At 48.9% G+C, this 55619-nt stretch carries 65 protein-coding genes, 2 pseudogenes and 1 riboswitch (1 of these 68 running past the window's edge); of the genes and pseudogenes, 66 read left to right on the top strand and 1 reads right to left on the bottom strand.

Annotation, left to right across the window (positions count from 1 at the left end):
• From rpsE to DWX68_RS01655, 56 genes and pseudogenes are all read left to right on the top strand, one after another.
• A protein-coding gene (gene rpsE / locus DWX68_RS01370; protein ID WP_022360559.1) for a 30S ribosomal protein S5 crosses the window boundary here: on the top strand, positions 1-187 show its end. 323 nt of this gene lie to the left of the window's left edge; only the last 187 of its 510 coding nucleotides appear in the window; its start codon lies beyond the left edge, outside the window; its stop codon occupies positions 185-187.
• Between the two features lie 15 nt (positions 188-202).
• Positions 203-385, top strand: coding sequence for a 50S ribosomal protein L30 (rpmD, locus tag DWX68_RS01375; RefSeq protein WP_022360558.1), 183 nt, complete (start codon positions 203-205; stop codon positions 383-385).
• Positions 386-408: 23 nt separating this feature from the next.
• Positions 409-849 carry a 50S ribosomal protein L15 gene (gene rplO, locus DWX68_RS01380; RefSeq protein WP_022360557.1) on the top strand — a complete coding sequence of 147 codons (441 nt, stop codon included), beginning with the start codon at positions 409-411 and terminating at the stop codon, positions 847-849.
• 1 nt (position 850) lies between these two features.
• Positions 851-2167: a preprotein translocase subunit SecY gene (gene secY / locus DWX68_RS01385; protein WP_107000793.1), complete on the top strand. Its 1317-nt coding sequence runs from the start codon at positions 851-853 to the stop codon at positions 2165-2167.
• A gap of 108 nt (positions 2168-2275) precedes the next feature.
• Entirely contained in the window at positions 2276-2920 is a 645-nt protein-coding gene (locus DWX68_RS01390) for an adenylate kinase (protein ID WP_022360555.1), read from the top strand.
• A gap of 3 nt (positions 2921-2923) precedes the next feature.
• On the top strand, positions 2924-3673 hold the full coding sequence (gene map / locus DWX68_RS01395) for a type I methionyl aminopeptidase (protein WP_117796496.1): 750 nt from the start codon (positions 2924-2926) through the stop codon (positions 3671-3673).
• A gap of 253 nt (positions 3674-3926) precedes the next feature.
• On the top strand, positions 3927-4199 hold the full coding sequence (locus tag DWX68_RS01400) for a hypothetical protein (RefSeq protein ID WP_117796495.1): 273 nt from the start codon (positions 3927-3929) through the stop codon (positions 4197-4199).
• A 1-nt stretch (position 4200) separates the two neighbouring features.
• The gene (gene infA, locus DWX68_RS01405; RefSeq protein ID WP_022360552.1) at positions 4201-4419 is read left to right on the top strand and encodes a translation initiation factor IF-1; all 219 of its coding nucleotides are present in this window, start codon (positions 4201-4203) and stop codon (positions 4417-4419) included.
• A gap of 249 nt (positions 4420-4668) precedes the next feature.
• The gene (gene rpmJ, locus DWX68_RS01410; RefSeq protein ID WP_003497809.1) at positions 4669-4782 is read left to right on the top strand and encodes a 50S ribosomal protein L36; all 114 of its coding nucleotides are present in this window, start codon (positions 4669-4671) and stop codon (positions 4780-4782) included.
• A 131-nt stretch (positions 4783-4913) separates the two neighbouring features.
• Positions 4914-5282 carry a 30S ribosomal protein S13 gene (gene rpsM / locus DWX68_RS01415; protein ID WP_022360551.1) on the top strand — a complete coding sequence of 123 codons (369 nt, stop codon included), beginning with the start codon at positions 4914-4916 and terminating at the stop codon, positions 5280-5282.
• A gap of 75 nt (positions 5283-5357) precedes the next feature.
• On the top strand, positions 5358-5759 hold the full coding sequence (gene rpsK, locus DWX68_RS01420; protein ID WP_022360550.1) for a 30S ribosomal protein S11: 402 nt from the start codon (positions 5358-5360) through the stop codon (positions 5757-5759).
• 18 nt (positions 5760-5777) lie between these two features.
• Positions 5778-6371: a 30S ribosomal protein S4 gene (gene rpsD, locus DWX68_RS01425; RefSeq protein WP_107000789.1), complete on the top strand. Its 594-nt coding sequence runs from the start codon at positions 5778-5780 to the stop codon at positions 6369-6371.
• Between the two features lie 126 nt (positions 6372-6497).
• Positions 6498-7460 (top strand): DNA-directed RNA polymerase subunit alpha, encoded by a 963-nt coding sequence (locus DWX68_RS01430; protein WP_107000788.1) that lies wholly within the window; start codon positions 6498-6500, stop codon positions 7458-7460.
• 178 nt (positions 7461-7638) lie between these two features.
• Positions 7639-8175, top strand: a complete 537-nt coding sequence (locus DWX68_RS01435; protein ID WP_022360547.1) for a L17 family ribosomal protein — start codon at positions 7639-7641, stop codon at positions 8173-8175.
• 398 nt (positions 8176-8573) lie between these two features.
• Positions 8574-9863, top strand: coding sequence for a SpoIVB peptidase (gene spoIVB / locus DWX68_RS01440; protein ID WP_118628426.1), 1290 nt, complete (start codon positions 8574-8576; stop codon positions 9861-9863).
• A gap of 214 nt (positions 9864-10077) precedes the next feature.
• A riboswitch (cyclic di-GMP riboswitch) is annotated at positions 10078-10153 on the top strand.
• 428 nt (positions 10154-10581) lie between these two features.
• Complete coding sequence (gene spo0A, locus DWX68_RS01450; RefSeq protein ID WP_117796494.1) at positions 10582-11388, top strand: sporulation transcription factor Spo0A; 807 nt, start codon at positions 10582-10584, stop codon at positions 11386-11388.
• Positions 11389-11595: 207 nt separating this feature from the next.
• Positions 11596-12264 (top strand): hydrolase, encoded by a 669-nt coding sequence (locus DWX68_RS01455; RefSeq protein WP_117796493.1) that lies wholly within the window; start codon positions 11596-11598, stop codon positions 12262-12264.
• Positions 12265-12651: 387 nt separating this feature from the next.
• Positions 12652-14097 carry a glycogen synthase GlgA gene (gene glgA, locus DWX68_RS01460; RefSeq protein WP_117796492.1) on the top strand — a complete coding sequence of 482 codons (1446 nt, stop codon included), beginning with the start codon at positions 12652-12654 and terminating at the stop codon, positions 14095-14097.
• A gap of 77 nt (positions 14098-14174) precedes the next feature.
• The gene (locus DWX68_RS01465) at positions 14175-14636 is read left to right on the top strand and encodes a divergent PAP2 family protein (RefSeq protein WP_117796491.1); all 462 of its coding nucleotides are present in this window, start codon (positions 14175-14177) and stop codon (positions 14634-14636) included.
• A 99-nt stretch (positions 14637-14735) separates the two neighbouring features.
• A complete protein-coding gene (locus DWX68_RS01470; protein WP_107000784.1) occupies positions 14736-15392 on the top strand; it encodes a Maf family protein in 657 nt (218 codons plus the stop codon).
• Between the two features lie 393 nt (positions 15393-15785).
• Positions 15786-16781 (top strand): peptidylprolyl isomerase, encoded by a 996-nt coding sequence (locus DWX68_RS01475; RefSeq protein ID WP_107000783.1) that lies wholly within the window; start codon positions 15786-15788, stop codon positions 16779-16781.
• Between the two features lie 149 nt (positions 16782-16930).
• Complete coding sequence (locus DWX68_RS01480) at positions 16931-17791, top strand: energy-coupling factor transporter ATPase (RefSeq protein WP_107001012.1); 861 nt, start codon at positions 16931-16933, stop codon at positions 17789-17791.
• Between the two features lie 2 nt (positions 17792-17793).
• Positions 17794-18657, top strand: a complete 864-nt coding sequence (locus DWX68_RS01485) for an energy-coupling factor transporter ATPase (protein WP_107000782.1) — start codon at positions 17794-17796, stop codon at positions 18655-18657.
• A complete protein-coding gene (locus DWX68_RS01490; RefSeq protein WP_107000781.1) occupies positions 18654-19454 on the top strand; it encodes an energy-coupling factor transporter transmembrane component T in 801 nt (266 codons plus the stop codon). Before DWX68_RS01485 ends, DWX68_RS01490 begins: the two co-directional genes overlap by 4 nt.
• Before the next feature lie 150 nt (positions 19455-19604).
• The gene (locus tag DWX68_RS01495; protein ID WP_107000780.1) at positions 19605-20507 is read left to right on the top strand and encodes a LysR family transcriptional regulator; all 903 of its coding nucleotides are present in this window, start codon (positions 19605-19607) and stop codon (positions 20505-20507) included.
• Positions 20508-20677: 170 nt separating this feature from the next.
• Complete coding sequence (gene nikA, locus DWX68_RS01500) at positions 20678-22303, top strand: nickel ABC transporter substrate-binding protein (RefSeq protein ID WP_118481853.1); 1626 nt, start codon at positions 20678-20680, stop codon at positions 22301-22303.
• 11 nt (positions 22304-22314) lie between these two features.
• Complete coding sequence (opp1B, locus tag DWX68_RS01505; RefSeq protein ID WP_117796486.1) at positions 22315-23256, top strand: nickel/cobalt ABC transporter permease; 942 nt, start codon at positions 22315-22317, stop codon at positions 23254-23256.
• A complete protein-coding gene (gene opp1C / locus DWX68_RS01510; protein WP_107000778.1) occupies positions 23256-24080 on the top strand; it encodes a nickel/cobalt ABC transporter permease in 825 nt (274 codons plus the stop codon). The genes opp1B and opp1C overlap by 1 nt, the downstream gene beginning before the upstream one ends.
• Positions 24077-24931 carry an ABC transporter ATP-binding protein gene (locus DWX68_RS01515; RefSeq protein ID WP_107000777.1) on the top strand — a complete coding sequence of 285 codons (855 nt, stop codon included), beginning with the start codon at positions 24077-24079 and terminating at the stop codon, positions 24929-24931. The genes opp1C and DWX68_RS01515 overlap by 4 nt, the downstream gene beginning before the upstream one ends.
• Positions 24919-25701, top strand: a complete 783-nt coding sequence (locus DWX68_RS01520) for a dipeptide/oligopeptide/nickel ABC transporter ATP-binding protein (RefSeq protein WP_117796485.1) — start codon at positions 24919-24921, stop codon at positions 25699-25701. Before DWX68_RS01515 ends, DWX68_RS01520 begins: the two co-directional genes overlap by 13 nt.
• Before the next feature lie 50 nt (positions 25702-25751).
• Positions 25752-26753, top strand: a complete 1002-nt coding sequence (locus DWX68_RS01525; RefSeq protein WP_118481850.1) for a succinylglutamate desuccinylase/aspartoacylase family protein — start codon at positions 25752-25754, stop codon at positions 26751-26753.
• A 156-nt stretch (positions 26754-26909) separates the two neighbouring features.
• Positions 26910-27941: a tRNA pseudouridine(38-40) synthase TruA gene (gene truA, locus DWX68_RS01530; RefSeq protein ID WP_118628428.1), complete on the top strand. Its 1032-nt coding sequence runs from the start codon at positions 26910-26912 to the stop codon at positions 27939-27941.
• Positions 27942-27943: 2 nt separating this feature from the next.
• Positions 27944-29371 (top strand): sodium:solute symporter family protein, encoded by a 1428-nt coding sequence (locus tag DWX68_RS01535; protein ID WP_118293461.1) that lies wholly within the window; start codon positions 27944-27946, stop codon positions 29369-29371.
• A 61-nt stretch (positions 29372-29432) separates the two neighbouring features.
• The gene (locus tag DWX68_RS01540; RefSeq protein WP_118628429.1) at positions 29433-30749 is read left to right on the top strand and encodes a HAMP domain-containing sensor histidine kinase; all 1317 of its coding nucleotides are present in this window, start codon (positions 29433-29435) and stop codon (positions 30747-30749) included.
• Between the two features lie 75 nt (positions 30750-30824).
• Positions 30825-32189, top strand: a complete 1365-nt coding sequence (locus tag DWX68_RS01545; RefSeq protein ID WP_107000771.1) for a sigma-54 dependent transcriptional regulator — start codon at positions 30825-30827, stop codon at positions 32187-32189.
• Between the two features lie 353 nt (positions 32190-32542).
• Positions 32543-33304 carry a 5-oxoprolinase subunit PxpA gene (locus tag DWX68_RS01550; RefSeq protein WP_022358636.1) on the top strand — a complete coding sequence of 254 codons (762 nt, stop codon included), beginning with the start codon at positions 32543-32545 and terminating at the stop codon, positions 33302-33304.
• A 24-nt stretch (positions 33305-33328) separates the two neighbouring features.
• Entirely contained in the window at positions 33329-34552 is a 1224-nt protein-coding gene (locus DWX68_RS01555) for an NRAMP family divalent metal transporter (protein WP_107000770.1), read from the top strand.
• Positions 34553-34775: 223 nt separating this feature from the next.
• Entirely contained in the window at positions 34776-35504 is a 729-nt protein-coding gene (pxpB, locus tag DWX68_RS01560; RefSeq protein WP_022358506.1) for a 5-oxoprolinase subunit PxpB, read from the top strand.
• Between the two features lie 2 nt (positions 35505-35506).
• Positions 35507-36604 carry a biotin-dependent carboxyltransferase family protein gene (locus DWX68_RS01565; RefSeq protein WP_118522218.1) on the top strand — a complete coding sequence of 366 codons (1098 nt, stop codon included), beginning with the start codon at positions 35507-35509 and terminating at the stop codon, positions 36602-36604.
• Positions 36605-36640: 36 nt separating this feature from the next.
• Positions 36641-37450 carry a putative hydro-lyase gene (locus DWX68_RS01570; protein ID WP_022358508.1) on the top strand — a complete coding sequence of 270 codons (810 nt, stop codon included), beginning with the start codon at positions 36641-36643 and terminating at the stop codon, positions 37448-37450.
• Positions 37451-37853: 403 nt separating this feature from the next.
• Entirely contained in the window at positions 37854-38288 is a 435-nt protein-coding gene (rplM, locus tag DWX68_RS01575; protein ID WP_107000767.1) for a 50S ribosomal protein L13, read from the top strand.
• Positions 38289-38316: 28 nt separating this feature from the next.
• Positions 38317-38706, top strand: a complete 390-nt coding sequence (gene rpsI / locus DWX68_RS01580) for a 30S ribosomal protein S9 (RefSeq protein ID WP_022358510.1) — start codon at positions 38317-38319, stop codon at positions 38704-38706.
• Between the two features lie 478 nt (positions 38707-39184).
• A complete protein-coding gene (locus tag DWX68_RS01590; protein ID WP_024738648.1) occupies positions 39185-40006 on the top strand; it encodes a ParA family protein in 822 nt (273 codons plus the stop codon).
• A complete protein-coding gene (locus DWX68_RS01595; RefSeq protein WP_062807364.1) occupies positions 39963-40889 on the top strand; it encodes a ParB/RepB/Spo0J family partition protein in 927 nt (308 codons plus the stop codon). Before DWX68_RS01590 ends, DWX68_RS01595 begins: the two co-directional genes overlap by 44 nt.
• 12 nt (positions 40890-40901) lie before the next feature.
• Positions 40902-41177: a DUF5720 family protein gene (locus DWX68_RS01600; protein ID WP_118628430.1), complete on the top strand. Its 276-nt coding sequence runs from the start codon at positions 40902-40904 to the stop codon at positions 41175-41177.
• Between the two features lie 29 nt (positions 41178-41206).
• On the top strand, positions 41207-41392 hold the full coding sequence (locus DWX68_RS01605; protein ID WP_110104044.1) for a hypothetical protein: 186 nt from the start codon (positions 41207-41209) through the stop codon (positions 41390-41392).
• 66 nt (positions 41393-41458) lie between these two features.
• Complete coding sequence (locus DWX68_RS01610) at positions 41459-42328, top strand: DUF6017 domain-containing protein (RefSeq protein ID WP_110104043.1); 870 nt, start codon at positions 41459-41461, stop codon at positions 42326-42328.
• Between the two features lie 34 nt (positions 42329-42362).
• Positions 42363-43109, top strand: a complete 747-nt coding sequence (locus tag DWX68_RS01615) for a phage antirepressor KilAC domain-containing protein (protein ID WP_110104042.1) — start codon at positions 42363-42365, stop codon at positions 43107-43109.
• Between the two features lie 22 nt (positions 43110-43131).
• On the top strand, positions 43132-43443 hold the full coding sequence (locus DWX68_RS01620) for a DUF5720 family protein (protein ID WP_006775629.1): 312 nt from the start codon (positions 43132-43134) through the stop codon (positions 43441-43443).
• A gap of 12 nt (positions 43444-43455) precedes the next feature.
• Positions 43456-43875 carry a DUF4313 domain-containing protein gene (locus DWX68_RS01625; protein WP_006775630.1) on the top strand — a complete coding sequence of 140 codons (420 nt, stop codon included), beginning with the start codon at positions 43456-43458 and terminating at the stop codon, positions 43873-43875.
• A gap of 86 nt (positions 43876-43961) precedes the next feature.
• On the top strand, positions 43962-44462 hold the full coding sequence (locus tag DWX68_RS01630; protein ID WP_002570687.1) for a PcfB family protein: 501 nt from the start codon (positions 43962-43964) through the stop codon (positions 44460-44462).
• Positions 44459-46288: a VirD4-like conjugal transfer protein, CD1115 family gene (locus DWX68_RS01635; RefSeq protein ID WP_118628431.1), complete on the top strand. Its 1830-nt coding sequence runs from the start codon at positions 44459-44461 to the stop codon at positions 46286-46288. Before DWX68_RS01630 ends, DWX68_RS01635 begins: the two co-directional genes overlap by 4 nt.
• A gap of 220 nt (positions 46289-46508) precedes the next feature.
• Positions 46509-46637: pseudogene (locus DWX68_RS01640) on the top strand (Maff2 family protein); the annotation flags it as partial.
• A 204-nt stretch (positions 46638-46841) separates the two neighbouring features.
• Entirely contained in the window at positions 46842-47042 is a 201-nt protein-coding gene (locus DWX68_RS01645) for a DUF6199 family natural product biosynthesis protein (protein WP_117659859.1), read from the top strand.
• Positions 47043-47112: 70 nt separating this feature from the next.
• The gene (locus DWX68_RS01650) at positions 47113-47481 is read left to right on the top strand and encodes a hypothetical protein (protein ID WP_117659805.1); all 369 of its coding nucleotides are present in this window, start codon (positions 47113-47115) and stop codon (positions 47479-47481) included.
• An 87-nt stretch (positions 47482-47568) separates the two neighbouring features.
• A complete protein-coding gene (locus DWX68_RS01655; protein ID WP_002569239.1) occupies positions 47569-48057 on the top strand; it encodes a hypothetical protein in 489 nt (162 codons plus the stop codon).
• 152 nt (positions 48058-48209) lie between these two features.
• On the opposite strand, the gene DWX68_RS15005 is transcribed toward DWX68_RS01655, so the two are convergent.
• Positions 48210-48335 (bottom strand): hypothetical protein, encoded by a 126-nt coding sequence (locus DWX68_RS15005; RefSeq protein ID WP_007037420.1) that lies wholly within the window; start codon positions 48333-48335, stop codon positions 48210-48212.
• A gap of 89 nt (positions 48336-48424) precedes the next feature.
• On the opposite strand from DWX68_RS15005, the gene DWX68_RS14570 reads away from it, so the two are divergent.
• From DWX68_RS14570 to DWX68_RS01705, 10 genes and pseudogenes are all read left to right on the top strand, one after another.
• The gene (locus DWX68_RS14570; RefSeq protein ID WP_156327584.1) at positions 48425-48646 is read left to right on the top strand and encodes a hypothetical protein; all 222 of its coding nucleotides are present in this window, start codon (positions 48425-48427) and stop codon (positions 48644-48646) included.
• Positions 48647-48684: 38 nt separating this feature from the next.
• Positions 48685-49080, top strand: coding sequence for a plasmid mobilization relaxosome protein MobC (locus tag DWX68_RS01665; RefSeq protein ID WP_002594236.1), 396 nt, complete (start codon positions 48685-48687; stop codon positions 49078-49080).
• Positions 49052-50677 carry a relaxase/mobilization nuclease domain-containing protein gene (locus tag DWX68_RS01670; RefSeq protein WP_002594235.1) on the top strand — a complete coding sequence of 542 codons (1626 nt, stop codon included), beginning with the start codon at positions 49052-49054 and terminating at the stop codon, positions 50675-50677. The genes DWX68_RS01665 and DWX68_RS01670 overlap by 29 nt, the downstream gene beginning before the upstream one ends.
• Positions 50667-51053, top strand: coding sequence for a cysteine-rich VLP domain-containing protein (locus DWX68_RS01675; protein WP_002594234.1), 387 nt, complete (start codon positions 50667-50669; stop codon positions 51051-51053). Before DWX68_RS01670 ends, DWX68_RS01675 begins: the two co-directional genes overlap by 11 nt.
• Before the next feature lie 130 nt (positions 51054-51183).
• Positions 51184-51924, top strand: a complete 741-nt coding sequence (locus DWX68_RS01680; protein WP_002594233.1) for a replication initiator protein A — start codon at positions 51184-51186, stop codon at positions 51922-51924.
• Positions 51921-52775, top strand: a complete 855-nt coding sequence (locus tag DWX68_RS01685) for an ATP-binding protein (protein ID WP_002594232.1) — start codon at positions 51921-51923, stop codon at positions 52773-52775. Before DWX68_RS01680 ends, DWX68_RS01685 begins: the two co-directional genes overlap by 4 nt.
• On the top strand, positions 52772-52966 hold the full coding sequence (locus DWX68_RS01690) for a transposon-encoded TnpW family protein (RefSeq protein WP_002594231.1): 195 nt from the start codon (positions 52772-52774) through the stop codon (positions 52964-52966). Before DWX68_RS01685 ends, DWX68_RS01690 begins: the two co-directional genes overlap by 4 nt.
• Before the next feature lie 127 nt (positions 52967-53093).
• Positions 53094-54719 carry a recombinase family protein gene (locus tag DWX68_RS01695; RefSeq protein WP_002594230.1) on the top strand — a complete coding sequence of 542 codons (1626 nt, stop codon included), beginning with the start codon at positions 53094-53096 and terminating at the stop codon, positions 54717-54719.
• An 85-nt stretch (positions 54720-54804) separates the two neighbouring features.
• A pseudogene (locus DWX68_RS14815) lies at positions 54805-54903 on the top strand (Maff2 family protein); the annotation flags it as partial.
• 69 nt (positions 54904-54972) lie between these two features.
• On the top strand, positions 54973-55619 hold a 647-nt coding region (locus DWX68_RS01705; RefSeq protein ID WP_118628440.1), incomplete at its 3' end, for a VirB6/TrbL-like conjugal transfer protein, CD1112 family.

Consider the following 55619-nt stretch of genomic DNA (forward strand, 5'->3'; position numbering starts at 1 on the left):
TATCGCTGGTGGTCCGGCTCGTGCCGTACTGGATCTGGCTGGTTACAAGAACATCCGTACAAAATCCCTTGGTTCCAACAACAAGGCAAACGTAGTTCTTGCTACCCTGGCAGGCTTAGGTTCTTTAAAGACTCCGGAAGAGGTTGCAAAACTTCGCGGTAAGTCTGTAGAAGAAATTCTGAACTAATAGGAGGAGATAAAAATGGCAGAGAAATTAAAAATCACATTGGTTAAGTCTCCTATTGGCGCTATCCCGAAGCAGAAAGCAACGGTTGCAGCTCTTGGTTTAAACAAGACTGGCAAGACAGTTGAGCAGCCGGACAACGCCGCTATCAGAGGCATGATCCAGAATGTTAGACATTTAGTTAAAGTAGAGGAAATCTAAGATATTTGCAAGGAGGTGCAGTCATGGATTTATCCAATTTAAAGCCGGCGGTAGGCTCTAAGCACAGCGACAGCTTCAGAAGAGGTCGTGGTCACGCATCAGGCAACGGTAAGACTGCTGGTAAGGGACATAAGGGACAGAAAGCTCGTTCCGGCGCTCCGAGACCAGGATTTGAAGGCGGTCAGATGCCGTTATATAGACGTCTCCCGAAGAGAGGCTTCACAAACAGAAATTCTAAGACCATCGTTGGTATCAACGTAAGCGCTCTTGAGAGATTCGAGAACGACACAGTTGTTACGGTTGAAACATTAATCGAAGCAGGCATCGTAAAGAACCCGCGTGACGGCGTTAAGATCCTCGGCAATGGCGAGCTGACCAAAAAGCTGAACGTAAAGGTTGATGCGGTAAGTGAAGGCGCGAAAGCTAAGATCGAGGCCGTTGGCGGAACCTGCGAGGTGATCTAATATGTTAAAAACGCTCCAGAATGCATTTAAGATAAAAGAGGTCAGAGAAAAACTCCTCTATACGTTCTTTATGCTGGTTGTGACCCGTATCGGATCGCAGCTGCCGATTCCCGGAGTTAATACAACATTTTTCCAGGAACTGTTTACAAGACAGTCCAATGATGCGTTTGGTTTCTTCAATACGATTACCGGCGGTTCGTTCACGAACATGTCGGTATTCGCATTGAGTATTACCCCGTACATCACTTCTTCCATTATCATGCAGCTTCTGACAATTGCAATTCCGAAATTAGAGGAAATGCAGCAGGAGGGCGAGGACGGAAGAAAGAAGATTGCGGAATATACGCGTTACCTTACGGTTGCACTGGCGCTGATGCAGTCCGTCGCTATGGCGATCGGTTTCGGCGGCAAGGGACTTTTAGTTGAGTTTACTGCCCTGAATGTGATTGTCGCTATTGTGACAATGACAGCCGGAAGTGCCATGCTGATGTGGATCGGTGAGCGAATCACCGAGAACGGCGTCGGAAACGGTATTTCTATCGTGCTTCTGTTCAATATCATTTCAACCATGCCAAGCGATATGATTACGCTCTATGAGCGTTTCCTGCAGGGCAAGATCGTGGCGGTTGCAGTTGTAACAGCCGTGATTATCGTAGCGGTTATCGTAGCGATGGTTGTATTTGTTATCATTTTACAGGATGCAGAGCGGAGAATTCCGGTTCAGTATTCTAAAAAGATGCAGGGACGTAAGATGGTTGGCGGTCAGTCCACAAGCATCCCGTTAAAAGTAAATACAGCAGGTGTTATTCCTGTTATCTTTGCTTCATCCCTGATGTCTTTCCCGGTGGTAATTGCTGGATTTTTCCAGGTTAATTATGACACCATCGGAGGAAAGATTCTTCTGGCTCTGAATTCCAGCTCCTGGTTTAATCCAGAGCGTCCGGCTTATTCAGTTGGTTTAATTGTCTACATCGCGTTGATTATTGTGTTTGCGTATTTCTACACATCCATTACATTCAACCCGCTTGAAGTAGCAAACAACATGAAGAAATCTGGCGGCTTCATCCCGGGCATTCGTCCAGGAAAGCCAACATCCGATTACCTGGATGGAATTCTGGAGTATATTATACTGATTGGTGCCTGCGGACTGATCATTGTCTGCCTGGTTCCGATCATTGTCTCTGGACTGTTCTCAGTGAGCCGTCTCTCCTTCGGAGGTACTTCTCTTATCATTATCGTAGGTGTAGTACTTGAGACAATCAAAGCAGTCGAATCACAGATGCTGGTTCGCAACTATAAAGGATTCTTAAACGACTAAGACAACTCGCTTTCTGGGCGGGAGCTTGCTTACTTTACGGCTGGAGGTGGCCGGAGACAGCTCCTGCCTGGAGGCGATTCTGTTGTATATAGGGAGATTGTAACCATTATGAAGATTGTTATGTTAGGAGCACCGGGAGCCGGAAAAGGAACACAGGCTCAGAGAATTGCAGAAAAATACGGCATTCCGCACATTTCTACCGGAGATATTTTCCGTTCCAATATCAAGGCAGGCACAGAGCTTGGTAAAAAAGCAAAATCGTTCATCGATCAGGGGCTTTTAGTACCGGACGAGGTAACGATCGGCATGCTTCTTGACCGGATCCATGAGGCTGACTGCAAGAACGGCTATATTCTGGATGGATTCCCAAGAACGATCCCGCAGGCTGAGAGTCTGACAGAGGCGCTGGCAGCAAACGGCGAGGCGATTGATTTCGCGCTCAACGTAGATGTGCCGGATGCAAACATCGTAAACCGCATGGCAGGACGCCGTGCGTGCTTAAAGTGCGGCGCTACCTACCACATCCAGTTCGCAGCACCGAAAAAAGAAGGAATCTGCGACAAGTGCGGTTCTGAGCTGGTGCTTCGTGATGATGACAAGCCGGAGACTGTACAGAAACGTCTGGAAATATACCATGACCAGACACACCCGCTGATCGAGTACTATGAGAAGAAGGGCGTTCTTCATACGGTAGACGGTACACAGACCATGGAAGACGTATTCAAGAACATTACGGATATTTTGGGAGCTTAAAACATGGCAGTGACGATAAAATCTCCCAGGGAGATTGAACTGATGCGTGAGGCGGGAAGAATTCTCGCCAAAACGCATGAGGAACTGGCGAAGAATCTTCGGCCGGGTATGTCCACCTGGGATATTGATCATATGGGAGAGGAAATCATCCGGAGTTACGGCTGCATTCCCTCGTTCAAAAATTACAACGGCTATCCCGCATCGATCTGTGTCTCTGTCAATGATGAGGTTGTACATGGAATCCCGCACAAGGAACATTTTCTCGATGAGGGAGACATCGTCAGTCTGGATGCAGGAGTGATCTACAAAGGATACCACTCAGACGCAGCCCGGACTTACGGCATCGGAGAGATCGACGATGATGCCAAAAAACTGATTGAAGTTACCAGACAGAGCTTCTTTGAGGGAATTAAATTTGCCAAAGCTGGCAATCATCTCAATGACATCTCTGCAGCGATCCAGAAATATGCCGAAAGTTTCGGTTTTGGTGTTGTCAGGGATCTGGTTGGTCATGGAATCGGTTCCCATCTGCATGAGGATCCGGAGATTCCGAATTTTGCAAGAAAAAGAAAAGGAATTCTCTTACAGCCCGGCATGACGCTCGCGATCGAGCCGATGATTACCGAGGGCAGCTACGAAGTAGTCTGGCTCGATGATGACTGGACCGTCATGACGGAAGATGGCGGCTGGGCTGCTCATTATGAAAATACGATTCTTATTACAGAGGGCGAACCTGAGATCCTTTCCTTATAAAGAAGAAGTAAGCTGGGGAAGTTTTTACGAAGACCTAAGCAGGCTTTCCGATTACAGTATGTACGCATCTTGAGGCAGATGTCCGAGCCGATCAATAAGGCGGGCAATGGCAAAAATTCTTTGTCGAAGACAAATCTGCATGAATTTTTGCCTTGTTTGCGAGCTAAGTGAGCAAATAGGCAAGCGAACAAACTGTAATCTGAGAAGCCTGCGGCGGGAGCGGAAACACCTGTCTACAGAAACGGAGATCAGAATGACGGAATATGGAACTGGCTGTCTGGTCCGCTCACTTGCGGGCCACGACAAAGGCACTTATTATATTATAGTCAGAGAAGATGCACGCTACGTGTATCTGGCAGACGGACGCACTAAAACCGCCGCCAAGCCGAAACGCAAGAAGAGAAAGCACGTGCAGTTCTCCCACAAATGGGATGAGGCGCTGGCAGCCCAGTTTGCGGACGGCGCGGCAGTCCAGGATGAAGCGATCCGCTATTTCATTCAGAAATCATTGCAGGGAGGTATATAGAATGTCGAAAGCAGATGTAATTGAGATTGAGGGCGTAGTAGCAGAGAAGCTGCCGAACGCTATGTTTAAGGTAGAACTGGAAAACGGACACATCGTACTTGCTACGATCAGCGGAAAACTCCGTATGAACTACATCCGTATTCTGCCGGGCGATAAGGTTACAATGGAAATGTCGCCATACGATCTCTCTAAGGGAAGAATCATTTGGAGAGATAAATAAAGACCAATCCATTTTTCTCAATAAAAATATTGAGAGAAGTGTAAATTTCGCTTGCATTATAGGATTTTAAATGTTATAATGCTTTAGCGAACTTTGTTGAAGCATCAGGTAAGATCCGCCCTTTTGTCCTCTCACGGCAGGGGGATGGAACGAGTCTGTTGTACCTGTAAGTCCGACACAGGACTGCAATAGGTTATAAAAAATTGTATGTCCGAGATTGGACGGACTATTACGGAAAGGAGAATTGCTGTGAAGGTTAGATCATCGGTTAAACCAATTTGCGAAAAGTGCAAGATCATCAAGAGAAAAGGCAGTATCAGAGTAATCTGTGAGAATCCGAAGCACAAACAAAGACAGGGCTAATTTGATTTAGCACCTATTTTTTCGCGCGGCTTTCTATTATGAACCACTCGGATGAGTTGTTCAGTAGTTTAAGCAAATTTATACATTATCAACGAAGAAGTAAGAAAAACTAATGGAGGTGTACTACACACATGGCTCGTATTTCAGGTGTCGATTTACCAAGAGAGAAACGCGTAGAGATCGGCTTGACTTACATCTACGGTATCGGTAGAGCAAGTGCAGCCCGTATCCTGGCCGAAGCTGAAGTTAATCCTGACACTCGTGTTAAGGACTTAACTGACGACGAAGTTAAGAAGCTTGCGGCAATCATCGCTGACAGTCAGGTGGTTGAGGGTGATCTGAGAAGAGAGATCGCTATGAACATCAAGAGACTGCAGGAGATTGGATGCTACAGAGGCATCCGTCATAGAAAGAGCCTTCCGGTTCGTGGTCAGAAGACAAAGACCAACGCTAGAACTCGTAAGGGTCCGAGAAAGACAGTAGCAAACAAGAAGAAATAATTAAGTAACAAGGAAACTGAATCAGGTTAGGTTTAGCAACAGGATTCAATATTTGAGAAAGTAGGTTAGTTTAAAATGGCTAAAAAAGTGTCCACTGGCAAGAAAGTGACAAAAAAGCGTGTAAAGAAAAACGTTGAACGCGGACAGGCGCACATCCAGTCATCTTTTAATAACACAATCGTTACTTTAACAGATGCACAGGGTAATGCCTTATCATGGGCAAGTGCAGGCGGTCTGGGATTTAGAGGTTCAAGGAAATCTACTCCATATGCAGCTCAGATGGCTGCAGAAACTGCAACGAAGGCAGCTCTTATCCATGGCTTAAAGTCTGTAGACGTTATGGTAAAAGGTCCGGGATCAGGTCGTGAAGCAGCAATCCGTGCTCTTCAGGCATGTGGTCTGGAAGTAACAAGCATTAAGGACGTAACTCCGGTTCCGCATAACGGATGCCGTCCGCCGAAACGTAGAAGAGTCTAATTAGGAGGTGCAAGTAAAGTGGCAGTAGATAGAGTTCCTGTACTTAAAAGATGTAGATCTCTTGACCTTGATCCGGTTTATTTAGGAATCGACAAGAAATCAACGAGAAAATTAACGAGAGCCAACAGAAAGATGAGCGAGTATGCACTCCAGCTGAGAGAGAAGCAGAAAGCAAAATTCATCTACGGTGTGTTAGAGAAACCGTTTAGAAATTACTATGCAAAAGCATCCAGAATGAATGGTCAGGTCGGTGCTAACCTGATGATCCTTCTGGAGTGCAGACTGGATAATGTATTATTCAGAATGGGCTTTGGCCGTACAAGAAAAGAGACACGTCAGATCGTAGATCACAAGCACGTTCTCGTAAACGGCAAGAGCGTAAACATCCCGTCCTACTTAGTTAAGGCTGGCGATGTAATCGAGATCAAAGAGAAGTACAAATCTTCACAGAGATATAAAGATATCGCTGAGGTAACCGGCGGAAGAATGGTACCGGCATGGCTGGAAGTTGACGCTGAGAACCTGAAAGGTACTGTTAAAGAGTTACCGAGCAGAGACGAAATTGACGTTCCTGTAAACGAAGTGCTTATCGTCGAGCTGTACTCCAAATAATAAGAAGTATTACTATTATGTTAGTCCAGAATCTCCCATGTATCTGCTTTGGCAGCTGCTTGGGAGATTCCGAGACTACAAGAGTATGGCAGACCCTCAAAAATGTTCCCAAAAGGAGGGGCTATCGTGTTCGATTTTGAAAAACCAAAAATTGAAATTGCTGAGATTTCCGAAGACAAAAGATATGGCAAATTTGTGGTTGAACCGCTGGAAAGAGGCTATGGTACCACATTAGGCAATTCTTTAAGAAGAATTATGCTTTCCTCTTTGCCTGGTGCAGCAGTAAGTCAAGTGAAAATCGACGGCGTTTTGCATGAGTTCAGTTCTATCCCTGGTGTAAAAGAGGATGTAACTGAAATTATCATGAACATCAAGAGTCTGGCGATCAAAAACAGCAGCGAGACGAATGAGCCGAAGACGGCTTATATCGAGTTCGAGGGCGAAGGCGTCATCACAGCAGCTGACATTCACGCTGATTCTGACATTGAGATTTTGAATCCGGACCAGGTCATCGCTACATTAAGCGGCGGCGCGGACAGCAAATTCTACATGGAGCTGACGATCACGAAGGGCCGCGGCTACATCAGCGCAGATAAGAACAAGAGTGAAGATCTTCCGATCGGAGTTCTGGCTGTTGATTCTATCTACACACCGGTGGAGCGTGTCAATATGACCGTTGAGAACACCCGTGTGGGTCAGGTGACAGATTATGATAAGCTGACATTAGATGTATACACAAATGGAACGCTGGCACCAGACGAAGCTGTCAGCCTGGCAGCAAAGGTTCTGAGCGAGCATCTGAACCTCTTCATTGACCTTTCCGAGAATGCCAAGACCGCAGAGGTTATGGTAGAGAAGGAAGACAACGAGAAAGAGAAAGTGCTTGAGATGAACATCGACGAGCTGGAGTTATCCGTTCGTTCTTACAACTGTTTAAAGAGAGCCGGAATCAATACAGTGGAGGAGCTGTGCAACCGCACACCGGAAGATATGATGAAAGTCAGAAATCTGGGCCGCAAATCCCTGGAAGAGGTTCTTGCAAAACTGAAAGAATTAGGCCTGCAGCTCAACCCGAGCGAAGAGGCTTAAGATACCGCGTGGGTGGACGTGCTTTGCAGTGCGTCCCTTTCATGCAGATACGGGGACGGGTAAGTCCGAATGGCACAGGTCCCTGCATAACCATCAAACAATTATATTTTATATAGCAGACATTCAGTAAGTCCAAAGGGCATGAGTGCCGGCTTCCGCAAATGGAGGAGAAAGAATCATGGCAGGATATAGAAAACTTGGAAGAACTTCCAGTCAGAGAAAAGCAATGCTGCGCAGCCTGGTAACCGCACTGTTATTCAACGGCAAGATCGTTACCACTGAGGCAAGAGCAAAAGAAGTGAAGAAGATCGCTGAGGGTCTGATCGCTCTGGCAGTAAAAGAGAAAGATAACTTCGAGACCGTTAAAGTTACCGCTAAGGTAGCTCGCAAAGACGAGAACGGCAAGAGAGTAAAAGAAGTTGTTGACGGCAAGAAAGTTACCGTTTACGACGAAGTAGAGAAAGAGATCAAGAAAGATAAAGCTTCCAGACTTCACGCTAGAAGACAGATGCTGAAGGTTCTCTACGATGTAACAGACGTTCCGACTGCAAGAGCAGGCAAGAAGAAAAACACTAAGAAGGTAGATATGCCGGCTAAGCTGTTTGATGAGCTTGCACCGAAGTACGCTAACCGCAATGGTGGTTACAGCCGTATCGTTAAGATCGGTCAGCGTAAGGGCGACGGCGCTATGGAAGTTCTGTTAGAGCTGGTATAATTTAGATAGATTCGTTTGTTTAAGTTGTATCAAATCTTCGTTCTTTTACGCAAGTCTTGAATCGCAAGATGATTTTATACCCCGGTTTGGGAGACAGAGAAATCTGTCTTCTGAGCCGGGGTTTTTTGACGTTAGAATGGAATTTTTGTAACTGTTTACCATGAGAAAAAGCCAGGGTTTTAATTGAATGAAAAAAATAGAAAGAATGGCGCAAAAATAGCAGACTGAATTTTACGGTTTTCCGCATACTAGGATTAAACGATTTTATGGAACAATTTCTTGGATTCAAACAGAGTGTACATCTGCATTTCGTTGAAATTCGCCGCAGGGTGGAATCTACGGAACGGGGGAAGTACATAGGAGTAGAAGGAGGAAAAAACGTGCGAAAAAAACCTAGTATGTGGAAAACAACAAGTCGGAAGGAAAAACTTCGCCGTGTTCTGCTGATAATCTTTGGTGCGGGGGTCATTGCGCTTGCCGGCGTATCTTATCAATATGTGAAGAACGCGGTTCCCGACCGCATCAATGTGGTGGTGGACCGGCAGGAGCAAGTTCGCTTTGGGCTGCCGTTTCGGGCATTGCTGGAAAGTGAGAGCGAGGAGGTGCTTCTAAACGGCAACTCTAAAATTCCATCCGACCAGATCCATCTGCAGCTCAACCAGCCCTTTTCCATCTATTCTGAACAGGAGGGAACGTACCGTTTAAGTCTCAAACTCTTTGGAATATGGAAATTAAAGGATATCGAGGTAGATGTGTCGGACGTCCAGTATGCGGTTCCCTGTGGGCTGCCGGTGGGTATTTACATGAAATCCGACGGACTGATGGTGATCGGAACCGGAAGGGTGACAGCACAGACGGGGGAGGTGATGGATCCGGCGGACGGAATCCTGCGTTCTGGAGACTATATCGAGGCAATCAACGGGACGCCGGCGACGGACAAGAAAGATATGATACGGGCAGTCAAGGAAGCGGGAAATATGGCTCTGACACTTTCAGTGCGCCGCGAGGGAGAGACGATGGATGTACAGATGACGCCGGTACAGACGCAGGAGGGAGACTATAAGCTGGGGCTGTGGATCCGCGACGATACGCAGGGCATCGGTACGATGACCTATGTATGTGCTAACGGCGCGTTTGGAGCGCTGGGACACGGTATCAGCGATGGCGACACGGGACTTCTGGTGCAGACCTCCGGCGGCGAACTATACGATACGGAGATTCTGGGCGTGGAGAAGGGAAGTTTCGGAAAGCCGGGCGTGATGTCGGGCGTTATCTACTATGGAAATCAGTCGCGGCTGGGAAGTGTGGAGGCCAATACGGATCAGGGCATTTTCGGGACGGCAAATCCGCGCTTTTTAAGCCGGGTAAAGAACCCTGCAATTCCGATCGGTTACCGTCAGGACGTCAAAAAAGGCCGTGCCTGCATCCGTAGCAGCGTGTCCGGGGAATTGAAAGACTACGAGATTGAGATTCAGAAAATAGACCACTCCTCCAACCGCCACAACAAGGACATGGTCATTCGCGTAACCGATCCGGAACTTCTGTCCCTGACCGGCGGGATCGTCCAGGGCATGAGCGGCAGCCCCATCATCCAGAACGGAAAACTCATCGGAGCAGTTACGCACGTTTTTATTCAGGATTCGACGCGTGGGTATGGGATTCTGGTGGAGAATATGCTGGGACATTGAATCTGGATGCAAAGTAACTGTTTACGGGTGGGAATTTTCTGAACTTAAAATTCCATATGATACAGTTCTGGCAGCAGATTTTGCCGATTTTGAATGCGCAGCATCGGCAAAATCCTGTTGCTGGGCACACGTGTGTGAACAGTAACATGCAAAGTACAAAGTTTTTGCTCTCTTTATTGACAGGATATAAAAAAAGCGTATATAATAGAGCAAATTACATATTTGGCAAAACAGTTGAAAAGCTGCGACGCAAAGCTATAGGGCCTGTAAAATGGCAGCCAGTTGCATTAACACGATAACAGAGTATGTTATAGTTGTATGGCTATGGCGTAACTCTGTTTTTTTATAGGAATTTATCGAAACTTGATCTGCAAAGATGGAATTTTCATGTTCAGAAACCGGTCGTGGAGGCTTTTTAATTGCGTGTATTTTGTGTGTCTTTCGACCGGAATCGGTAAAACGTGGTGATAAGGGATCGTTAGATAGGCGTATGGCGGCTGGGCGGTAGAAGGTTTATAGCGGAATCTTAACAGATACGGTTAGCTACAATACATGCTTATATATAGTTTGCATCTTGTGTAATTTATTTTGCATCAAAAGAATTGATAGACAAAATGAGCGTTGAGTGTCGAACTGCGCGATCAAAACGAGTTGAAACTTGTTAAAAAAAGAATTTATAATTATTTTAATCATCACAGGTGCCGAGGAGGAGAATATTATGGCAGAAATGAAGATTGCGATCGCAGAGGATAATCGTCAGGCATTGGATATGCTTGGAAATATACTGGAAAGTGATAAGGAGATTCAGGTGGTCGGAAAAGCGGAAAACGGAACCGATGCCTATAATATGATCGTAAAGACAAAGCCGGATATTGTATTTCTGGACGTAGTGATGCCGGGAATGGATGGAATTTCGGTTATGGAGCGCATCAAGACAAATCAAGACTGTTCAGCTGACACTTCCTTTGTTATGATTACAGCTGCGAGCAGCGAGAATCTGACAGCGGATGCTTTTCGGATGGGCGCCTGTTATTACATAGTAAAGCCATTTTCGAAGGAGGCGGTTTTAGACAAGGTACATCGCCTGAAGAATTACAGGAACCGCGCTTCGACCCTGGCGGGCAACCGGAAGGTGGAGCCGTATATGGTGTCGGCGGAATATGAAAGACAGAATCTGGAGAGCGATGTGACGCAGATTCTGCATGAGATTGGGATTCCGGCTCATATTAAGGGATATCAGTACCTGCGGGATGCGATTATTTTGTCAGTCAGTGATAAAGAAATGCTCGGTTCTGTGACGAAAATCCTGTACCCGACCATCGCCAAGAAGCGCCAGACCACTTCAAGCCGTGTCGAGCGGGCAATCCGCCACGCGATTGAGGTCGCATGGAGCCGCGGCAAGATGGACACGATCAACGATCTATTTGGATATACCGTCAGCACAGGGAAAGGAAAGCCGACCAATTCGGAATTTATCGCATTGATTGTTGATAAGATTTGCCTGGATTATAAGCGGGATGTATAAAATCGTGCGGTGCTTTTTGGAGCCGAAAGTGCTGTAAGCCTTTTTAACACGATTGTAACACATTTATGAAAGTGACTGATTGCATGGGTAAATGTGTGTATGATAAGATAAAGGGGAAATAAAAGATGCAGGACTGAAAAACTGCCCCTGTATAAAACAGCTGGACAGAGAGGTCAGGAAAGCAGCTAAAAGAACGGAGAATTGCCTATGAAAAAAAAAGTACCGGCGTACAATGGAACCCTGCGGGATCACACGATTATGTGTCCGTATTGTATCAGTGAATGTTCAGGAATCCGCATCTTTGGAAAGCGTATCAAATCGATCGCCTTTTCAACGGATGTGGCAATCATCAAAAATATCAACGCGGATGCGATCATCGCAGTTTATCCGTTTACTCCGCAGGCAGCTATCTCACAGTCGATCATCAGCATCTCGGATGTGCCGGTGTTTGTCGGGGTCGGCGGCGGTCTGACCGGAGGAAAGCGTTCCGTCCGTCTGGCGCTTCAGGCAGAACATCAGGGAGCCTACGGTGTAGTGGTCAACGCGCCGATCGCGGATGAGGTCATCACGGAGATCAAGCGGGTGGTTGACATTCCGGTCATTGCGACGATTGCTTCGGTTCACACGGATGTCCGCCGCAAACTGGAGGCGGGAGCCGATATTTTAAATGTATCAGGCGCTGCCGCCACCGCATCGATGGTAGCCGAGATACGGAAGGAGTATCCGGACGTTGCCATTATCGCGACCGGAGGACCGACTAACGAATCGATTTTGGAGACGATCGAGGCGGGCGCCAATGCGATCACGTACACGCCGCCGTCCAACGGCGAGCTGTTTGCGCGGACGATGAAGAAATACAGGGAGATCAATCCCTGATTATACAAAAGCCGGGGCCGAAGAGAAAACATAATTTTCTTTTCGGCTCCGTCTTTTATTTTTGTTTCATAGGAAATTGCGTCCTATGAAACAAAAAAACGCTCCGCGAGGATGCGCACTCGCGCGAAGCAGAAACATGTCGCAAGCGACCGCGCTCGGCGCGAGAATGTGCCAAGGCACATTCTTTTTCATGCGGTAAAATTTATAATTCATCCGGTACTATGCAAAATATCCAATTCAGAAAATACAGTCTGCAAATCGGAACTATTTGTCATATATTTCCCGATTTTTTTCTCTGTCGCCTACTTTCTAATTCCCTGATTCTATTGTATAATAATTTTAATAGGGTGCCGGATCGCGAGCGGGCACGGTTGGGAGGTAGTAGCTATGAAGAATATTCTATTTATTGCATCGGAGGCGGTTCCATTTATCAAGACAGGAGGTCTGGCAGACGTTGTCGGATCTCTTCCAAAATGTTTTGATAAGCAGTATTTTGATGTGCGTGTTATGATCCCGAAGTATCTGTGCATCAAAGAGTCATTCCGCAGTGAAATGAAGTATGTGAACCATTTTTATATGGATTATCTGGGACAGAACCGGTATGTGGGCATCCTGGAATATGAATATGAGGGCGTGACCTTCTATTTTATTGATAATGAGAGTTATTTCTGGGGTGATCGCCCGTATGGGGACTGGTATTACGATCTGGAGAAGTTTTCTTTCTTCTGCAAGGCGGCTCTCTCATCCCTGCCGGTGATCGGCTTCAAGCCGGATGTCATCCACTGCCACGACTGGCAGACGGGACTTATCCCGGTGCATCTCAAGGACAAATTCCACGGCGGCGAGTTCTTCCGGGATATCAAGTCCGTCATGACGATCCACAACCTGAAATTCCAGGGTGTGTGGGATGTGAAGACAATCCAGCATTTCTCTGAGCTGCCGGACTACTATTTTACACCGGATAAGCTGGAAGCTTACAAAGACGGCAATATGTTAAAAGGCGGCATCGTATACGCGGATGCGATCACGACGGTCAGCAACACCTACGCGGAGGAGATTAAGACTCCGTTCTACGGCGAGGGACTGGACGGTCTGATGCGTGCGAGAAGCAACAGTCTGCGCGGTATCTTAAATGGTATTGATTACGATGAATTTAATCCGGAGACAGATAAACGGATCGTACAAAATTATAACGCAAAGACATTCCGCAAGGAGAAATCCAAGAATAAAAAGGCGCTGCAGGCGGAGCTGGGACTGGCGCAGGACGAGAAAAAGTTCATGATCGGTATCGTCTCCCGTCTGACCGACCAGAAGGGACTTGACCTGGTACAGTGTGTGATGGATGAGATCTGTACGGAAGATGTACAGCTGGTTGTGCTGGGAACCGGAGATGAACGGTATGAAAATATGTTCCGCCACTATGACTGGAAGTACAATGATCGTGTTTCCGCTAATATTTATTATTCGGAAGATATGTCGCATAAGGTATATGCAGCCTGTGACGCATTCCTGATGCCGTCGCTGTTTGAACCATGTGGGCTGAGCCAGCTCATGGCGCTTCGCTACGGAACCGTGCCGATCGTGCGTGAGACGGGTGGCCTCAAGGATACTGTATGGCCATACAATGAATACGATGGAACCGGAACAGGATTTTCCTTTGCTAACTACAATGCACATGAGATGCTCGACTGCATCCGCTATGCAAAATACATCTATTATAATAAGAAGCGCGAGTGGAACAAGATCGTAGACCGCGGCATGGCGGCTGATTTTTCCTGGCAGACATCGGCTGGAAAATATCAGGAATTGTATGACTGGCTGATAGGATATTAATGACGGACCGAGTGATTTAGGACAGTGGCATATGTGTGGAAGAAAACAGAGGAATTAAGATAGTACAGGAGAGAAACATGACTTTTTTTCAGGAATTGACATCAAACCAGACGCTGATGACCGGCGTGACCGGGTGGGTGGTCGCCCAGGTGCTCAAGACGATTCTGGACATCGGGCTGAACCATTCGTTCAACCCGGAGCGTCTGATTGGCTCCGGCGGTATGCCGAGTTCCCACTCATCCACTGTATGTTCGCTGGCAACGGCGGCGGCGCTGCGGTACGGAGTGGGAAGCTTTGAATTTTCCATCAGCTTTATTCTGGCGATGGTTGTTATGTATGACGCGATCGGTGTCCGGCAGGAGACAGGAAAGCAGGCAAGAGTTCTGAACCGCCTGCTTTTCGATGATTTCCTCAAGCTGGACGGCGTGGTATTACAGGAAAAATTGAAGGAATACGTGGGGCATACGCCGATACAGGTAGCAGCAGGCGCGATTTTAGGCATTTTGATTGCATTTATTCTCGATCCGATGTTCATATAACGAACATCGGATCTTTTCATTTTGGCTGATAGATGGTATAAATATAGGGATAACGTGTATTTAAGCGTTAAATGAAACTGAGGAAATGAGAACAGAACAATGGAACAGAGAAGAGACATAGAAAATATCAAACCAGCCTGCCGGTTAATTCTGGCGAGTGCGTCTCCGCGCCGCAGGGAGCTTTTGGAGCGGATTGGGCTGAAACCGGAGATTCATCCGAGCACTTTGGAGGAAAATCCGCTCTGTACGGAACCGGCGCAGGTTGTGATGGAACTGGCGGGACAGAAGGCGCGCGATGTGATGGCGCAGGTGCGTGAGGAGGCGCGGACGACGGGAATCCTATTTTCCGGGATTATCATTGGTTCCGATACCGTTGTCAGTGTGGATGACGAGATTTTAGGAAAACCGGCGGATCGGGATGAGGCGCTTGAGATGATCGGACGGATCCAGGGGCGCAGCCACCGTGTATACACGGGCGTGGCGATCCTGACTGAGGATCGGGAGAGCTGCTTTGCGGTTGAGACGCGGGTGGATGTATATCCGATGAGCGATGCGGAGATCGAGGCGTATGTAGACTGCGGCGAGTCGATGGACAAGGCGGGTGCATACGGCATTCAGGGAAGTTTTGCCGCGCATATCCGCGGAATCGATGGTTCTTACACGAATGTGATGGGGCTGCCGGTCGGAAGGCTCTATCAGGAATTGAAGCGGATCTGCCCGGAGAAGATAGAAGATCTGCTCAAGCATACGGCCTGAGGTGGATGGCGGATGGAAAGAAAGTTACTGTTCACGGGTAGGCACTTTTGGAACCGAAAGTGCCGTAAGAAAACGTGGTGGCAGACCGTGAACCAGAGTGGAAGGATTGACAGAACGCAGCGCTGCTGGTCATATGTGTGAACAGTATTCAAGTCGAACGTCCGTGAGACTTGGCGCGTGATTCTGGTCAGCGTAAGCTGACATATTCTTTACAGAATCACTGCGCATCCTCGCGGAGCGTTTATCTCAGTCGGAGACCCAACTCCCACTGAGACAAATTTGCTATTACTCACCACCTGAAGAGGTGGGAGTCTTCTCGACTGAGATAAATCAGCCGCTCAGAGAGAATATGTGACAGGAATTGCTAAAATATGCAGGAGAAAGGGAGTATCCATGCAGAAACAGAAAAGGAAGACAAACCATATCCACCGGGCGGCGTGTGCCCTGCTTGCGGGGCTGGCGCTCAGCCTGGGGCTTTTGACTGGATGCGGCTCGGACGGCAGCACGATCGTGGTGGGAAAGAAGAATGAAAAGGGTTATTCCCGCGCGGAAGTGATGGTGATTGCCATGACGGAGAAAAAACGCTATGAGGAGGTCTGTACGGATCAGATCTGGGGCGTTTCAGTTGGAGAAAAGGGCGATGATTTTGAAACGTATCTAAAAAAACAGATCCGTTCGTTTATGGATGAGCTGAAAATCATGAACCTGCTGGCAGCCGATCGGGGGATTTCCCTGACTTCAGAGGAGCGGGCGGCGATGGACCGGGCAGCAGCCGAGTATTTTGGGCGTCTGCCGCAGTCGGCGATTGACTCGATGGGCGTGACAGAGGCGGATGTCCAGCATATCTATGAGGATTATGGTCTGGCGGAGAAGCTGGCGGGACAGCTCACGGACAATGTGGCGCTGGAGGTCAGCGACAGTGAGGCAAAGGTGATCCATGTCAGTCAGATAAAGACATCGGATGAGAGCGAGGCAGACGCCTTCCAGCGGGCGGCATCGCAGGAAGATGCCGATTTCCAGTCCTGTGCCGAGGAGGCGGGGCTGACGGTGAGTGACCGGGTGCTGGGGCGCGGTGATGAGTCGGATGCCTATGAGAAAGAGGCATTTTCCCTTGCCGAGGGCGCAGTCAGCCAGGTGATCCATGCGGACGACGCGTACTATGTGCTCAAATGTACGGACGATTACGACGAGGACGAGACGGCGGCGCGCAAGGAGCGCATCTACGAGGAGCGGAAAAAACGCGCCTTTCAGGAGATCTACGACCGGTTCAGCAATACGATCTCCGTTTCTTACAGCAGCGGGCTCTGGGACAGTCTGGATCTGACCTCGGAGTTCGAGAAAAATGACGCGGATTTCTTTGAAATTTACGCGGAATATGCGATCAAATAGGTAGTCTGTACCTGGGGCGGGCAGAAAAAAAGTAAACTTATTTTCAAAAAAGGATAACAATTCGGAACAACCGCTTGACTACCGGGGAAAATTCTTCTACAATGAACGGTAATGTCCGGTCAGGCGGACATACTGTGGAGGAAAAATACATGAATATCATAAAAGCGGTCAATCTTGTATTTGATTATATAAGACGCGATGAAGAGGGGCAGGTAGAGGAAGTAAAGCGCGCCCTGGATCATGTGAATCTGGAGATTGAGAAAGGCAGCTTTGTGGCGATCCTGGGACACAATGGTTCCGGCAAGTCCACATTTGCCAAGCAGATCAATGGCATTTTGAGCCCGACCGACGGTACGCTTTTTGTATCGGAGATGGATACGAGGGACGAGGCGCATCTCTGGGATATCCGCAAAAATGCGGGCATGGTCTTTCAGAACCCGGATAACCAGATCATAGGAAATATAGTGGAAGAGGACGTCGGATTCGGTCCGGAAAATATCGGAGTTCCGACCGAGGAGATCTGGAAGCGAGTGGATGAGAGCTTAAAGGCAGTCGGGATGACGATGTACCGCAAGCAGTCCCCGAACCATCTGTCCGGCGGACAGAAGCAGCGTGTGGCGATCGCGGGCGTCATGGCGATGAAACCAGAATGTATCGTGCTCGATGAGCCGACGGCGATGCTCGATCCGAACGGACGCAAGGAGGTTATCCGCACCGTCCATGAGTTAAACCGGGTGGAAGGAATCACGATGGTGCTGATCACCCATTATATGGAAGAGGTGGTCGATGCAGACCGCGTGATCGTCATGGATGACGGTCATATCGTGATGGACGGCACGCCGAAGGAGATTTTCTCCCGCGTGGAGGAACTAAAACAATACCGGATGGATGTGCCGCAGGTGACGGAGCTTGCGTGGGAGCTTAAGAAAAAGGGAATTCCGCTTCCAGATGGAATCCTTCGTAAATCGGAGCTTCTGGACGCACTGGTACCGCTTTTGAAAGAGGAATAGAGATGGCAATACAGGTAGAAGATTTGTGCTACACCTACGGCGAGGGCACGGCGTTAGAGCGCCAGGCATTAAAGCACGTGAGTTTTGAGATTCAGGACGGCGAATTTGTCGGTCTGATTGGTCACACTGGATCGGGAAAATCAACCCTGATCCAGCATTTAAACGGTCTGATCAAGCCGACCAGCGGCGACATTAAGTATCAGGGTGTCAGCATTTACAGCCAGGGTTATAAATTAAAGGATCTGCGGAGTAAAGTGGGGCTGGTGTTCCAGTATCCGGAGTACCAGCTCTTTGAGGCAGATATTTTTACAGACGTCTGTTTCGGACCGAAAAATCTGGGGCTTCCGCAGGAAGAGGTGGAAAAACGTGCCCGCCATGCCTTAAAGCTGGTCGGCATGGATGAAAAATTTTATAAGCAGTCCCCGTTTGAACTTTCCGGCGGACAGAAACGCCGCGTCGCGATCGCGGGTGTACTGGCGATGCGTCCGGAGATGATGATCCTCGACGAGCCGACGGCGGGACTCGATCCGCAGGGGCGCGATGAGATTTTAGGTCAGATCGAGCGCCTGAACCGGGAGCACGGGCTGACGATTTTGGTGGTTTCCCACAGCATGGAGGACATGGCGCGCTACGTGGACCGCATCATGGTCATGAACGACGGCGTGAAGATGTTTGACGATACGCCGAAGGAGGTATTCCGCCATTACAAGGAGTTAGAGGCGATCGGTCTTGCCGCGCCGCAGATCACTTATGTGGTGCAGGGACTTCGGGAGCGCGGGATTCCGATCGACGACACGATCACGACGGTAGAAGAGGCGCGGGAGGCGATTCTGGCGCTGTATAACAAGCGGAGGGAGAAACAATGATACGGGATATCACAATCGGACAGTATTATCCGGTCGAATCAGTGGTTCACCGGCTGGATCCGCGTACCAAGCTGTTTGGAACGCTGATCTACATTATTTCATTATTTTTCGCGGACAACCTGCTCTGCTATGCAGTGGCAACCGTATTTCTGGCGATGGCGGTCCGCACCTCACGCGTACCATTTAAATTTATTGTGCGGGGACTCAAGGCGATCGTGTTCCTGTTACTTATCAGTATCAGCTTTAACCTGTTTCTGACGAGCGGACGGGTTATTTTCCAGATTGGATTTTTAAAAGTGACGCATGAGGGCTTGCGGCTGGCAGTTTTCATGGGTCTGCGCCTGATGTATCTGGTGATTGGTTCCTCTGTCATGACGCTGACGACGACCCCGAACCAGCTTACGGACGGCTTGGAGCGGAGTCTGGGATGCTTGAACCGTCTCCATGTGCCGGTGCATGAGATCTCGATGATGATGTCCATCGCACTGCGCTTTATCCCGATTCTGATTGAGGAGACGGATAAGATCATGAAGGCACAGATGGCGAGAGGCGCTGATTTTGAATCTGGCAATCTCGTACAGCGGGCAAAGAGCATGATCCCGATTCTGGTACCACTTTTCGTATCGGCGTTCCGCCGCGCGACGGATCTGGCGATGGCGATGGAGGCGCGCTGCTACCGGGGCGGAAGTGGGCGCACGAAGATGAAGCCGCTGCATTATGAGAGGAGAGACCGGATTACCTACTTGATTCTTCTGGCTTATCTGGGAATTGTGATTGTACTGCGGATCGTTTTTTAGCGAAAAAGGGGTTACTGTCCGCGGGTAGGCACTTTTGGAACCGAAAGAGAGGTGCATAGGCTGTGCAAGCTGTGTGCCTCTTGATTTTTGTATTTTGGTTAGTTACAGCTAACATAAGGTGGAATGGAGAACAACAGAAGGAGGACTTCAATGGAATTAAAACAGCTTGAATATTTTATGGTTGCCTGTGAAAAAGGTAGTTTTAATCAGGCAGCAGAATGCCTATACACATCCCAACCGAATGTCAGCAAGGTGATCGGGATGCTGGAACAGGAGCTGGGGCGTGCGTTATTTGAGCGGACAAGCAGAGGGCTCAGGGTTACCCCATATGGAGAAACGGTCCGGGAGTATGCACACAATATTTTAAATCATGTGAGTCTTATTAACTCGCTGGCAGAAGATACGCAGGAACGGAAATTTACCGTTTCTACCTACCCGAGCAACATGATTGCGAGGCTTCTGACAGATTTTTATAAGAAATATGGCTGCGAGTGCCAGATTTCCCACCGGGAAGGCAGTGTGGAGGAGATTAGTGATCAGGTATCCCAGGGAATTTCGGAGTTGGGGATTGTGTATGTAGCACAGAAACAGGTTCCGGCATTCCGGCATATTTTGTCCCACAAAAAATTGTCTTTTCAGGAACTGGATGTCAAACCTGCCTGTGTTTATGTGGGACCAAATCATCCGCGTTATGAGGATGAGAGTATCGATTTTACCGAGCTTCCGCAGTTAAAATTCGTCAGCGGAATCCGGGATTTTTTCTCAATGGAGCATCATTTAAACCATGTGAGCCTGGGAGCGATCAGCACGGATATGCTGAATACGGTTGTACATACCAATAGCGATCATATGACAATGAATCTCCTGATGCAGAGCGATATCTGCAGCCTGGGAATTGATTTTTTATATGAGGATTATAAACAATATCCAATCCGTAATCTGAAGATCCGGAATAGTGAACCATTTCTGGTAATCGGATATATTTACCAGAATGAAGAAAAGCTGAGTGCGGAGGCAGCGTGGTTTTTAGAACATTTCAAAAAAATGCTTTAATTGTTTAGATATAACAAATCGTTATAGCAATCCCCCTGTAAAACGATAGTGGTTAGTTGTGCGTAACTATGTTATCCTTTTATCTGCCGGTAAAAACGAATTGTTTTAACAAAGTAGATAAAAGAGATGCAGGCTTTCAAACCTGCGTCAGGCATAACAGGAGGACATATATGAAAAAAAGTAAAAGACTCATAGCGGCAGCTGGTGTTCTTTCCGTGGCTGTCTTGGCTGGATGTGGCGGAAACGCTTCAAACAGTACAGAAGGGACAAAATCAGAGCAGAGTGCATCGGCAGAGAGCACGAAGGATGAACTGGTATTTGTTAATTACCGGGATATCCGTGATCTGAATCCACATCTGTATGCAGGTGAAATGTATGCACAGGAAATGCTCTACGAGACCTTAGTCAATATTACAGAAAATGGGTATGAGGGCTGCCTGGCAGAGAGCTGGGATATCAGTGAAGATGGAAAGACCTACACGTTCCACATCCGTGATGGAGTGAAATTTTCGGACGGAGAGGTGTGTGACGCCAACGCGATCAAGGCAAACTTTGATGCAATCATTGAAAACAAAGATCGTCACACCTGGCTGGAAATGATGAATCTTCTGGTTGGGGTTTCGGCTCCGGATGATAAAACCTTTGTGATCGAACTGTCGGAGCCGTACTATCCTCTGCTGACAGAGTTGGGAGTTACCCGTCCGTTTGCAATGATTTCTCCGAAGGCGATGAAGGACGGAAGCACAAAGGATGGCGTAAACGAATACATTGGAACAGGTCCATATGTCCTGACCGATTTTGTGACAGATGAGTATGCAGTATTTGAAGCAAACGAAAACTATTGGGGGGAGCAGCCGTCCATCAAAAAGATTACGGTAAAAGTAATACCGGATAATCAGACGCGTATCATGGCACTGGAAAAAGGGGAAATTGATCTGATTTTCGGTAAAAATATGATTGATGCGGATGCAATTAACCAGTATACGGGAAATGACAATTTTACGGTTGCGTTATCGGATCCGACCTCGACCCGGCAGATTGTACTGAATACAACCCGTGATATTCTGGATGAGAAGGAAGTGCGTAAGGCACTTCAGCATGCGACAAACAAAGCAGCGATTTCAGAAGGTATTTTTTATGGTCTGGAACAGCCGGCGGATACACTGTTTGCATCTACCGTTCCTTACTGCGATATCAATCTGACCCCATATGAGTATGATGTGGAAGAAGCAACGAAGATGCTGGAGGAAGCAGGCTGGACGTTGGCTGGAGACGGCGTACGTGAAAAAGACGGCCAGAAAATGGAACTGGAGCTGCTTTATAACAGCGATAGTGTGACGGAAAAAGCGATTGCGGAGTACCTCCAGAGCGAATACCAGAAGCTGGGTGTCTCCCTGAACATTCATGGAGAGGAAGAACAGTCTTACCGTGATAGTATGAAGGCTGGAAACTTTGACATGGTATTTAATATCTGCTGGGGAACTCCGTATGACCCGCAGTCCTCCCTGGCGGCGATGCGCGCTCCGGTTTATGGAGATTTTGCGGCACAGCAGGGACTGGAAGATAAGGCAGATATCGATGATGCGATTACAGAGATCCTGGTTTCCACGGATGAAGAGCGCCGTCAGGAGCTGTATACATTTGTGCTGACCCGTCTGCATGAGGATGCGGTCTATATTCCGCTTACTTATGAGTGCAATAAGGCAATCTACCGTTCGGATCTGCAGGGCTTCCATTTTACGCAGACTCAGTATGAGGTTCCGTTCGCTGATTTCTATTTTGGAGAGAAGAAATAAAGGAAAAATAAATGAAACAATATATCATAAAACGAATCCTGTCGGCAATTCCGCTTCTTATTATCATTTCGTTTGTGTGTTTTGTGTTTATTAACCTGATACCATCCGATCCGGCGGAGGTGGCACTGCGCATCCGCCAGGTACCGATTATTACAGAAGAAGCGGTGGCACAGGTAAGGGCGGAACTTGGATTGGACAAACCATATCTGATACGATATATTTCCTGGCTGGCTGACTGTCTGAGGGGAGATTTTGGAATCAGTTACGTCAATCCGAGCCGTACAGTTGCGGGCGAACTGATGCGCTGTCTTCCGGCGACTCTGCAGCTTGCGGGTGTATCGTTTGTGATGGTTCTGGTACTGAGCATTCCGATTGGAGTGCTCTGTGCCGTTTATAAGGATGGTGTGTTTGACCGCATCATGCGGGCGATTGTTTTTATGACAACGGCGATGCCTGCATACTGGGTAGGGCTTCTTCTGATCTGGCTGGTTTCGATCAAGCTGGATCTGCTTCCAACGAGCGGAAGCGGGAGCTTTAAACACCTGATTCTGCCATCGTTTACGGTATCATTGAGTTATATATCGACGTATATCCGCCTGATCCGCAATAATATGTTGGAAAACATGAAACAGGATTATGTTCTCTATGCCAATGTGAGAGGCATTCCAAACCGGCAGATTCTTCTTAAACACATTTTGAAAAATTCGATGCATACTTGTATTGTAGCGATCGGAATGAGCATACCGCAGCTGATTTCCGGAACGATCGTCGTTGAGAATGTATTTGCCTGGCCGGGGCTTGGGACACTCTGTATCAGCTCGATTTTTAACCGGGATTATCCGGTGATCCAGACGTATGTGCTATTGATCGGAGTACTATTTGTCGGATTTAATTTATTATTTGATATTCTTCAGACAATTTCAGATCCGCGTCTTAGAAAGGAGAGTCATTGATGGTAGGACGATTGATTCGAAACCGGGCGGCCGTTGGAACGATTGGTCTGGTGCTTATCGTGGCGCTCATAGGGATCTTTGCACCGTTTATCGCACCGAATGATCCGTATGCAACGGATATTTTAAATAAATTTGCCGGATTCAGCCAGCAGTATCCACTTGGTACCGATAATCTGGGACGGTGTATTTTGTCGAGAATGATTTATGGAATCCGTCCGACGCTGGGGCTGGCAGTCCTGACCATGCTTGGAACGATTGGCCTGGGAGCGTTGATGGGACTTTTGGCAGGTTATTTCCGCGGGATCGTGGAAGAGGTGATCATGCGCACAGTCGATGTAATGCTTTCATTTCCGAGCCAGATCATGGTGTTTGCAGTGGTAGCCCTGTTGGGAATCAGCGTGCAGAATGTAATTCTGGCCAATGTGTTTATTAAATGGGCCTGGTATGCGCGGATGATCCGGACAGGTGTTATGCAGTATCGTGACCGGAACTTTGTGCGCTTTTCACGATGTATAGGAACACCAGAATCTTTTATATTATTTCGCCATCTTGTACCGTCAATTGCGGCAGATCTGGCAGTTTTATCCTCTCTGGATGTCGGATGGGCGATTATCAATATTTCAACCCTCTCATTTCTGGGACTGGGTGTACAGGCACCGACACCGGAATGGGGAGCGATGCTGAGCGAGGCGAAGAATGTCCTCACCAGCAATCCGGTACAGATGCTGGTTCCGGGAATTGCGGTGGTAATTCTGGTAGCAGCGTTTAACCTGATGGGAGATGCCCTGCGGGATGTGCTGGATCCGAAGGAGGTGCAGAAATGAGCCTGAATCATGAGCGGGTGCAGCCGATTCTGCGGGTGGATGGACTGAATGTAGAACTGAAAATCAGAAATAAACAGAAAAAATTGGTCGAGAATGTAAGCTTTGAGGTAGAGCCGGGGCAGTGCCTGGGTATTCTGGGAGAATCCGGAAGCGGAAAAAGCATGACGGTAAAAGCAATTCTGGGACTTCTGGACCGCCAGTTCCGGATAGAAGGACAGGCATGGTTTGAGGGAAAGGATCTATGCCGGGCAGGACGGGATGAACTGCGGCGGCTGCGTGGGCAGAAGATAGGCATGGTTCTCCAGAATCCGATGACCTGCTTTGATCCACTTTACCGGATTGGAAGCCAGATGGCCGAGACCTTTGCAGCCCATACAGATTGGGATCGGGCAAAGATCCGGGAGATTTCCCTGGAAGTATTGGAAAAAATGAGAATTCATAATCCGGAGGAAGTGCTGGGGCAGTATCCACACCAGCTTTCCGGAGGAATGCTTCAGAGAATCATGATTGGGCTGGCACTGGCGATGAAGCCGGCACTTCTGGTGGCAGATGAACCGACAACGGCAATCGATGCCATCACCCAGGCTGAAATTTTGAAGGAATTTCAGCGGATCAAGGAAGAAAGTCATACGGCGATGATATTTATCTCCCATGATTTGGGGGCGGTTTCGAAGATTGCGGACGAGATCGTCGTGATGAATGGAGGAAAACTGGTCGAACAGGGCGATTTTGAACATATCTTAAGGCATGCAAAGGATCCGTATACACGGATGCTTGCAGAGACACGGCGCTCGGTCATGGAGCGCTACCGGCTTTGCCTGGATAATCAGGAGGAATTATGCTTGAATTAAAAGATATATGTGTCAGCTTCCGGAGTGAGCGTCAGGATAAATTGTTTGGAACCTCCAGGGACCAGGTGCTGTTTGACGTATCTTTGCAGGTGGAAAAGGGAAGCTGCCTGGGGATCTTAGGAGAAACCGGAAGCGGAAAATCGACGGTTGGACGTGTCCTTTGCGGACTTTTAAAACCGGATTCCGGGCAGGTGCTTCTGGATGGGGAGGAGATTTATCGAAACCGTCAGGGGAGAAAGAATCTGCAGAAGAAAATCAGTATTGTTTTTCAGGATTATACAACCTCGGCGAACCCGCGTTTCCGTATACGGGATATTCTGGCGGAGGGACAGCGGGCAGCAGCACGTAAAAAGGGAATCCGGAAGCTTTCAAGAGAGAAAATAAAAAAAGGTGCCGGAGAGCTGATGGAGATGGTGGGACTAAGTGCAGATTTTCTGGATCGATATCCCCATGAATTGTCCGGCGGTCAGCTCCAGCGAGTCTGCATTGCCCGGGCGGTAGCCTGCGAACCGGAGATAATTCTGTTCGATGAGGCGATTTCATCTTTGGATGCACATACGCAGGTGCAGGTTATGGATCTGCTTATAGATTTAAAGGAGAAACTGAATCTGACGTATGTATTTATTACGCATGATTTGACGTCGGTTACCTATCTGTGCGATGAGGTGCTGTTTTTATACCGCGGACATATCACAGAATGCCGTCCGGTCCGGGAGCTGGGAAAGACAACGGATGAATATGCGCGCAGGCTGCTGCAGGCGATCGTTTAGATGGAATTGAGTAAAAGGAGCAGAAAAGTTCTCAGAACAGGAAATAGAACATGAAAATATATGAAACGAAGGTGGAGGCAGGCACGAAGCAGTGGCTGAAAATTCCGGTGGATGAGGAATGCAGCCTGAAAGCGGCGGCTTTCTGTGGTTCAAGACCGGGAAAACGGTTGATTGTTACAGCGGGGGTACATGGCTGTGAGTACATAGGAATTCTGGCAGTTTCCCGTCTGATTCAGGAACTGGATCCGAGGCAGATGAAGGGAGAGGTTGTATTTCTTCCGATTGCTAATGAAGGTGGATTTTATAAGGAAATCAAGCAGCTGGTACCGGAGGATGGTGTCAATTTAAATCGGGCATTTCCGGGAACGGAAATGGGAAGCCGGTCAGCGAAGATAGCAGCAGCTGTGGAAACGTATCTGTATCCAGATGCGGACTTCCTCGTGGATCTCCATAGTGGAGATATTCACGAGATGGTAGTTCCGTTTGCCTTTTTTCCGGTGGCAGCAGGCGAGACGGTAGAAAAAAAGGCGGCTGCAGCGGCAAGAGCGATGTCTTTGTCGTGGAGAGTGGCATCAACGGCGAAAAATGGTCTGTACAGCTGGGCAGCGCAGAAAGGAATCCCGGCTCTTCTACTAGAACGGGGCGGACTGGGACGTTGGACAGAACGGGAGGTGGATGCATATCGGATAAACCTGTATGAACTGCTGGTTCATCTGGATATTTTGCCAGAAAGTATTCTGGAATCAGTCAAAGGAATGAATTTAAAAGATTCAGAAAGCTCCCCGGAATCAGAGGTACTTCCATCCGGGAAAATAGAGCAAAGGGAGATTCGGATCATGCGCTATCTGGAGGCACCGGGAAATGGATTCTGGTATCCGGCTATCCGGGAAGGAAGCTGCCTGAAAAAAGGAGATTTACTGGGAGAAATCCGGCGGCTTGACGGCAGCCTGATGTATCGTTATGAATCAGAGCTTGACGGCATGGTCTTTTACTATACCTTGTCACTGGGGGTAAGTGAGGGAGAACCGCTGGTAGCATATGGCGAATGCTAAGAAAAAAGCATCTTTGGATGAAAGGATCCAAAGGTGCTTTTTGCATAGGAAAAGACGGTCAATAAAAAAATATCTGTCAAAAAAAGGGGATTATATGGTATGATAAATAGCAGAAAATAGATTTTTGAGGATAAATATAGAAATAGAGGAATATATATGAGACGAATTAAGCTAGTGGTTTCCTATGACGGAACCGCCTACTGCGGGTGGCAGCTACAGCCCAACGGAGTCACGATCGAGGAAGTGTTAAACAAGGCGCTTTCTTCTCTTTTAAAAGAGGATATCCAGGTCATCGGGGCGAGCCGGACGGATTCGGGTGTCCATGCGATGGGAAATGTGGCAGTTTTCGATACCGAGAGCCGGATTCCGGGGGATAAGATCTGCTTTGCACTCAACCAGCGCCTGCCGGACGATGTGCGGATCCAGGCGTCGGAGGAGGTGCCGCTTACCTTCCATCCACGCAAGGCAAACTGCGTGAAAACCTATGAATACAAGATTTTAAACCGCAAGATCGATATGCCGCTGCAGCGCTTATACAGCTATTTCTGCTATTTCAATCTGGATTTAGAGAAAATGCAGAAAGCGGCATCCTATCTCATCGGCGAGCACGATTTTAAGAGCTTTTGTACGGTGCGGACCCAGGCGGAGGAGACGGTGCGGACCATCTACAGCTTAGATATCACCAAGGTAAATGACCTTATTACCATCCGGATCAGCGGCAGCGGCTTTCTCTACAACATGGTCCGGATCATCGCCGGGACGCTGGTTAAGATCGGCATGGGAGTTTACCCGCCGGAGAAGATGGAGGAGATTCTGGAGGAGAAAAACCGGGCGGCAGCAGGTCCTACGATCCCAGCACGCGGGCTGACGCTCGTAAGCCTGGAGTATGAAAAAGAGCTGGCACCGTACCTGGAGGGCGAAAATAAGCACTGGCACTATGTGCTCGATCAGAGAAATGTCCCGGAGAAAGGGCTTGCATACCTCACGATCGAGCGCTGTGAGCCGGAAGAGCTTGACGGCGTGCTGCGCCGCGTGATCCATCAGGCATACCGAAACGGCGCGAAACGGGTGTTTGTGCGGGATACGTTTGGAGAAGAGGGGAGCATCTGCGGATATTACCGGCTGAGACGGCAGCCGGAGACGGAAGAAGGCTGGCTGGAAGCCGTCTACGAGGGTGAACATCGGTGAGCATGAGTAGAACATTTGATTATCTGGTCTGTTTCAGCGTCTATTCGCTGATTATCCTGATTATAGGAAAATCATCGTTCGGTGAGAGCGATTCGATAGGGAAATTTTTTATCGGAGAACGGAAATGCGGGTTCTGGCGGCTGTTTTCCACCTTCGTCGGGACCTGGGTGTCCGCTGCGACCATTCTGGGATACACGGGCAATGTTTTTGAAAATGGAACCTCCGTGATCGCTGTGACGGTTATCCCGTGGTTCATCGGCGCGGGGCTGCTGTATCTCATCAGCGGTCGTATCTATGACTGCGACATGCTCACGATCCCGCAGTTTATCGGGGAGCGCTACCATTCCCGCTTTCTGCGGACCTGCTGTGCGCTGCTGCTCTCGGGCGGTTACGTTTTTTATCTGGTGATCCAGATAAAGGGATTTGGAATTGCGGCGGCGACGCTTTTAAATATTGATTATAAAGTTGCAATTTTTTTGGTTTATCTGTTTATTCTGTATTCTACCTTTGGAGGATTCAATTCGGTTACCAAGACGGATGGCGGAAACCTTATCATGCTCACGATCAGTATAGTGGTTGTCTATTTTGTCGTGGTCGGAGGAATAGAGGGAAGCGGATTTTTGACAAACGCGGAGGTGTTTAGCCGAAATGCGGCGGGCAGCGGGACGGACAGTTTTGGAAATCTGATGAAAGATTACAGCCTTACCATGTACCTCACGATGTTTTTTGGCTGGGGTATGGGGCTGGCAGCGAACCCACAGTATCTGATCCGGATTGTGGCGGCAAAGAGCCGTGAGACGGCGCGGAAAGTCCTGATCTGTTCGCTGGTGTTCTTGACATTTTTTTATTTCTGCCTGACCCAGATCGGTCTGGGGCTTCGGATCCTGTTTCCTTATCTGTCCTATTACTTCGGATCAGACGATATTTTTGTCTACGCAATTAATTATTTGCTCCGATCGCGGTTCAGCGGATTTTTCTTAATCAGCGTGATCGGCGCGTGCATGTCGACGGCGAACTCGCAGCTGCTTCTGATTGGCTCGATGATGTCCTACGATGTGGCGGCGCAGTATGGAAAATGGAAGAAAACAGAGGACCGTATCCTGGGGCTGACGCAGCTCTTTATCTTTCTCGGCGGAACGCTGGCGCTTCTGCTCTCCTTAAATCCACCGTCCAACAGCCTGTTTTTCGGCGCGGATATCTGGGGATTGTTTTCAGCAATTCTGACGCCACTTCTCTACGGCACGCTTTATTATAAGCGGGCAACGAGGACGGGCGCATGGGCGGCATTTGTGACAGGGGTAACCGGGACGGTGCTGCTTCAGCCACGCGAGCTGCCGGTTTACTGGGGATTTCCGGTGACGCTGTGTTCGACCCTGGTTTTTGTCCTTGCCCCGGTGCTGGAGAGTATATGGAAAAAACGTGCTTGCTAAAGGCGGGCATTTGGAAACATGAAGCTGTCAGACAACAGCGAGAAGGAGGCGAAAACGAGCGATGAATAAATGGCTGAAACGTCTTTCAAATTGGTTTTTCCAGATTGAAAATGAGGTCATGATTCCCTTTGTTCTGGTGGGAATCCTTGTCATCGGAAGTTTCAGCGTGATTTCCTATTATAATGGCTACACGATGCAGAAAAACAGCGAGCTGGAGCTGGCGGATACGCTGTTTGAGGATGTAAACCGCGATCTGCATTTTCTGGAAAAGCGTCTGCCGGAGGAGGAGATCGCGGAAAAATACCGGAATTTTGAGCGCGGGCGGATTCGGATTCTGGATCGTGACGGTGAGGAGATCACGGCTGGAACCCGTTGGGAAAACACATCGGTACTGGCAGTCAGCAAGGGGGACAATCCATTTGGCTGGCGGCTGGAGTACCGGATGGATGAGAGAATATTCGGGGAACGCATCTTAGAGCAGCAGAGCTATTTGGTAGTCGGCGCGATCGCGTCGCTGATTCTCATCTGCCAGGCAAGCATTTTCATTTCCCACAGTATCACGCGCCCCATCCGCCGGATGAGCCATACCTGTAAGGAAATCGAGGAAAACAAGGGCAGTTATCAGAAATACCGTTTTGAGGCGGTCAGCCGCCACGACGAGATCGGACAGCTGGCGGTTACCTTTGAGGGGCTGCTCAAAAACATGGATAATTACACGAAAATGGAATATACCAGCCGGATGGCAGCGACGCTGGCGCATGAGATCAAGAACCCGATCGCGGGCATCCGCTCCGGCATTCAGCTTTTAAAGGGCAGGACGGTCAAGGACGGCGATAAAATGCTCTGTGACAGCATGATCCATGAGATCGACCGTGTCACGGCGCTGATCATGAACCTTCTGACTTTGTCAATCCGGCGTGAATCACCGAAAACGGAGATTTCTGTGACCGGTGTTTTAAAGGAGATCGGAATGATCTATGCGAAAGGACCGGACAGCCGCCGCGCATCGCTTTTTGTGGAGGCAGAAGAGGGACTGAGGGCGTGTCTCAATGAAAATGAGTTTCGCCAGATCATTCACAACCTGATCAGCAACAGCCTGAGGGCGCTGGTACCGGACCGCGAGGGACAGATTAAGCTTATGGCAGCCGCGCAGGAGAAAGAAGTGATTGTGACGGTGCAGGACAACGGAAAAGGCATGACGGAGGAAGAAGTCTCCAAGGCGCTGGAACCATTTTATACAAAGAGCATCAACGGAACCGGGCTTGGGCTCTCAATCGTGAGCCGCCTGGTGGAGTCAAATGGAGGAACGATGGAGATCGTGAGCAAGCCGGGGGTAGGGACAGACGTGGTTTTAAAATTTCCGGGGAAAATGGTATAGTGTGACCATTTAATGAGGTATTTCACGAATTTAGTATTTAGAGTATAATGTTATGAAACAGGGAGGAGGATGCACATGGATCGAATTTTGATTGTGGACGATGAATTTCTGATTCGCTATACACTGGAGGAAGGACTGAAAGACAGGGGATATGACGCCTATTCAGCCGCAACCGTCGAGGAAGGGCTGGAGTTTGTCAGGAAATATCATCCGGGTGTGCTCCTTCTCGACAATCTCCTCGAAAACAGTGTCGGGATGGATGAGATTGTCAATTTCAAAAATGCAGATGAGGAACTGCAGGTCATCATGATGACGGCGTACGGTTCCGTCTCCCAGGCGGTTGAGGCGACGAAGCGCGGTGCATATGATTATATTTTAAAGCCGTTTGATGTGGATGAGATCGATATGCTGATCAAGCGGTGTCTGGAGCAGAAGCGCAACCGGGATTCACTCGTCTTCCTGAAAGGCGATGTGCCGCAGTTTTTAGGTGTCAGTGAGGCAGCTGCCCGGATCCGGCACCTTATTCAGGTGCTTGGGGAAAATTTGTCGGTCAATGTACTCCTGCGCGGGGAGACGGGAACGGGCAAGGAAGTTGTGGCGCGGCAGATTCATGCGAACAGCGCCCGCAAGGATAACCTGATGGTACGCATTAACTGCGGTGCGATTCCGGAAAATCTGATGGAGAGCGAGCTCTTTGGCTACGAGCGCGGCGCGTTTGCGGGGGCGCTCAAGACGAAAAAGGGCTTGATTGAGCTGGCGGACGGCGGTACGGTCTTTTTGGACGAGATCGGCGAATTGCCGATGGCGATGCAGACGAAACTTCTGACCTTCCTGGATGACCGGAAATTTAAGCGGATCGGCGCGCTGGAGGACACGGCGGTCGATGTTCGGATCATTGCGGCGACGAACAGAAATCTCGAGGAGGCGATCAAGGCGGGGCAATTCCGGGAGGATCTGTTCTACCGGCTGAATGTCATGCAGATCGAGATTCCGCCGCTTCGTGACCGGCGCGAGGATATCCCGGTGCTCTGTGACTATTACCTTGACTATTATAATAAAGCCTTTGCCCGCAATATCGAAAAAGTGGATCCGGATTTCATGCGGGAGCTGCTCTTGTACGACTGGAAAGGCAATGTCAGGGAGCTTAAAAATATTTTTGAGCGTTGTTTTCTCTTCAGCCAGGGAAATATCCTGGAAAAACACGTGGAGCTGGCGCCGGTCGAGCGGGAGGCAAGGCCGGAGAGCGGGGACTGCATCTATCTGAAAGATTTGAAAAAAGGACCGATCGACCTCGAGCAGGAGGTCGCGGCGCTGGAGAAACGATATATGTCGGAGGCGTTGAAACTTTCCGGCAATAACCTGACGCGGGCGGCGGCACTGCTCGGCGTCACCCGGTTCTCAATGAAACGGAAGATGGAGCGGGAAGACGGGGAGAAGTAGAAAAAGCAGAAAAACTGTATCAGGAGGAAGGACGAAAACGGTTGTCTGGTAAACCGGGTGCAGGAATGAATGGTAAAAGAGTGCAAAAAATCACATCGTGCAAAAACGCACGCCTAAAACGTGCGTTTTTGCACGATTTTTGTATATAAATTAAATTATTTTAAAAAATATTAAAATTATGATTGAAAAATACATAAAAGTCAGATAAAATATCATTAGAAGCAAAAAAACAAGGGGAACATACAAAAAACATCTCATCTTAAAAATAGTTTCCGATGGTTGTTGAAAACAGACAGAAGAAACGCTAAGCCGCAAAAATGAGATGTGTGAGCTAAGAAAGGGAGGAATGAACCATGTTTTATGTCGATTTAAACAGTGATTTAGGTGAGAGCTTCGGTAACTATACGATTGGTATGGATGAAGAAATTCTTCAGTACGTGTCTTCCGCCAACGTAGCCTGTGGATGGCATGCAGGTGATCCGATGGTTATGGATAAGACCATCGCACTGGCAAAGAAATACGGAACCGCAGTAGGAGCACATCCGGGATTTCCGGATCTGATGGGCTTCGGTCGAAGAAACATGGTGGTAACTCCGGAAGAAGCGAAAGCATATCTGAAATACCAGCTCGGCGCATTGAGCGCATTTACTAAGAGCCAGGGCGTAAAAATCCAGCACGTAAAACCGCACGGCGCATTCTACAACATGGCAGCTGTTGATGAGAAGCTGGCGAGAGCGATGTGTGAAGCAGTCTATGAAGTAGATAAAGATATCATCTTCATGGGTCTGGCAGGATCCCAGATGATCAAGGCAGCCGAGGAGGTTGGTTTACAGGCAGCGAGCGAGGTGTTCGCAGACCGTGCATACAACGATGACGGAACCCTGGTTTCCAGAAAACTTCCGGGAGCAGTCATCAAAGATAAAGACCTGGCAATCAAACGTGTCGTAAGAATGGTAAAAGAAGGAAAAGTTGAGAGCATCAACGGAAACGACATTTCCATCAAGGCAGATTCCATCTGTGTACACGGAGACAACCCAAAAGCGCTGGAGTTCGTAAAGAACATTCGTGAGACCCTGGTAGCCGAGGGAGTGGAGATTAAAAATCTGTTCCGCTAATACGTATATAAGGAGAAGAAAAATATGGGAGAAAAGAAAAAAAGTAATGCGAACACGACAGCCCTGATTGGCGCCGCGTTCCTGATGGCAACGTCTGCGATCGGACCTGGTTTCCTGACACAGACTGCAACCTTTACCGGTCAGTATGGCTCTATTTTCGCACTGGCAATCATCTGCACCATTCTTCTGGATGTTACAACCCAGTTAAATATCTGGTCCATCATCGGTGTGTCCGGTATGCGTGGACAGGATATCGCAAATAAAGTTGTTCCGGGACTCGGATATTTCATTGCGTTCCTTGTGTCTCTCGGCGGTCTGGTATTCAATATCGGTAACGTCGGCGGCGCCGCAACCGGTTTTAATATCGTATTCGGTTTCCCACTGAAAGTCGGAACCGTTGTAGCCGGTGTCATCGGTATCCTGATCTTCTTATCCAAGGATGCGAAAAACTTCATGGATAAGCTGACCAAATACTTAGGAAGCATCATGATTGTTACCGTACTTTATGTAGCATTCCGTTCCAAACCTCCGGTTGTTGAGGCAATCGGCAGTGTTGGACATCTGAACGAATTCCCGAATCTGGTATTCCCGATTATTACCCTGCTTGGCGGAAGCTGCGGCGGTTACATCACATTCTCCGGTGCACATCGTCTTCTGGATGCAGGTTTCTCCGGAACCAAGGATCTTCCGCACGTTCGCCGCTCCGTATTAATGGGCGTCAGCGTATCGGGTGTTATGAGAATTTTACTGTTCCTCGCAGTTTTAGGCGTTGTTACAGCAACTCCGGAAGTTGTTGGAAGCGAAGCATGGGTAGCAAGCCCGCCAGCAGCAGCTTTTAAGGCAGGCGCAGGCATCATCGGTTACAAGATCTTCGGTCTGGTTATCCTGTTTGCAGCTATCACCTCCATCATCGGTGCAGCGTATACATCCGTATCCTTCTTAAAGACCCTGCATCCGTTCATCATGGAGAATGAGAAATGGTTCGTTATCGGCTTCATCGCTGTATCGACCGTTATCATGACATTACTTGGACAGCCGGCAACTCTTCTGGTTCTGGCAGGTTCCGTAAACGGACTGATTCTTCCGATTACACTGCTTGTCATTCTTCTGGCAAGCCGCAGGAAAGATATCGTCGGTGAAAATTACAAACATCCGACCGTACTCATCGTACTTGGTGTATGCGTTGTTCTTCTGACCGGTTACTCAGGAATCAAGGCTCTGCCGAAGATTCTTACCATCTTTGGTTAATGAATGAAAAAATGCAAAAAATGTGGTAAAATAATAAAAAACGATTAAACGGACAGGCGCCCGGCGGACTGGCTGGATGAGCACGCAGATGGCTGGCTTATGGCAGCAGGTCTGCCGGGCGTTTCCCTGTAACTGGCTTGTTGGGTCGGAAGCAGTTTTTAGGTTTTTCGAAGAAAAGCAGAACAGGCAGGCGGGGGCTTCGTTTATCTGACAGGAGGTATATATGAGCGAGGTAAGATACCTTGTAGCGGGCGACAGCGCTGTGTGCGTTGAGTTTGGCAATGAAATCAGCCCGGAGATCAACAAGAAAATCCGCGCATTCAAGATTGCGGTTGAAAAAAGCGATATACCGGGAATTGTGGAGACGGTTCCGACATACCGCTCCTTATTAGTACATTATCATCCGGAAGTGATCGGATTCAAGGCACTCACAGAAAAATTTGATAAATTGATGGGTTCCTTATCCAGCATTCCGATCCCGCCGCCAACCGTTATCGAAATTCCGGTTCTCTACGGCGGAGAGATGGGTCCGGATATTGAAAATGTTGCGGAGCACAATCACAAGACCGTGGAAGAGGTCATCAAGATTCATACATCTGAAGAATATCTAATCTACATGATTGGATTCATCGCTGGATTCCCATATCTGGGCGGCATGAGCAAAGAGATCGCAACCCCGCGTCTGAAGAGCCCGAGAGTGAAGATTGAGGGCGGCTCCGTTGGTATTGCCGGTGAGCAGACCGGTATCTACCCGGTAGCATCTCCGGGAGGCTGGCAGTTAATTGGACGGACTCCGTTAAAACTCTATGATGCAGACCGCGAGAAACCAGTGCTTCTGGAAGCGGGACAGTATATCAAGTTTGCTGCAGTAACCGAGGAAGAGTATAAAAAGATCGAAAAAGAAGTCGAAGATGGAACCTACAAATACGTTGTGTACGATAAGGAGGTATAAAGATGGGCATTAAGTTTGCAAGCGGCGGATTCCTCACAACCGTACAGGACATGGGACGCACCGGCTATCAGGAGTCCGGTATGTCTGTATCAGGCGTTATGGATCAGCGTTCCGCAGCGATCGCGAATATTTTGGTGGGAAATGATGAAAACGAGGCGGTTCTGGAAGTAACCCTGATGGGACCGATGATGGAATTTACAGAAGACAATATTATCGCAGTAACCGGCGGCAATCTGGTTCCGAAGGTAAATGGAAAAGATCTTCCGATGTATCAGGCAGTTTTAGTACATAAGGGCGATTCCATGAACTTTGCCGGTATGACAAGTGGAAGCCGCGCGTACATTGCAGTGGCAGGCGGGCTGGATATCCCGGTACAGATGGGCAGCAAATCCACTAACTTAAAGCTGAAAGTAGGCGGTTATCAGGGAAGAAAGATCGGCGGCGGAGACGAGATTGGTTTTGCTGCTCCGAAGACGACCCTTCCAAATATGAGAAAGAGAAAAGTGACGCCGGAGGACTTCTCCCAGACTGAGAAAACCATCCGCGTTGTCATGGGACCGCAGGATGACTGCTTTACCGAGAAAGGTGTAGAGACGTTCTTAAGCAGCACATATGCATTTACGAATGAGTCCGACCGTATGGGCTGCCGTCTTGAGGGCGAGGTCATCGAGCATAAAAATGGTGGCGATATTATTACAGACGGTATCGCCTTTGGTGCGATTCAGGTGCCGTCCCACGGACAACCGATTATCATGATGGCGGATCATCAGACCACCGGCGGTTATACGAAGATTGCTGGTGTTATCTCTGTGGATCTTCCGCTGGTTGCACAGTCCAGACCGGGTTATAAAGTACATTTCCAGAAAGTAACGGTTGAGGAAGCACAGAAGCTCTACATTGAGCAGGTGGAAAAACTCAAGGCACTCAAAGAAGAATTGGCAAAAGTACCGGAATCGTGCGGAGAACTCGATGCGGTGATTCAGGTAGCGGTTGGATGTGAATCGAAGAGATACTGGAATCCGATTGGAACCTACCGGGTTGTGATCGATGGAACTGAATATATGGTTGAATTAGAGGAAGAGACTGAAAGATTCAGATAAACCTCAGATGTATTGAAAGATATGGAGGGAACGTATATGGCAGATTATAGCAAAATGACACCACCGGAAGTATGGAAACTGATTCGGACTGGCGAGATTACCCGCCCGACGGCTGGCATGTGTGCCGGATATGCACAGGCAAATTTGGTTATCCTGCCGAAGAAGTACGCGGATGATTTTAAAGAATTTGCAAGAAAGAACCCGAAACCGTGTCCAATCCTGGAAGTCGTAGAGGGCACACCGGATATCCACGATATGGGCGAGGGCGCGAGCATCGTGACGGACATCCCGAAATATTTCATTTACCGCGACGGTGTGAAAGTCGATGAGGTGACAGATGTTTCTTCTTATTGGAAAGAAGATTCGGTTGCATTCCTGATTGGCTGCAGCTTCTCCTTTGAGGAGGCGCTTATGAAAGCCGGCATTGAAGTGCGCCATATCGCGCAGGGCTGCAATGTTTCCATGTATAAGACCAACATCCAGTGTGAGAGCGCCGGCGTGTTCAAGGGACCGATGGTTGTCAGCATGCGTCCCATGACCCCAGAAAACGCACAGAAAGCCAAAGAGATCACAGACCGTTATCCAAACGTACACGGCGGTCCGGTCCAGATCGGCGATCCGGCAGCGATCGGTATTAAGGATATTTCCAAACCAGACTATGGCGATCCAGTCGAGATCCGCGAGGGTGAGATCCCGGTATTCTGGGCTTGCGGCGTTACCCCTCAGGCAGCGATTGAAAATGCAAAACTTCCGTTAGTCATTACCCATGCACCGGGACATATGTTCATTACCAATGTCCTGAATACGGAGCTGAATGATTATCTGGAAGCGAAGAAGCAGAAATAGGCAGAATCGGTTCTGCCATTGCAGGAACGGTTTTATCGAAAAATAAGGTTTGACGGAGATTTCCCAGTCTCCTTCAAATAAATTCTCTTGAGAAAAGAGAAAAAGTTCATTACCAACCTAAAAAGCGGCGAAAAGGGAAGATGGAATCTGAGAGGAGGAAGTCTTCCTTTTTCATGTGTATCCCATGCGTATATCAGATGCATGGAATGAAACGAACTTATCTTGTAAATCCGGGGAAAAAACCTTGTATTTTCAAGGAAAAACCGCTTGACACGTCCGGAAGCGTGTAATATAATAAGTCAGTATGACATGAGTCAGGAAGATGTCGGCACCAAAGCCCCGGAGCAGGCATTTCATGATATAGTTAATCTCAATTATATGAAGTAAAACAGGAGGTCAACCAATGAAGAGTTTTATGGCTAGTCCAGCAACAATCGAAAGAAAATGGTATGTAGTTGACGCTACAGGATATACATTAGGTCGTCTTGCATCTGAGGTAGCAAAGGTATTAAGAGGCAAGAACAAACCGATCTTCACACCGCACATGGATTGCGGCGATTATGTAATCGTAGTAAACGCAGAGAAGATCAAAGTAACCGGTAAGAAGATGGATCAGAAAATCTACTACAATCACTCTGATTATGTAGGTGGCATGAGAGAGACAACCCTTCGTGAAATGATGGCTAAGAAGCCGGAGAAGGTTATCGAGTTAGCAGTTAAAGGTATGCTTCCAAAGGGACCTTTAGGAAGAAGCATGATTACAAAACTTCATGTATACGCAGGTCCGGAGCACGAGCAGGCAGCTCAGAAGCCGGAAGTTTTAGAAATCAAGTTTTAATTAAAGGCACTGGAAGGAGGAAACTATAATGGCTAACAAATTTTACGGAACAGGCAGAAGAAAAAAATCTATCGCTAGAGTATACCTTGTACCGGGAACCGGCAAGATTACTATCAATAAAAGAGACATCGACGAGTACTTTGGTCTTGAGACCCTGAAAGTGGTTGTTCGTCAGCCGCTCGTAGCAACCGAGACAGTTGATAAGTTCGATGTACTTGTAAATGTACGTGGCGGCGGCTTCACAGGTCAGGCTGGCGCTGTAAGACACGGCATCTCCCGTGCACTTCTTCAGGCAGACGCTGATTACCGTCCGGTACTGAAGAAAGCAGGCTTCTTAACTCGTGACCCGAGAATGAAAGAGCGTAAGAAATACGGTCTCAAGGCAGCTCGTCGCGCGCCTCAGTTCAGCAAGAGATAATCTGCTGTTCAAACCGTATCAAAATGGTTCAAAAACCCCGGAAAATCAAGGTTTTCCGGGGTTTTACTATATCTAAACGGGCTGATATAGTTTGACCAAATTTAGCAAAACGAGAGCCGTTTTCACCCAATTTTTAGTGGTCCGCAAGTGGTTAACCGGCCAAAAAGAGGGCAAAAAGAGGGTCAAGTGGTGCCCAAAGTGGTTAACCGAGAGCCGATTTTGTGGGTGTTTTGGGGGCTACTTTTCAGCCATCTTTCCCCTCGTTTTTGGCTGTGGCAGTTTGGCATAGTTTGACCTAATTTGAATAATTGAATATGAATTTGATACAGCACTCAGTGTAAAATGACTGGGTGCTTTTTTCATTTCAGGAACTCATATTCCGGCCATAGAAAGAGCCGTCACTTCACTTTTTATTTTGGAGTGGCGGCTTTTTCTATTTCCAGAAGCAACAGCAACAATCAGAAATGAGGTGAAGTCAATGAACACGCAAATCATCGCCATCGCCAACCAGAAGGGCGGCGTTGGCAAAACCACCACCTGTGCCAATCTTGGAATCGGTTTGGCACAGGCCGGAAAGAAAGTCCTGCTGATCGACGGAGATCCGCAAGGAAGCCTGACTATCAGCCTGGGCAATCCACAACCGGACAAGCTGCCCTTTACGCTGTCGGACGCTATGGGGCGTATCCTGATGGATGAGCCGCTTCGTCCCGGCGAGGGTATCCTGCACCACCCAGAGGGCGTAGACCTGATGCCTGCGGACATCCAGTTATCCGGTATGGAGGTATCCCTGGTAAATGCCATGAGCCGTGAGACTATCTTGAGGCAATATCTGGACACGCTGAAGGGGCAATACTCCCATATCCTCATCGACTGCCAGCCCTCCCTTGGGATGCTCACAGTCAATGCGCTGGCCGCTGCAAACAGGATCATAATTCCCGTTCAGGCGGAGTATCTGCCCGCCAAAGGGCTGGAACAGCTGCTCTCCACGGTAAACAAGGTAAAGCGGCAGATCAACCCCAAGCTCCAGATAGACGGTATCCTGCTGACGATGGTTGACAGCCGAACCAACTTTGCCAAAGAGATTTCCGCACTTTTGCGAGAGACCTATGGCAGCAAGATCAAAGTATTCGGCACAGAGATTCCCCATTCTGTCCGGGCAAAGGAAATCAGCGCCGAGGGAAAAAGCATTTTTGCCCATGATCCCGGTGGCAAGGTGGCAGAGGGCTACAAAAATCTGACGAAGGAGGTGTTGAAACTTGAAAAGCAGCGCGAAAAAAATAGAGCTGGCATCGGTAGATGATCTGTTCTCCACCGAAGAAGGCCGCCAGGATGCAAAGCTGGAAAAGATTCAGGAAATTCCGTTGTCTGAACTGCATCCGTTCAAGAACCACCCATTCAAAGTCAAGGATGACGAAGCCATGATGGAGACCGCTGACAGTATCAAGCAGTATGGCGTTCTGGTTCCGGCCATTGCCCGACCGGACCCGGAGGGCGGTTATGAGCTGGTAGCCGGACACAGGCGGCACAGAGCCAGTGAACTGGCAGAAAAGGAGACCATGCCGGTCATTGTTCGGGATTTGGATGATGATGCCGCTACAATCATTATGGTTGACAGCAATTTACAACGAGAAAGCCTGCTCCCCAGTGAAAGAGCATTTGCTTATAAAATGAAGCTGGATGCCATTAAGCACCAAGGAGCCAGGACGGATTTAACTTCGGCCCAAGTTGGGCCGAAGTTGACTGCGGCAGAAAAAATCGCGGAGAACAGTCCAGATAGCAAATCACAGATTAAGAGATTTATCCGTCTGACAGAGCTGATTCCTGAATTGATGGATATGGTGGATGAAAAGAAGATTGCCCTGAACCCTGCCTATGAGTTGTCCTTTCTCAAAAAGGAGGAACAGGTAGACCTGCTGGACGCGATGGACAGTGAACAGGCTACCCCTTCTCTTTCCCAAGCCCAGCGGCTCAAGAAATACAGCCAAGAGGGGCATCTGACCCTCGATATGATGCGTGTCATCATGGGTGAGGAAAAGAAAAGTGATCTGGACCGAGTGACATTTACCTCTGACACTTTGCGGAAGTATTTCCCCAAAAGCTACACGCCCCAGCGGATGCAGGAAACCATCATCAAGCTGCTGGAGGCATGGCAGAAAAAGCGTCAGAGAGACCAGGAACGATGAAAGGAGCCGCCTATGAGGGATATTTCAGCCCGTGAGCTGAAAGGACACAACATTCTCGCCGTAGAGAGGTTTTGGGATAATACCCGCTGGATGATCGAGTTTTCCGTCCTGCGTCCCAGCACTGCTTACGGCAGCCGCGGAGATGAAATGCGGTTGTTTTTGACTGAGGACGGGTATCAGACCGCCCTGCAAAGCCAACAGCGCCGGGAGATCAAAATCGAGCGTTACGCTCGTGTGATTGAGGGACATATCCTCGATTTCAAACCGGGAAAACGCCGCCGCTCATAAACCCATACAACGAAAGGAAAGGAATGACTATGTGTACGGTAAAGGAAATTCAAGAAGCAATCCGGGAAGATTGCAGATCTCAGCATGACATGGATTCAACGGATATTGACCGCGTGATGCAAACACTTCCTTTCGCCCAGGAGGAGCCATTTACAGAGGCGCGTCCCCAAAAGCCGCTGTTTTGGTTCTATGCAAGAAAATTTGAAAAGCGCTGAACACCGCAATTCTTTGAAATGAGGATTGCGGTTTTTTGTACCCAAAATTCGGAAGGAGTGAGGTCGATGGCCGTTTTTCGCATTGAACGGACCCGTGATTATACCGTGATGAGCAATCATCATTTACGAAATGCAAATCTGTCGTTAAAAGCCAAGGGGCTGCTTTCCATGATGCTGTCTTTGCCAGAGGACTGGAATTACACTACCCGTGGCCTTGCAAAGATCTGTAAGGAAGGCGTGGATGCCATCGGTGCTGCCCTGCGTGAACTGGAAGGAGCCGGATATATCGTGCGCCATCAGAGACGCGATAAAAGTGGGCGGATTACAGATACCGAGTATGTCATCTATGAACAGCCCCAGCCAGATATGTCCCAGCCGGATACGGCTTCACCAGATACGGAAAACCCGGATATGGTAAGACCGGATATGGAAAAGCCCGCAGAATTAAATATAGAGAAATCAAATACAGAAAAATCAATTACTTATGGATCAAGTACCGATTCCATTCCCTTCCGGGAAACAGCGGCGGCAAGACCGCCGGAACGGAAAGGAAGGGATGCGATGTCTGTCACAGAGATAGAAAATTATCGGGAGTTGATTTTGGAGAATATCGAGTATGACTGCTTGAAGCAGCGTTATCCTCTCTACCTGGATGACCTAAATGAGATCGTAGAGCTGTTGGTCGAAACGGTCTGTGCCAAACGAAAGACCACCCGGATCTCTGGGGCAGACTTCCCTCACGAGATCGTGCGTTCCCGTTTTTTGAAACTGGACAGCTCCCACATCGAGTTTGTCATGGACTGTCTGCAAAAGAATACCACCCAGGTACGCAACATGAAGCAGTACCTGCTTGCAGTGCTGTTCAATGCGCCTACCACCATGAACAATCACTTCACTTCATTGGTCAACCACGATATGCACGCAGGCGGCTGGTAAAGGCCGCCTTTTATCATGCCAAAGGAGGCACGACATGAACCAGATGGAAATTTTCAAAAACCCGGAGTTTGGCAGTATCCGGGTCATCGAAGAAAACGGCAAATACCTGTTCTGCGGAACGGATGTGGCCGCTGCGCTGGGGTACAGCAATCCCCGCGATGCAATTATCCGCCATTGTAGGTATGTCGTGAAACGCGACGCACCTCACCCACAAAGCCCCGACCGCAAAATCAGTATGACTTTTATCCCCGAAGGAGATTTGTACCGCCTGATCGTTCACAGCAAATTGCCATCGGCAGAGCGGTTTGAACAGTGGGTATTCGATGATGTCCTGCCTACTATTCGTAAGCACGGGGCCTATCTCACAAAAGAGAAGCTGTGGGAGGTTGCCACTTCTCCGGAGGCTCTGATGAAGCTCTGCTCAGACTTGTTGGCTGAGCGTGAAGCGAATATTTCTCTGCGTAAGGAAAATGCACAGCTGGAGGGCAAAGCCGCTTTCTATGACCTGTTCATCGACTTAAAGCACAGCACCAATCTCAGGACTACCGCCAAAGAGTTGGATGTCCCGGAGCGCCGGTTTGTTCGGTTTCTGATAGAACGGCGGTTTGTGTACCGCACGGCATCCGGCAATGTGCTGCCTTATGCCAATGTGAAAAATGCAGGGCTGTTTTGCGTCAAAGACTACTGCAACCACGGTCATACCGGTTCCTACACGCTGGTCACGCCCCAGGGCAAGCTCTATTTTGCTCAGCTGCGGGAGATGATCTTGCTGGTCTTATAAGAACAGAAAGGAAGTGGGTTTTATGCAGGAAGGAAAAACAATCGGTCAGCTGATGGAGGAAATGCGTCAGAAAGCCGGGGCGCAGAACTATCACGGCCATGACTACATGGATCTTCAGCGATTTGCGGAGAACACCCGGCACATGATTATTTTTGATGTGCTGACGAATGACTCCCCGGTGGGCTGGAAAGGAGAACGAACCCGCCTGTTTTTGTCAGATATAGGCTATGAAAAAGCTCTGGACAGTCAGGCAAAGGGGCAGATCAAGATTCTCAGCCATGCAAAGGTCAGAAATGGAGATTTGTTTTATGACCACAAAGAACAGATACGATAGGAGGAATCTGATATGAATGAGGAAAAGAAAGTCCCCTTCAAGTGGGAATATGGGGAAGAAACCATATCGCTGCAACTTGGGATGTATGCGAATAATCAGCGGCTTTATATCGGCATGATTACCCATACAGAAGATGGAGCAGAACCGTTTGCAGATATGACGGTGAACCTACCGGGATATTCCCTGGACCCCGGAGAGGCGTTTATTTCCGGTGACATCAGCAAGGACCTGCTGCGATTCATCAAAGAGAACAAATTGGGGAAGGTGCTTCCCTATCAGGTGCAGTCCGGTTATGGAAAATATTCTGCCGTTGCCTTTGATCTGGAGAAGTTGAAGGTATTTGATCCCAAAGGTGTGGCAGAGTTTCGGGAAGAGTGGAATTTGCCGGATAAGAAGCCGGTAAAGAAAAAGAGCCGCGGGATGGAGCGATGAAGAAATATTTTCTCCGGCGGCTGGTGGTCCCGCCTTAGAAGAAAATGCACCACCCCTGCACATTTTGTGGAAAGGAGGCGATGAAAATGCAGGAAGAAGTGGAAAACAGAACTTTAACGCTGGTTGTCAGTGGAACAAAGTTCACCGGCAGGCTGCTCAAAGCCGCCATCAGCAAGTACATGGCCCACTGCAAGGAAAAGAAGCTGCAAAAGCAAAGAAGCCGTGACGCTCCTGTGACACCCCACGGAAAACAGACCGTCAAGCAGCTCATTGGTCAGAATCAGGGAATCTCCAATATCGAGATCACAGACCCTTCCATCAAGGAATTTGAGAAGATCGCCCGGAAATATGGTGTGGACTATGCGGTGAAGAAAGACCGCAGTAGCTCCCCACCCAAGTACCTGATCTTTTTCAAAGGCCGTGACGCCGATGCGCTGACCGCTGCATTTACCGAGTACACCAGCAAAAAGGTCAAGAAGGCCGAGAAAACAGAACGCCCGTCTGTGCTGGCAAAACTCAGTCAGTTCAAAGAGATGGTCAAAAATGCCGTGGTGGACCGCACCAAGCGAAAGGAGCTGGAACGATGAAAAAGCAGTTTGACATCAAAAAGCTCGTTTTGCTGAACCTGCCCTATCTCCTGATGGGGCTGTTTACTACCAACTTCGGGGAGGCATGGCGACTGGCTCAGGGGGCAAATGCTTCAGAGAAATTCCTTTCTCTGTTTGCTGTCCTGCCTGGGGCGCTGCAAAGCATCTGGCCCAGCCTGCACCCGCTGGATCTGCTGGTGGGGCTGTGCTGCGGTGCTGGCCTGCGTCTGGCGGTGTATCTCAAAAGTAAAAACGCCAAGAAGTACCGTCACGGCATGGAGTATGGTTCTGCCCGTTGGGGAACCCATGAGGACATTGCACCCTACATCGACCCGGTATTCCAGAACAATGTGATTCTGACGAAAACGGAGAGCCTGACAATGAACAGCCGCCCCAAGGACCCAAAGACCGCCAGAAACAAAAATGTGCTGGTGATTGGCGGCTCCGGTTCCGGTAAGACCCGCTTCTGGCTCAAACCGAATCTGATGCAGATGCACAGTTCCTATGTGGTCACAGACCCGAAGGGAACCATTTTGGTGGAGTGCGGAAAAATGCTCCAAAGGGGCGCACCCAAGCTGGGGAAAGACGGAAAGCCTATGAAGGATAAGCACGGCAAGGTCATTTATGAGCCGTACCGAATCAAGGTCCTAAATACCATCAACTTCAAGAAGTCCATGCACTATAACCCTTTCACCTATATCCATAGCGAAAAGGACATCTTGAAGCTGGTAACAACGCTGATCGCCAATACCAAAGGCGAAGGCAAGGCCGGAGACGATTTCTGGGTAAAAGCAGAAACCTTGTTATACTGCGCGCTTATTGGCTATATCCATTATGAGGCTCCGGTGGAGGAACAAAACTTCTCCACCCTCATTGAGTTCATCAACGCCATGGAAGTCCGTGAGGATGACGAGGAGTTCAAAAACCCCGTAGACCTGATGTTTGATGCACTGGAAGCCGAGAAGCCAAACCACTTTGCGGTGCGCCAGTATAAGAAATATAAGCTGGCCGCCGGAAAAACAGCCAAGTCGATTTTGATTTCCTGCGGCGCTCGCCTTGCCGTGTTCGACATTGCAGAGTTGCGTGAGGTCACGGCTTATGATGAGCTGGAGCTGGATACTCTGGGAGACAGGAAAACTGCTCTGTTCCTCATTATGAGTGATACGGATGACAGCTTTAACTTCCTGATCTCCATGTGTTATACCCAGCTTTTCAATCTGCTCTGCGAAAAAGCCGACGATGTGTATGGCGGCAGGCTTCCGGTTCATGTGCGCTGTTTGATTGATGAGTGTGCTAACATCGGGCAGATTCCGAAACTGGAAAAGCTGGTGGCCACCATCCGAAGCCGTGAAATCTCTGCCTGTCTGGTGTTGCAGGCACAGAGTCAGCTCAAGGCGATCTATAAGGATAACGCAGATACCATCATCGGTAACATGGATACATCCATCTTCCTGGGCGGTAAAGAGCCGACTACCCTCAAAGAGCTGGCTGCCGTGCTGGGCAAGGAAACCATCGACACCTACAACACCGGAGAGAGCCGTGGGAGGGAAACCTCCCATTCACTCAACTATCAAAAATTGGGGAAAGAGCTGATGAGCCAGGATGAGCTTGCTGTTATGGATGGAGGCAAGTGTATCCTCCAGCTGCGCGGTGTGCGTCCTTTCCTTTCGGATAAGTACGACATCACCAAGCACCCCAATTTCAAGTACACTGCCGACGCGGATGACAAGAACGCTTTTGATATTGAAGCATTCTTGTCCGCAAGGCTGAAACTCAAGCCCAATGAGGTCTGCGATGTATATGAAGTAGACACAAAGGGCGCTTAATTTCGTTCCGCTTTAGAAGGGAGTGATCTTATCTATTCGCCGCACCTGCCCTCTATGGGCCATTGGCGTACAAAGCGGACAATTGCAAGAAAAAATAATGAAAAAGGAGGACAGCCGGAATCATGCCCCCCGGAAACCGGGCGGCAGATTGTTCCGGCTTTTGTATGCCTATGAGACATGACAAACCTATTTTTTAATCAGATTCCGGCTAACAAACTATATGGCATTTTTTGAACAGGCAATCACCGTTCTTCAGACCCTCGTTATCGCGCTCGGTGCCGGTCTCGGTATCTGGGGCGTTATCAACCTGCTGGAAGGTTACGGCAACGACAACCCCGGCGCCAATGCTTATGTGTCATAAAGTAGCATATAAAAATTGATATGCAGCCCTACTATTCCAAACAAACATTGTTAAAAATGACGAAATCTTTTGAGGTTTTACATATCATATCGTGAATAACGCTTGATTTATCGGCATTTTCATGGTAACATTATCCTAAGATATAGTGTAGAAATGTATACAAGGATACTTAGTTGAAAGGAGGGAAATTTGGTGGACTATTTATGGGTGTTGGTATTATTGATTTTGGGAGTTTGTATGGTCTGTTATCCTAAAATATTATGGAAAATAGAAAATTTATTCACAGTAAAAAATGGTGAACCAACCGAACTATATTTAGTATTAATGCGGATTGGTGGTGTATTTTTTATTATTTGTTCAGTTGGTATGATTATATATCTAATTATAAAATGAAACACCCTTATAGTTCTTAAATTGTATCCTATTATTCGAATTCAATAATTTCAAGAAAGGAGTGAACTGTATGAATAAGATATTTAAAAAGGTTATATCATTGGCACTTATAGGAACGCTATGTATAGGTGCAAGTACGACGACTTTTGCAAGTGAGTTATCGCCGGAAGCAAAGGCAGAAGCGACACAAACTAATGAAAGTGAGCGGAAAGTAAATTGGTGGCAAGTTGGTTGGAAAGTTTTATCCGACTATTTTGAAAAACTTATCGATCTTGATGGACAGAGCGTAAAAGATAGTAATTGGGCATATCTTGTGTCTCCGAGTATTGAATTTAATACTGGCGAGATGGGAAATGAAGTATACTTTAAACCAGAAGTAAATAATTCAGTTGGTTCAATGCGTATGCATGGACATCGAGTGATTTTTGTTGATATTTAATGGAAAAAATAGAAAGCATTGAGAATATTTCATAATTTCTTGAAAGTACTCTCAGTGCTTTCTTTGATAATATGAAAGGAGAAATAAATGCAAAAAAAACAACTTTCTGTATTAGTACTAATTATTTTATGCTTTTTATTAGGATGTAACAGAGAAACACCAAAAGATGAATCTCAACAAAATTATGAAGATGAATCTAATATTTCTAAAACAAATGGAGAAGAACTTGTAAATATAAACAGTGAATTGTTAGGTTCGACTCCTTTTGATATCCAAATCGATAAAACAGCATTGCAGACTAGAAAAGAAACAGAAACAGAAGTTACAATAAAGACAAATTTAACAGACTGGGGTTATACTGTTTCTTCTGAAAAAGGGAAAATATCTGATATAAATAAAAATTCATTCATATATATAGCACCTAAAGATGAGAGGGATGATACTATAAAAATACAATTATCGGACTATGAAAATGGCATATCATATGAATATACAATTCCACTTATTTTTGCGGGAAACAATGAACATTCTTTAGATAAATTCAAGGAAAATCTTTCAAGATTACCTAATAGTTAGTAAAGAGTCGATAGACTAAAGTACCACCATCCTCTTTTATTTCAACTGAATATCCATCCCGCCGCACCGCAGCGGCACATGAAGCAGTAAATCCGAAAAAGATTTGCTGCTTTTTTTGCGTCCATTTTTGGCAAATTTCCAAAAGTTCCGTATTAGACAGTGAAACCAAAAAAGGCTGCCATTTTTTTCAGACAGCGGGCAAAACGCAGCTTCCGAAACGCCTTATTGTCGGGAAAGACCGAGCCGCCGGAAAAGTTCTTGCCGGAAAGTCCGTCCATTCTGCTCTTTTGTGGTTTGTAGGGAGTAAGGGAAAAACGCCAGCCCGCAGCCTTTTATAAAAAAAGCTGGTTATAGATTTTCTGAAAAAGTGGCAGTAGCAAGTGAACGGCAGGCCGGCAGTTTCTTAGAGCAAGATTCTACCGAGGTGCCAAAATTCGCTTATCGCTCATTTTGCCCCTGCGGGAATCTTGTTGGGGAGTGCCTTCCCCAAACCCTGCTTATGCGGCTTGCGCCGCTGAAAAACCCCTCAAAATATTTTTCGGATTTTTCAAAAACAGTTCCGCTTCACACCCTGTTTTTCTCCTATTAGTGAGAGGACACCACGCACAGAAAGGAGGTCAACCACCTATGAAACGATACAACACGCCGCACCGCAGCCGGGTAGTCAAAACACGCATGACCGAGGAAGAATACGCCGAGTTTGCCCAGCGGCTTTCTGCTTACCACATGAGCCAAGCCGAGTTTATCCGGCAAGCCATAACCGGGGCAGCCATACGCCCCATCATAACCGTTTCCCCCATCAATGACGAGCTGCTTGCCGCTGTCGGGAAGCTGACCGCCGAATACGGGAGGATCGGCGGCAACTTAAACCAGATAGCCCGGACGCTGAACGAGTGGCACAGTCCCTATCCGCAGCTTGCCGGGGAGGTACGGGCGGCGGTTTCCGACCTTGCTGCCCTAAAGTTTGAAGTCTTGCAGAAAGTGGGTGACGCTGTTGGCAACATTCAAACATATCAGCTCTAAAAACGCCGACTATGGCGCAGCGGAAGCCTATCTCACATTTGAGCATGACGAGTTTACCATGAAAGCCACCCTTGATGAAAACGGGCGGCTGATACCGAGGGAGGATTACCGCATTTCTTCCCTCAACTGCGGGGGCGAGGATTTCGCTGTTGCCTGTATGCGAGCCAATCTCCGCTATGAGAAAAACCAAAAACGGGAAGATGTGAAAAGCCACCACTATATCATCAGCTTTGACCCACGGGACGGGACAGACAACGGCTTGACCGTAGACCGGGCGCAGGAGCTGGGCGAGCAGTTCTGCAAGGAGCATTTCCCCGGACACCAAGCCCTAATCTGCACCCACCCGGACGGGCATAACCACAGCGGGAATATCCATGTGCATATCGTCATCAACTCCCTGCGGATTTACGAAGTCCCGCTTCTGCCCTACATGGACAGACCAGCCGACACGCTGGAGGGCTGCAAGCACCGCTGCACCAACGCCGCTATGGAATATTTCAAGAGCGAAGTCATGGAAATGTGCCACCGGGAGGGGCTTTACCAAATCGACCTCTTGAACGGCAGCAAGGAACGGATAACCGAACGGGAATACTGGGCGGCAAAGAAAGGGCAGCTTGCCCTTGACAAAGAGAACGCCGCCAGAGAAGCCGCCGGACAGCCGACCAAGCCCACCAAGTTTGAAACGGACAAGGCGAAGCTGCGCCGGACGATACGGCAGGCACTTTCCCAAGCTGGCAGCTTTGACGAGTTTTCTTCCCTTTTGCTGCGGGAGGGTGTGACCGTCAAGGAGAGCCGGGGGCGGCTTTCCTACCTCACGCCGGACAGGACAAAGCCTATCACAGCCCGAAAGCTGGGGGACGATTTTGACAAGGCTGCTGTCCTTGCCCTGCTCACGCAGAACGCCCACAGAGCTGCCGAACAGACCAAAGCCATACCCGAATACCCTGCCGCAGTTAAAAAGCCGTTACAAGGGGAAAAAGCTGCAAAAACCACCCCGGCAGACAACACCTTGCAGCGCATGGTTGACCGGGAAGCCAAGCGAGCCGAGGGCAAGGGCGTGGGCTATGACCGCTGGGCGGCAAAGCACAACCTAAAGCAAATGGCAGCTACCGTTACCGCCTATCAGCAGTACGGCTTTTCCTCCCCGGAGGAACTGGACGAAGCCTGTTCTGCCGCCTATGCCGCCATGCAGGAAAGCCTTGCGTGGTTGAAGCAGGTGGAAAAGACGCTGAACGGGAAAAAGGAGCTGCAACGGCAGGTGCTTGCCTATTCCAAGACCCGCCCTGTCCGGGACGGGCTGAAACAGCAGAAAAACGCCAAAGCAAAAGCAGCCTACCGTCAGAAGCATGAAAGTGACTTTATCATAGCAGACGCAGCCGCCCGCTATTTCAGGGAGAACGGCATTTCCAAGCTGCCGAGCTATAAATCCCTGCAAGCAGAGATTGAAAGCCTTATCAAAGAGAAAAACAGCGGCTACAACGATTACCGGGCAAAACGGGAGGAGTACCGCCGCTTGCAGACTGTCAAGGGCAATATCGACCAGATTTTACGCCGGAGCGAGCCGCAGCGCAGAAAGGAGCAGAGCCATGAACGGTAATATCCCCCGCATGGACTACCGCCAGTACCGGGCAGCCCGCCGCCTTGTGCATGAGTGCTGCAACTATGACAGCGGGAACTGCCTGCTGTTGGAGGACGGCGAGCCTTGCGTGTGTGTACAGAGTATCAGCTATTCGCTGCTCTGCCGCTGGTTTACCGCCGCTGTCCTGCCCCTTGATGAAGCACTGGAAGCCGCCCTCTTGCGCCGGGGAAGCCGGAAACGCTGCGCTGTCTGCGGGGCGTTCTTCTTCCCAAAATCCAACCGGGGGAAATACTGCCCGGACTGCGCCGGACGCATGAAGCGGATAAACGCCGCCAAACGGAAGCGGAAACAAAGGGAGAAATGTCACGCTTTAGGGCATTTCAAACCCGCATAAATCAAGGCTTTTTTGGAGGGTGTCAAAGGGTGCGTGATACATTTATCCTTTTCCCTTAAAAACGCCCCCTAAAAGCGTAACAGAACCCACAGACAGACACCACAAGGAGGTGAACCCTATCGCTGATTATATGACCGCAGGAACGGAGCTGCCCGCTTACCTGCCTTACCCCCGTTTCCTGCTGGAAACAGACCTATCCCACACCGCAAGAGAGTTATATGCGCTGCTGTTAGACCGTTCCACCCTTTCGCAGAAGAACGGCTGGCAGGACAGCGAGGGACGGACATACATTGTCTACCCCATAGCAGAGATAGCGGAAATGCTGGATAAAGGCTGCACCACCATAAAGGGCGCACTGAACGAACTGGACGCTGCCGGGCTGCTGGAACGCAGACGGACGGGCTTTTCTGCCGCCAACCGTCTGTATGTGAAAGTGCCGCCTATCCCAGTGGTACAGTTTTCCGACCAACTGACGGACGGAAAACCGCCCCTCATAAGGGCGGGAAACCGACCAACTGACAGCCGGAAAACTGACCTTATGACGGTCGGAAAACCGTCCCCTAACCAAACTAATATAAACAACCTAATAGAGAGCCAAACAAAAGGAGCGAGTGAGGGGCAGCCCCCCGCCGCTTATGGCAGATATAAAAATGTATTTCTTTCTGACACAGAACTTTTGGAGCTGGAACAGGACTTCCCCGGCAAGTGGGAGTATTACCTTGACCGCCTTTCCTGCCACATCGCTTCCACCGGGAAGCAGTACCAGAGCCATGCAGCCACCATTTACAAGTGGGCGCAGGAGGACGCTGCCAAAGAGAAGCCAAAGAAAGGCATACCGGACTATTCATTCAAGGAGGGAGAAAGCCTATGACCGATACAATCCACAACACCATACTGCCTATGACCGACACCACAGCCGAGCCGGAGGATTACACCGGGGAGGACGGGCTTTTATACTGCGGCAAATGCCGGAAACCCAAAGAAGCCTATTTCCCGGAGGGCAAGACCTTTTTCGGGCGTGACCGCCACCCGTCAGAGTGCGACTGCCAGCGGGCAGCCCGTAAGGAACGGGAAGCCGCCGAGAAGCGGCGCAGCCACCTTGAAACGGTGGAACGGCTGAAACGGCAGGGCTTTACAGACAAGACCATGCAGGACTGGACATTTGCCAACGATAACGGCAGCTGCCCGCAGATGAAGAACGCCGCCGGATATGTGGCACGCTGGGAACAGATAAAGGACGGGAACTACGGGCTGCTCTTGTGGGGCAGGGTAGGCACTGGGAAAAGCTATTTTGCCGGGTGTATTGCAAACGCCCTCATGGAGCAGGAAGTCCCGGTGTGCATGACAAACTTTGCAGCAATATTAAACGACCTTGCCGCCAGCTTTGCGGGCAGGAACGAATATATTTCCCGCCTTTGCAGCTTCCCCCTGCTCATCATTGACGATTTTGGAATGGAGCGTGGCACAGAATACGGTCTGGAACAGGTCTACAATGTGATTGACAGCCGCTACCGGAGCAGGAAGCCGCTGATTGTGACGACCAACCTCACGCTGGAGGAATTGCAGCACCCGGAGGACACCGCCCACGCCCGGATTTATGACCGCCTGCTTGAAATGTGTTCCCCTCTCTGCTTTACCGGGGAGAATTTGAGGAAAGCCGCCGCACAGGGAAAAATGGAACAGCTGAAACGGCTGCTTGCCGGAAAGGAGATTTGCCTATGACCGACACCCAGAGAAACAAACGCCCTGCCCGCCGCCCGGACTGCGTGACCGAAACGAGGATAGGCAACACAATCCTTGTGGTGTCTGGCTTTTTCAAGGAGGGGGCGACCGACACCGCCGCTGACAAGATGATGAAAGTGCTGGAAGCAGAAGCCGCCGCCGGATATTTGACCTGTGATAAGCCTGATTGAAAAACCGTCATTTTTACCGACCGTAAAGAAGCAGATTTGACGCTTTTGCCGCTATACAGACAGCCGCCCCATGTGGTACAATCAAGGTACGGAATAGTGGGGCTGGCTGTCGGAAACGGAGGAATTTATGTTAAGACAGACCACCCAGCAACTCATTACCGCCCTTTACCCAAGACTGTCCCATGAGGACGAGCTGCAAGGCGAGAGCAATTCCATTTCCAACCAAAAGAGGATTTTGGAAACCTATGCCAAACAGAATGGATTTTCTAATCTGCGCTGGTACACCGACGACGGTTATTCCGGTGCGAACTTTCAAAGACCCGGATTTCAAGCCATGCTTGCAGACATTGAAGCAGGGAAAGTCGGGACAGTTATCGTCAAGGATATGTCGAGGTTAGGGCGAAACTACTTACAGGTGGGAATGTACACAGAAATGATTTTCCCACAGAAAGGTGTCCGCTTCATCGCTATCAATGACGGAGTGGACAGCGCACAGGGGGAAAATGATTTTGCCCCGCTGCGGAACATTTTTAACGAATGGCTGGTGAGAGATACGAGCAAGAAAATCAAGGCAGTAAAACGCTCTAAGGGCATGAGCGGAAAGCCCATCACAAGCAAGCCCGTCTATGGCTACCTCATGGACGAGGACGAAAACTTTATCATTGACGAGGAAGCCGCCCCGGTGGTACGGCAGATTTACAGCCTTTGCCTTGCCGGGAACGGTCCGACCAAGATAGCCCGTATGCTGACCGAGCAGCAAATCCCCACGCCGGGGACGCTGGAATACCGCAGGACGGGCAGCACCCGCCGCTACCACCCCGGCTATGAGTGCAAGTGGGCGACCAATACCGTGGTTCATCTGCTGGAAAACCGGGAATATACGGGCTGTCTGGTAAACTTTAAGACCGAGAAGCCGTCCTACAAGCTGAAACACAGCATAGAAAATCCCCCGGAAAAGCAGGCGGTTTTTGAGAACCACCATGAGCCTATCATTGACCGGGAAACGTGGGAACGGGTGCAGGAGTTACGCAAGCAGCGCAAACGCCCCAACCGTTATGACGAAGTGGGCTTGTTCTCCGGCATACTCTTTTGTGCCGACTGCGGCAGCGTCATGTACCAGCAGCGATACCAGACGGACAAGCGCAAGCAGGACTGTTATATCTGCGGAAGCTACAAGAAACGCACCGCCGACTGCACAGCGCACTTTATCCGCACTGACCTCTTGACCGCTGGCGTACTCTCCAATCTGCGGAAAGTTACCAGCTATGCGGCAAAGCATGAAGCCCGGTTTATGAAGCTTTTAATCGAGCAGAATGAGGACGGGGACAGACGCAGGAACGCCGCCAAGAAAAAGGAGCTGGAAGCCGCCGAGAAACGCATAGCCGAGTTATCTGCTATCTTCAAGCGGCTGTATGAGGACAGCGTAACCGGGCGCATATCGGACGAGCGTTTCACAGAGCTGTCGGCAGACTATGAAGCCGAGCAGAAAGAACTGAAAGAACGTGCCGCCAGACTGCGGGAAGAACTTTCCAAAGCGCAGGAAGCCACCGCAAACGCTGAAAAGTTTATGAATGTGGTACGCAGGCACACTACCATTGAAGAACTTACCCCTACTCTGCTGCGGGAGTTTGTGGAGAAAATCGTTGTCCATGAAAGCGTTGCCCTTGACGGGAAACGCCGGGGCAAGTTACGCAGACAGGAAATCGAAATCTATTATTCTTTTGTCGGCAAGGTAGAACTGCCCGACACCTAACCGCCCGACCTATCCGACATACCTCATGTGCCGGATAGGAACGGCAAAATTTTTTACACTTCTATTACTTCTTTATCACACATAAGCAAAGAGCCAGGGCATGAAGCAGCTCATGGCCGGTGCTGGTGTAGCCGTAGTCGGCATGGTCCTTGTACCTCTGCTCTCCGGGCTTTTCTCTGTCTAAGCGTCTCCGTATGAAATCCTTGCCGCTCCCGCAGCTTTGCGGGGGCGGCGGAAAGGAGGTTGACACCGTATGGATTTCTTACTTGAAGCCCTGACAAATTGGCTGAAAGAAATGCTGGTGGGCGGTATTATGAGCAACCTTTCGGGGATGTTTGACAGTGTAAATCAGCAGGTCGCGGATATATCCGTACAGGTAGGCCAGACCCCACAGGGATGGAATGGCAGTATTTTCAGCATGATTGAGAATCTGTCCAACTCCATCATGGTGCCGATTGCAGGTGTGATTCTGGCTATCGTGATGACCGTAGACCTGATCCAGATGATTGCAGACAAGAACAACCTGCATGATGTGGATACCTGGATGATTTTCAAGTGGGTGTTCAAATCAGCTGCCGCCATCCTCATTGTCACAAACACATGGAATATCGTGATGGGCGTCTTTGATATGGCGCAGAGCGTAGTGGCGCAGGCGGCAGGGATTATCAATTCGGATGCGTCCATTGACATTTCCTCAGTTATGACCGATCTGGAACCGAGGCTGATGGAAATGGATCTGGGACCGCTGTTCGGACTGTGGTTCCAATCCCTCTTTATTGGCATTACTATGTGGGCGTTATATATCTGTATCTTTATCGTTATTTATGGCCGTATGATCGAAATCTACCGCGCGTCCAGAAGCGCCGCTTTTCATCCAAAGGCGGTGTGCGGGCATTTTGG

The sequence above is a fragment of the Clostridium sp. AF20-7 genome (assembly GCF_003479275.1).
Classification (GTDB): Bacteria; Bacillota; Clostridia; order Lachnospirales; family Lachnospiraceae; genus Otoolea; species Otoolea fessa.

Bases quoted from the DNA above. Each gene is read 5' to 3' on its own strand.
- rplM (WP_107000767.1), top strand. From the start codon at position 37,854: ATGAAGAGTTTTATGGCTAGTCCAGCAACAATCGAAAGAAAATGGTAT.
- DWX68_RS01455 (WP_117796493.1), top strand. From the start codon at position 11,596: ATGAAAAAAAAAGTACCGGCGTACAATGGAACCCTGCGGGATCACACG.
- DWX68_RS01655 (WP_002569239.1), top strand. From the start codon at position 47,569: ATGCAAAAAAAACAACTTTCTGTATTAGTACTAATTATTTTATGCTTT.
- DWX68_RS01545 (WP_107000771.1), top strand. From the start codon at position 30,825: ATGGATCGAATTTTGATTGTGGACGATGAATTTCTGATTCGCTATACA.
- DWX68_RS01635 (WP_118628431.1), top strand. From the start codon at position 44,459: ATGAAAAAGCAGTTTGACATCAAAAAGCTCGTTTTGCTGAACCTGCCC.
- rpsK (WP_022360550.1), top strand. From the start codon at position 5,358: ATGGCTAAAAAAGTGTCCACTGGCAAGAAAGTGACAAAAAAGCGTGTA.
- DWX68_RS01695 (WP_002594230.1), top strand. From the start codon at position 53,094: ATGTTAAGACAGACCACCCAGCAACTCATTACCGCCCTTTACCCAAGA.
- DWX68_RS01480 (WP_107001012.1), top strand. From the start codon at position 16,931: ATGAATATCATAAAAGCGGTCAATCTTGTATTTGATTATATAAGACGC.
- DWX68_RS01535 (WP_118293461.1), top strand. From the start codon at position 27,944: ATGAGTAGAACATTTGATTATCTGGTCTGTTTCAGCGTCTATTCGCTG.
- DWX68_RS01565 (WP_118522218.1), top strand. From the start codon at position 35,507: ATGGGCATTAAGTTTGCAAGCGGCGGATTCCTCACAACCGTACAGGAC.
- spoIVB (WP_118628426.1), top strand. From the start codon at position 8,574: ATGTGGAAAACAACAAGTCGGAAGGAAAAACTTCGCCGTGTTCTGCTG.
- opp1C (WP_107000778.1), top strand. From the start codon at position 23,256: ATGGTAGGACGATTGATTCGAAACCGGGCGGCCGTTGGAACGATTGGT.
- nikA (WP_118481853.1), top strand. From the start codon at position 20,678: ATGAAAAAAAGTAAAAGACTCATAGCGGCAGCTGGTGTTCTTTCCGTG.
- DWX68_RS01435 (WP_022360547.1), top strand. From the start codon at position 7,639: ATGGCAGGATATAGAAAACTTGGAAGAACTTCCAGTCAGAGAAAAGCA.
- DWX68_RS01625 (WP_006775630.1), top strand. From the start codon at position 43,456: ATGAATGAGGAAAAGAAAGTCCCCTTCAAGTGGGAATATGGGGAAGAA.
- DWX68_RS01390 (WP_022360555.1), top strand. From the start codon at position 2,276: ATGAAGATTGTTATGTTAGGAGCACCGGGAGCCGGAAAAGGAACACAG.
- DWX68_RS01570 (WP_022358508.1), top strand. From the start codon at position 36,641: ATGGCAGATTATAGCAAAATGACACCACCGGAAGTATGGAAACTGATT.
- rpsI (WP_022358510.1), top strand. From the start codon at position 38,317: ATGGCTAACAAATTTTACGGAACAGGCAGAAGAAAAAAATCTATCGCT.
- DWX68_RS01605 (WP_110104044.1), top strand. From the start codon at position 41,207: ATGTGTACGGTAAAGGAAATTCAAGAAGCAATCCGGGAAGATTGCAGA.
- DWX68_RS01675 (WP_002594234.1), top strand. From the start codon at position 50,667: ATGAACGGTAATATCCCCCGCATGGACTACCGCCAGTACCGGGCAGCC.
- DWX68_RS01600 (WP_118628430.1), top strand. From the start codon at position 40,902: ATGAGGGATATTTCAGCCCGTGAGCTGAAAGGACACAACATTCTCGCC.
- DWX68_RS01650 (WP_117659805.1), top strand. From the start codon at position 47,113: ATGAATAAGATATTTAAAAAGGTTATATCATTGGCACTTATAGGAACG.
- rpsM (WP_022360551.1), top strand. From the start codon at position 4,914: ATGGCTCGTATTTCAGGTGTCGATTTACCAAGAGAGAAACGCGTAGAG.
- truA (WP_118628428.1), top strand. From the start codon at position 26,910: ATGAGACGAATTAAGCTAGTGGTTTCCTATGACGGAACCGCCTACTGC.
- DWX68_RS01665 (WP_002594236.1), top strand. From the start codon at position 48,685: ATGAAACGATACAACACGCCGCACCGCAGCCGGGTAGTCAAAACACGC.
- rpmD (WP_022360558.1), top strand. From the start codon at position 203: ATGGCAGAGAAATTAAAAATCACATTGGTTAAGTCTCCTATTGGCGCT.
- pxpB (WP_022358506.1), top strand. From the start codon at position 34,776: ATGAGCGAGGTAAGATACCTTGTAGCGGGCGACAGCGCTGTGTGCGTT.
- DWX68_RS01490 (WP_107000781.1), top strand. From the start codon at position 18,654: ATGATACGGGATATCACAATCGGACAGTATTATCCGGTCGAATCAGTG.
- secY (WP_107000793.1), top strand. From the start codon at position 851: ATGTTAAAAACGCTCCAGAATGCATTTAAGATAAAAGAGGTCAGAGAA.
- DWX68_RS01610 (WP_110104043.1), top strand. From the start codon at position 41,459: ATGGCCGTTTTTCGCATTGAACGGACCCGTGATTATACCGTGATGAGC.
- DWX68_RS01550 (WP_022358636.1), top strand. From the start codon at position 32,543: ATGTTTTATGTCGATTTAAACAGTGATTTAGGTGAGAGCTTCGGTAAC.
- DWX68_RS15005 (WP_007037420.1), bottom strand. From the start codon at position 48,335: ATGGACGGACTTTCCGGCAAGAACTTTTCCGGCGGCTCGGTCTTTCCC.
- DWX68_RS01590 (WP_024738648.1), top strand. From the start codon at position 39,185: ATGAACACGCAAATCATCGCCATCGCCAACCAGAAGGGCGGCGTTGGC.
- DWX68_RS01630 (WP_002570687.1), top strand. From the start codon at position 43,962: ATGCAGGAAGAAGTGGAAAACAGAACTTTAACGCTGGTTGTCAGTGGA.
- DWX68_RS01615 (WP_110104042.1), top strand. From the start codon at position 42,363: ATGAACCAGATGGAAATTTTCAAAAACCCGGAGTTTGGCAGTATCCGG.
- map (WP_117796496.1), top strand. From the start codon at position 2,924: ATGGCAGTGACGATAAAATCTCCCAGGGAGATTGAACTGATGCGTGAG.
- infA (WP_022360552.1), top strand. From the start codon at position 4,201: ATGTCGAAAGCAGATGTAATTGAGATTGAGGGCGTAGTAGCAGAGAAG.
- DWX68_RS01475 (WP_107000783.1), top strand. From the start codon at position 15,786: ATGCAGAAACAGAAAAGGAAGACAAACCATATCCACCGGGCGGCGTGT.
- DWX68_RS01555 (WP_107000770.1), top strand. From the start codon at position 33,329: ATGGGAGAAAAGAAAAAAAGTAATGCGAACACGACAGCCCTGATTGGC.
- DWX68_RS01525 (WP_118481850.1), top strand. From the start codon at position 25,752: ATGAAAATATATGAAACGAAGGTGGAGGCAGGCACGAAGCAGTGGCTG.
- DWX68_RS01465 (WP_117796491.1), top strand. From the start codon at position 14,175: ATGACTTTTTTTCAGGAATTGACATCAAACCAGACGCTGATGACCGGC.
- DWX68_RS01485 (WP_107000782.1), top strand. From the start codon at position 17,794: ATGGCAATACAGGTAGAAGATTTGTGCTACACCTACGGCGAGGGCACG.
- opp1B (WP_117796486.1), top strand. From the start codon at position 22,315: ATGAAACAATATATCATAAAACGAATCCTGTCGGCAATTCCGCTTCTT.
- DWX68_RS01680 (WP_002594233.1), top strand. From the start codon at position 51,184: ATGACCGCAGGAACGGAGCTGCCCGCTTACCTGCCTTACCCCCGTTTC.
- DWX68_RS01540 (WP_118628429.1), top strand. From the start codon at position 29,433: ATGAATAAATGGCTGAAACGTCTTTCAAATTGGTTTTTCCAGATTGAA.
- DWX68_RS01515 (WP_107000777.1), top strand. From the start codon at position 24,077: ATGAGCCTGAATCATGAGCGGGTGCAGCCGATTCTGCGGGTGGATGGA.
- glgA (WP_117796492.1), top strand. From the start codon at position 12,652: ATGAAGAATATTCTATTTATTGCATCGGAGGCGGTTCCATTTATCAAG.
- DWX68_RS01620 (WP_006775629.1), top strand. From the start codon at position 43,132: ATGCAGGAAGGAAAAACAATCGGTCAGCTGATGGAGGAAATGCGTCAG.
- DWX68_RS01400 (WP_117796495.1), top strand. From the start codon at position 3,927: ATGACGGAATATGGAACTGGCTGTCTGGTCCGCTCACTTGCGGGCCAC.
- DWX68_RS01685 (WP_002594232.1), top strand. From the start codon at position 51,921: ATGACCGATACAATCCACAACACCATACTGCCTATGACCGACACCACA.
- DWX68_RS01690 (WP_002594231.1), top strand. From the start codon at position 52,772: ATGACCGACACCCAGAGAAACAAACGCCCTGCCCGCCGCCCGGACTGC.
- DWX68_RS01470 (WP_107000784.1), top strand. From the start codon at position 14,736: ATGGAACAGAGAAGAGACATAGAAAATATCAAACCAGCCTGCCGGTTA.
- rplO (WP_022360557.1), top strand. From the start codon at position 409: ATGGATTTATCCAATTTAAAGCCGGCGGTAGGCTCTAAGCACAGCGAC.
- DWX68_RS01495 (WP_107000780.1), top strand. From the start codon at position 19,605: ATGGAATTAAAACAGCTTGAATATTTTATGGTTGCCTGTGAAAAAGGT.
- DWX68_RS01520 (WP_117796485.1), top strand. From the start codon at position 24,919: ATGCTTGAATTAAAAGATATATGTGTCAGCTTCCGGAGTGAGCGTCAG.
- spo0A (WP_117796494.1), top strand. From the start codon at position 10,582: ATGGCAGAAATGAAGATTGCGATCGCAGAGGATAATCGTCAGGCATTG.